At 31.8% G+C, this 57,671-nt stretch carries 49 protein-coding genes and 1 pseudogene (1 of these 50 running past the window's edge); 8 read left to right on the forward strand and 42 right to left on the reverse strand.

All coding sequences use genetic code 11. The features are described 5' to 3' along the window. The first annotated feature begins 97 nt into the window (after positions 1–97). A complete protein-coding gene (locus RR409_RS05210; protein WP_332556670.1) occupies positions 98–613 on the forward strand; it encodes a hypothetical protein in 516 nt (171 codons plus the stop codon). Positions 614–808: 195 nt separating this feature from the next. On the opposite strand, the gene RR409_RS05215 is transcribed toward RR409_RS05210, so the two are convergent. The 3 genes from RR409_RS05215 to RR409_RS05225 form a co-directional block, all read right to left on the reverse strand. After that, positions 809–1,171: a DUF3221 domain-containing protein gene (locus RR409_RS05215; protein WP_332556671.1), complete on the reverse strand. Its 363-nt coding sequence runs from the start codon at positions 1,169–1,171 to the stop codon at positions 809–811. 181 nt (positions 1,172–1,352) lie between these two features. Continuing rightward, on the reverse strand, positions 1,353–1,898 hold the full coding sequence (locus RR409_RS05220) for a GNAT family N-acetyltransferase (protein WP_332556672.1): 546 nt from the start codon (positions 1,896–1,898) through the stop codon (positions 1,353–1,355). A 16-nt stretch (positions 1,899–1,914) separates the two neighbouring features. Continuing rightward, the gene (locus RR409_RS05225; protein ID WP_332556673.1) at positions 1,915–2,208 is read right to left on the reverse strand and encodes a hypothetical protein; all 294 of its coding nucleotides are present in this window, start codon (positions 2,206–2,208) and stop codon (positions 1,915–1,917) included. A gap of 459 nt (positions 2,209–2,667) precedes the next feature. Here RR409_RS05225 and RR409_RS05230 point away from each other — a divergent pair, with 459 nt between their 5' ends. After that, on the forward strand, positions 2,668–4,032 hold the full coding sequence (locus tag RR409_RS05230) for an amino acid permease (protein WP_332556674.1): 1,365 nt from the start codon (positions 2,668–2,670) through the stop codon (positions 4,030–4,032). Positions 4,033–4,142: 110 nt separating this feature from the next. Here the strand turns inward: RR409_RS05230 and RR409_RS05235 are convergent, their stop codons facing one another. Continuing rightward, complete coding sequence (locus tag RR409_RS05235; protein WP_332556675.1) at positions 4,143–5,039, reverse strand: GNAT family N-acetyltransferase; 897 nt, start codon at positions 5,037–5,039, stop codon at positions 4,143–4,145. A 474-nt stretch (positions 5,040–5,513) separates the two neighbouring features. On the opposite strand from RR409_RS05235, the gene RR409_RS05240 reads away from it, so the two are divergent. The 4 genes from RR409_RS05240 (at position 5,514) to RR409_RS05255 (ending at position 8,070) form a co-directional block, all read left to right on the forward strand. Further along, positions 5,514–6,032, forward strand: a complete 519-nt coding sequence (locus RR409_RS05240) for a nitroreductase family protein (RefSeq protein WP_332556676.1) — start codon at positions 5,514–5,516, stop codon at positions 6,030–6,032. Positions 6,033–6,411: 379 nt separating this feature from the next. After that, positions 6,412–6,726 (forward strand): PadR family transcriptional regulator, encoded by a 315-nt coding sequence (locus RR409_RS05245; RefSeq protein ID WP_332556677.1) that lies wholly within the window; start codon positions 6,412–6,414, stop codon positions 6,724–6,726. A gap of 12 nt (positions 6,727–6,738) precedes the next feature. Beyond that, a complete protein-coding gene (locus RR409_RS05250) occupies positions 6,739–7,374 on the forward strand; it encodes a hypothetical protein (RefSeq protein WP_332556678.1) in 636 nt (211 codons plus the stop codon). Between the two features lie 75 nt (positions 7,375–7,449). Continuing rightward, positions 7,450–8,070 (forward strand): DedA family protein, encoded by a 621-nt coding sequence (locus RR409_RS05255; protein ID WP_332556679.1) that lies wholly within the window; start codon positions 7,450–7,452, stop codon positions 8,068–8,070. Between the two features lie 143 nt (positions 8,071–8,213). Here the strand turns inward: RR409_RS05255 and RR409_RS05260 are convergent, their stop codons facing one another. The 9 genes from RR409_RS05260 to RR409_RS05300 all read right to left on the reverse strand — a co-directional run bounded on the left by RR409_RS05260 (position 8,214) and on the right by RR409_RS05300 (position 15,986). Further along, on the reverse strand, positions 8,214–8,831 hold the full coding sequence (locus RR409_RS05260; protein WP_332556680.1) for a DNA-3-methyladenine glycosylase 2 family protein: 618 nt from the start codon (positions 8,829–8,831) through the stop codon (positions 8,214–8,216). Positions 8,832–9,216: 385 nt separating this feature from the next. Continuing rightward, on the reverse strand, positions 9,217–9,897 hold the full coding sequence (locus tag RR409_RS05265) for a VTT domain-containing protein (protein WP_332556681.1): 681 nt from the start codon (positions 9,895–9,897) through the stop codon (positions 9,217–9,219). Positions 9,898–10,310: 413 nt separating this feature from the next. Continuing rightward, on the reverse strand, positions 10,311–10,877 hold the full coding sequence (locus RR409_RS05270) for a TetR/AcrR family transcriptional regulator (protein ID WP_332556682.1): 567 nt from the start codon (positions 10,875–10,877) through the stop codon (positions 10,311–10,313). Positions 10,878–11,041: 164 nt separating this feature from the next. Further along, positions 11,042–12,067 carry an aminotransferase class I/II-fold pyridoxal phosphate-dependent enzyme gene (locus RR409_RS05275; protein ID WP_332556683.1) on the reverse strand — a complete coding sequence of 342 codons (1,026 nt, stop codon included), beginning with the start codon at positions 12,065–12,067 and terminating at the stop codon, positions 11,042–11,044. A 33-nt stretch (positions 12,068–12,100) separates the two neighbouring features. Continuing rightward, positions 12,101–12,325 (reverse strand): PC4/YdbC family ssDNA-binding protein, encoded by a 225-nt coding sequence (locus RR409_RS05280; RefSeq protein WP_332556684.1) that lies wholly within the window; start codon positions 12,323–12,325, stop codon positions 12,101–12,103. Between the two features lie 28 nt (positions 12,326–12,353). Beyond that, positions 12,354–12,980 carry a HutD family protein gene (locus RR409_RS05285; RefSeq protein WP_332556685.1) on the reverse strand — a complete coding sequence of 209 codons (627 nt, stop codon included), beginning with the start codon at positions 12,978–12,980 and terminating at the stop codon, positions 12,354–12,356. A gap of 189 nt (positions 12,981–13,169) precedes the next feature. Next, on the reverse strand, positions 13,170–14,786 hold the full coding sequence (locus RR409_RS05290; RefSeq protein ID WP_332556686.1) for a methyltransferase: 1,617 nt from the start codon (positions 14,784–14,786) through the stop codon (positions 13,170–13,172). Positions 14,787–15,113: 327 nt separating this feature from the next. Beyond that, on the reverse strand, positions 15,114–15,425 hold the full coding sequence (locus RR409_RS05295; protein WP_332556687.1) for a hypothetical protein: 312 nt from the start codon (positions 15,423–15,425) through the stop codon (positions 15,114–15,116). Beyond that, a complete protein-coding gene (locus RR409_RS05300; RefSeq protein ID WP_332556688.1) occupies positions 15,426–15,986 on the reverse strand; it encodes a CGNR zinc finger domain-containing protein in 561 nt (186 codons plus the stop codon). It lies immediately after the preceding gene. A gap of 112 nt (positions 15,987–16,098) precedes the next feature. Here RR409_RS05300 and RR409_RS05305 point away from each other — a divergent pair, with 112 nt between their 5' ends. Further along, entirely contained in the window at positions 16,099–17,016 is a 918-nt protein-coding gene (locus tag RR409_RS05305; protein ID WP_332556689.1) for a 4Fe-4S double cluster binding domain-containing protein, read from the forward strand. A gap of 251 nt (positions 17,017–17,267) precedes the next feature. Here the strand turns inward: RR409_RS05305 and RR409_RS05310 are convergent, their stop codons facing one another. Further along, positions 17,268–18,242 (reverse strand): tocopherol cyclase family protein, encoded by a 975-nt coding sequence (locus RR409_RS05310; RefSeq protein ID WP_332556690.1) that lies wholly within the window; start codon positions 18,240–18,242, stop codon positions 17,268–17,270. A 304-nt stretch (positions 18,243–18,546) separates the two neighbouring features. On the opposite strand from RR409_RS05310, the gene RR409_RS05315 reads away from it, so the two are divergent. Next, on the forward strand, positions 18,547–18,720 hold the full coding sequence (locus tag RR409_RS05315) for a hypothetical protein (RefSeq protein WP_332556691.1): 174 nt from the start codon (positions 18,547–18,549) through the stop codon (positions 18,718–18,720). 204 nt (positions 18,721–18,924) lie between these two features. Here the strand turns inward: RR409_RS05315 and RR409_RS05320 are convergent, their stop codons facing one another. From RR409_RS05320 to RR409_RS05455, 28 genes and pseudogenes are all read right to left on the reverse strand, one after another. Next, positions 18,925–19,392, reverse strand: coding sequence for a flavodoxin domain-containing protein (locus RR409_RS05320; protein WP_332556813.1), 468 nt, complete (start codon positions 19,390–19,392; stop codon positions 18,925–18,927). 314 nt (positions 19,393–19,706) lie between these two features. Further along, complete coding sequence (locus RR409_RS05325; protein WP_332556692.1) at positions 19,707–20,231, reverse strand: VanZ family protein; 525 nt, start codon at positions 20,229–20,231, stop codon at positions 19,707–19,709. Positions 20,232–20,520: 289 nt separating this feature from the next. Then, a pseudogene (locus RR409_RS05330) lies at positions 20,521–20,778 on the reverse strand (D-alanyl-D-alanine carboxypeptidase); the annotation flags it as partial. An 82-nt stretch (positions 20,779–20,860) separates the two neighbouring features. Beyond that, positions 20,861–21,994 (reverse strand): HAMP domain-containing sensor histidine kinase, encoded by a 1,134-nt coding sequence (locus RR409_RS05335; protein ID WP_332556693.1) that lies wholly within the window; start codon positions 21,992–21,994, stop codon positions 20,861–20,863. Continuing rightward, complete coding sequence (gene vanR / locus RR409_RS05340; RefSeq protein WP_332556694.1) at positions 21,984–22,682, reverse strand: VanR-ABDEGLN family response regulator transcription factor; 699 nt, start codon at positions 22,680–22,682, stop codon at positions 21,984–21,986. The genes RR409_RS05335 and vanR overlap by 11 nt, the downstream gene beginning before the upstream one ends. Positions 22,683–23,303: 621 nt before the next feature. Then, entirely contained in the window at positions 23,304–24,698 is a 1,395-nt protein-coding gene (gene rlmD, locus RR409_RS05345) for a 23S rRNA (uracil(1939)-C(5))-methyltransferase RlmD (protein ID WP_332556695.1), read from the reverse strand. Between the two features lie 429 nt (positions 24,699–25,127). Continuing rightward, positions 25,128–25,487, reverse strand: coding sequence for a DUF1540 domain-containing protein (locus tag RR409_RS05350; RefSeq protein WP_332556696.1), 360 nt, complete (start codon positions 25,485–25,487; stop codon positions 25,128–25,130). A 213-nt stretch (positions 25,488–25,700) separates the two neighbouring features. Further along, complete coding sequence (pyk, locus tag RR409_RS05355) at positions 25,701–27,461, reverse strand: pyruvate kinase (protein ID WP_332556697.1); 1,761 nt, start codon at positions 27,459–27,461, stop codon at positions 25,701–25,703. A 134-nt stretch (positions 27,462–27,595) separates the two neighbouring features. Further along, complete coding sequence (gene pfkA / locus RR409_RS05360; RefSeq protein WP_332556698.1) at positions 27,596–28,555, reverse strand: 6-phosphofructokinase; 960 nt, start codon at positions 28,553–28,555, stop codon at positions 27,596–27,598. 377 nt (positions 28,556–28,932) lie between these two features. Next, positions 28,933–32,508 carry a DNA polymerase III subunit alpha gene (locus tag RR409_RS05365; RefSeq protein WP_332556699.1) on the reverse strand — a complete coding sequence of 1,192 codons (3,576 nt, stop codon included), beginning with the start codon at positions 32,506–32,508 and terminating at the stop codon, positions 28,933–28,935. 16 nt (positions 32,509–32,524) lie between these two features. Further along, complete coding sequence (locus RR409_RS05370) at positions 32,525–33,109, reverse strand: class D sortase (RefSeq protein ID WP_332556700.1); 585 nt, start codon at positions 33,107–33,109, stop codon at positions 32,525–32,527. A 115-nt stretch (positions 33,110–33,224) separates the two neighbouring features. Next, complete coding sequence (locus tag RR409_RS05375; RefSeq protein WP_332556701.1) at positions 33,225–36,665, reverse strand: 5'-nucleotidase C-terminal domain-containing protein; 3,441 nt, start codon at positions 36,663–36,665, stop codon at positions 33,225–33,227. A 311-nt stretch (positions 36,666–36,976) separates the two neighbouring features. Next, the gene (locus RR409_RS05380; RefSeq protein ID WP_332556702.1) at positions 36,977–37,267 is read right to left on the reverse strand and encodes a Dabb family protein; all 291 of its coding nucleotides are present in this window, start codon (positions 37,265–37,267) and stop codon (positions 36,977–36,979) included. A gap of 14 nt (positions 37,268–37,281) precedes the next feature. Then, positions 37,282–38,583, reverse strand: coding sequence for a DRTGG domain-containing protein (locus RR409_RS05385; protein WP_332556703.1), 1,302 nt, complete (start codon positions 38,581–38,583; stop codon positions 37,282–37,284). A 4-nt stretch (positions 38,584–38,587) separates the two neighbouring features. Continuing rightward, the gene (whiA, locus tag RR409_RS05390; protein ID WP_332556704.1) at positions 38,588–39,538 is read right to left on the reverse strand and encodes a DNA-binding protein WhiA; all 951 of its coding nucleotides are present in this window, start codon (positions 39,536–39,538) and stop codon (positions 38,588–38,590) included. Positions 39,539–39,543: 5 nt separating this feature from the next. Continuing rightward, entirely contained in the window at positions 39,544–40,881 is a 1,338-nt protein-coding gene (locus tag RR409_RS05395; protein ID WP_332556705.1) for a gluconeogenesis factor YvcK family protein, read from the reverse strand. After that, complete coding sequence (rapZ, locus tag RR409_RS05400; protein ID WP_332556706.1) at positions 40,878–41,762, reverse strand: RNase adapter RapZ; 885 nt, start codon at positions 41,760–41,762, stop codon at positions 40,878–40,880. Before rapZ ends, RR409_RS05395 begins: the two co-directional genes overlap by 4 nt. Positions 41,763–42,267: 505 nt before the next feature. After that, positions 42,268–43,362 (reverse strand): histidinol-phosphate transaminase, encoded by a 1,095-nt coding sequence (gene hisC, locus RR409_RS05405; RefSeq protein ID WP_332556707.1) that lies wholly within the window; start codon positions 43,360–43,362, stop codon positions 42,268–42,270. 211 nt (positions 43,363–43,573) lie between these two features. Beyond that, a complete protein-coding gene (gene murB / locus RR409_RS05410) occupies positions 43,574–44,491 on the reverse strand; it encodes a UDP-N-acetylmuramate dehydrogenase (RefSeq protein ID WP_332556708.1) in 918 nt (305 codons plus the stop codon). 69 nt (positions 44,492–44,560) lie between these two features. After that, positions 44,561–45,280 carry a phosphatase gene (locus RR409_RS05415; RefSeq protein WP_332556709.1) on the reverse strand — a complete coding sequence of 240 codons (720 nt, stop codon included), beginning with the start codon at positions 45,278–45,280 and terminating at the stop codon, positions 44,561–44,563. A gap of 10 nt (positions 45,281–45,290) precedes the next feature. After that, a complete protein-coding gene (gene uvrC / locus RR409_RS05420) occupies positions 45,291–47,156 on the reverse strand; it encodes an excinuclease ABC subunit UvrC (protein WP_332556710.1) in 1,866 nt (621 codons plus the stop codon). A 360-nt stretch (positions 47,157–47,516) separates the two neighbouring features. Next, positions 47,517–48,125, reverse strand: a complete 609-nt coding sequence (locus RR409_RS05425) for a metal-dependent hydrolase (RefSeq protein ID WP_332556711.1) — start codon at positions 48,123–48,125, stop codon at positions 47,517–47,519. A 476-nt stretch (positions 48,126–48,601) separates the two neighbouring features. After that, positions 48,602–50,038, reverse strand: coding sequence for a penicillin-binding transpeptidase domain-containing protein (locus RR409_RS05430; RefSeq protein WP_332556712.1), 1,437 nt, complete (start codon positions 50,036–50,038; stop codon positions 48,602–48,604). Continuing rightward, positions 50,019–51,341 (reverse strand): FtsW/RodA/SpoVE family cell cycle protein, encoded by a 1,323-nt coding sequence (locus RR409_RS05435; RefSeq protein ID WP_332556713.1) that lies wholly within the window; start codon positions 51,339–51,341, stop codon positions 50,019–50,021. Before RR409_RS05435 ends, RR409_RS05430 begins: the two co-directional genes overlap by 20 nt. 111 nt (positions 51,342–51,452) lie before the next feature. Next, complete coding sequence (locus tag RR409_RS05440) at positions 51,453–51,878, reverse strand: FHA domain-containing protein (protein ID WP_332556714.1); 426 nt, start codon at positions 51,876–51,878, stop codon at positions 51,453–51,455. Between the two features lie 63 nt (positions 51,879–51,941). Further along, on the reverse strand, positions 51,942–54,767 hold the full coding sequence (gene uvrA / locus RR409_RS05445; RefSeq protein ID WP_332556715.1) for an excinuclease ABC subunit UvrA: 2,826 nt from the start codon (positions 54,765–54,767) through the stop codon (positions 51,942–51,944). Between the two features lie 76 nt (positions 54,768–54,843). Beyond that, entirely contained in the window at positions 54,844–56,832 is a 1,989-nt protein-coding gene (uvrB, locus tag RR409_RS05450) for an excinuclease ABC subunit UvrB (RefSeq protein WP_332556716.1), read from the reverse strand. 12 nt (positions 56,833–56,844) lie between these two features. Then, positions 56,845–57,671, reverse strand: the 3' portion of a protein-coding gene (locus RR409_RS05455; RefSeq protein ID WP_332556717.1) for a hypothetical protein. The gene runs 487 nt beyond the window's last position; the window shows 827 of its 1,314 coding nt (coding positions 488–1,314); the start codon falls outside the window, past its right edge; its stop codon occupies positions 56,845–56,847.

Consider the following 57,671-nt stretch of genomic DNA (forward strand, 5'->3'; position numbering starts at 1 on the left):
ATAGGATAAGAAGGTAACTTTAAGATTACTGTATCAAACCTAGGCAATCTTAAAACATCTTAAAATTAGAAGGTTAAAATCTGAGGAGGTAACATTAATGAAAAAATCTTTTTTTACAACGAAATCTAAATTCTTTCAGGCCCTTGCATTAAGTTTTTGTTTAATTTTTGTATCATCAAATACCGCTTTTGCTAGTGATGATACAACCAAAGTGCTAACAGCACAAAATGAAATTACAACTACTAATCAGGTATTATTAGAAAAGCAAAATGAAATTGATAAGTATGTTTTTGAAGACCATTCAAAAGAAATAGCTGATAAGGGGATTCAAATTACCCATACTGGTCAAGTGAATAATTATGTAGAAGTAGGTATAACCCCTTATACAAAAGAAAATGCTGATTACCTTTATAATATATTTGGTACTGACAAAGTGAAAATAGTGGAAGGTGTTAAGGCGCAGTTGATGAATGAATCATCAACAACTACTGTTGCCGTTGATGCAAACCAAGCTACTAGCTCCAAACTAAATCCTATTATTTTTTCACTTGCTGGACTTATTGGTGTTGGTGCAATAAGCTTAATTATTTATAGAAAAAAAGTAATTAAATAATAACTTAGTTCCTTTATTTATTAACTTCTCTATAATAATTTTAAAATCATAGTTAATAGTCACAAAAAGCCATTGGTTTAAACCAATGGCTTCTAAATTTATTTGAAAGTATTATTTTCATATCAAAATTTCAAAAATTTGCCTCGTACTTATATAAGCATCGTGTATCATTCAAATAGAATAATTAACATTAATTTATTCAATGACTCTAATATACTTAGCATCTGCTTGAACTGGATAGGATTCCCTAACTGGCCCTTCAAAGATAACTTCAACCTTTAGGCCTTCTTTTAAATCATTTATTGCAAGTGGTTTTTTTATGTCATCTTTATAAATTTTTGTATTCTCACTAATTCCTATACTAGCTTTATCATGTTGTGTATCACTTTCAACTTTTCCTTCAACCAATATTGATCTTATATTGCCACTATCATCTAATGCTATTTTTGTTATTTGCCCTCTTATTCCTATCTTTTCAGCAGTAATATCACTATCACATCCAGTTATAAGCGCTAGGGATACGAAAGTACACATTATCAATAATAATCTTTTTAACATAAGATAACCCTCCTAAAACATTTTGATATTCATATATACGAACTGCAATTAGAATAAGTTATTTGTGTACTGCTAAAAAAGTTCTTCCCTCTTTAAAAATTTACAAATAACAAAAATCATTATATCTACATGATATTTTATAAATTACATTATTTTATTTTTCTTATAGCAACTTTCATTGTTAATTACTATTTTCAAGTCTGTATACAATCATAGAATAAATTCTATGATTAAAGTATCCTTTTTCATTAATTCTATTTGTTTCTAGAAAATTGCATTTTTCTAGAAGATTAATTGATTTAAGATTTTTCTCTTCCGTATATGCTTCTAATACCTTCAAATTCATAGTGATAAAACCGTACTCAATTGCACTTAATAGCGCTTCTCTCATTAAACCTTTCCCTTGATAATCAGGAATAATTCCATATCCTAATTCTCCACTTTGTAATTCTGTATTAATGTTCCAAATACTAATTGACCCTATAACCCTTTGCGATTCCCTATGTTGTATTGCCCAAATAATCCATTTATTATCATTGATACCTTTATTCATTTTATCAATATAAATCTTTGTTTCATCAGCGCTTTCTCCTAATTTTGTGTCAGTGTATTCATTCATTCTTGGGTCTTTTCTCATTTCAAATAAACCATTAATATCACTATAATCCATTCTTCGTAAGAGAAGATTTTTTGTTTCTATTATGGGGAAGGGTGTAAAGTTAATCATTTTTATCACCTACTATCTAAAAAGTTGTATTACATTTTGTGTATTTAAGAAATCCATCTTCCATAATTAGCTTAATGGACCCTGTTTCATTCAAATATTCAACATAAGATCTTAACATTCTCTCCACCATATTATATTTATATATGGTTTTTACCCCAATATTAAAGTATTTAATAACAGACCTCATAATTTGTTCCATTGTCATAGAACCCTCTATGCTCTCATACACCATCGCTGCTCTATCTTTATAAAAATCTATATTATCAGTTATAAGTTTTTCAATATTATCATATATACCTTTATGTGCCACAATGTATTTACTTTATTTATTTGTACTTCAACTTAAAAAGATTGCAAATCTTGTACTTAAAAGAATACTGCTACCTAACATAAAAACTACTTATTTTTTTAAAAAACTAGCGCAAGATTTAACTTTTCTAGGTTTTCAAACTTAACATTATATTTCACTTTGTAATAATTATATTAATGAATTAAGTTCCCCACAACTGTGCTATTTAAGAATAATGAACATAACCACTCAAACTTTTATGAACCTAGTGTAAATAGTTAGGTTTTTTTGTTTAGTTTCCACTGAACTGTAGTTCTAGTATAAATAATAGTCGAAATTTATCGTAAATTAAAACTAGTTTTTATCTTCAGAATATTAAATAATCTATTTAAATGTACATATATTTTAATGTACAATAATTTCATACAGATATTTCTGTTATACTAATCTGTCAAAATTTATAATATGGGAAGTGTTTTTATGGACAGTAATAATCTTTTAAAAGACCCTGGCGAATCCAAATTAAAACGAGAACTTGGTTTAGCAGCTTCCATTGCCATTGTTGTTGGTAACTGCATTGGTTCTGGTATATTCATGTCCCCTGCTTCTTTAGCCAGAATTTCAAATCCTACGACATCAATTATTGCCTGGATTATTACATCAATCGGCTCTATATTAATAGCGCTTAGCTTTGCAAATTTATCATCAAAAATGCCTGTAACAGGCGGCCCAATAGCATATACAAGAGCTGCCTTTGGTGATTTTGCGGCATTTTTAATCGGATGGACTTATTGGATAGGTGCATGGGTTGGTAATGCAGCTATTATAACTGCATTCATGAGCTACTTTACCTATTTTGTTCCTTCTGCAAATAACCCACTTGCTGCATTTTTAATTACATCCTTTGTATTATGGTTCTTTACCATTTTAAATATATTAGGTGTAAAAAATGCAGGTATTATAGGAATTATTTCTACTATTTTAAAAGTAGCAGCATTATTAGTTTTCTTAGTTATAGCTTTAATTAATTTTGATCCTCAATATTTATCTACAGTATCAAGCAGTGAAGTATCTACTATGAGTACTTTGCCCGCAGCTATAGCTGTTGCTTTATGGGCTTTTGTCGGCTTAGAGAGTGCAACTGTTCCTGCTGGAGAAATAAAGAACCCAGAAAAGAATATTAAAAGGAGCACTATCATTGGTACTCTAATTGCTGCAGTTATTTATATTTTAATATCAGTAGTTGCAATGGGAGCCATGGGACAAGGTGAACTAGCAAAATCCGATGCACCTCTTGCTGACATTATCAATGCTTCAATTAATGGAACTTGGGGTGGAACTTTCATCGCAATTGGCGCAATTATTTCCACTCTTGGTGCAACTTCTGGATGGATTCTAACTACTGGTAGAAGTGCTTATGCTGCGGCAGAAAGCAAACTTTTCCCTCCAATTTTTGCACAAGTTAGTAAAAAATTTGCCACTCCAGCGGCTTCACTTATAATTAGTGGAATTTGTGCTAACATTCTTCTTATTCTTAACTATGTTGGTAGTCTAAGATCAGCCTTTGATTTCATGATTTTATTGGGAACTTTGGCATTTTTGCCTGCATATACTTTTGCAGCAGCAGCAGAAATTGTACTTTTAAAGAAATATCCAGGAAATTTCAATTTGTGGAACTTCCTTAAGAATTCCTTTATTTCATTACTAGCTCTTACTTATTCTATCTATGCTATATATGGAACAGGTGCAGAAGTTGTTATGTATGGTTTCATATTGATGTTAGCTGGAATACCATTCTACACCTATATGATGTTAAAGCAAAAATATAGTAAACAAGTAGAATAACTTGTGAAGTAAATGTTATAAAGTAGGTTACACTAAATATTATTCAATCTTATGTTATTAAAGGACTATTGGATATTTTCCAATGGTCCTTTATCTAAATCCTTAATTATTTATAAATTCCTTGTTTCATAATAATTCATTGTAGAAGTCTCCTGAAAGCCACAAGACTTATAGAGATTTAAAGCATTGCTATTTTTTGCTTCCACCTGAAGCATTAGTTCCTTTGAACCTTTTTCTTTTAGCTTCTCTATTGCCCCAACTAAAATCTCTCTTCCATATCCCTTTTTACGATACTCTGGAAGTACTCCTAATCCAAAAATTCCACCTACTCCATCACTTATCTCTAAATGAACTTTTCCTATAATTTTATTATTTACTTCTGCCATATATATATAAGAACCACACTTTTCTTCTTCCTCAGGCATTAAAATATCTGCTTCATTAAACTTCATGTTAAAGTATATAGAGTTTTGCCATGCTATCTCTCTTCCATCTTCATTTGTAGCTTTTCTTAAGACTACATTCTTTGCTATTAATCTTTGATGTTCATCATTTTTTAAAAACATTTCATATTCTGAGTGTGCATGACTGGCCCCTGTAGATTTGATAAATTCAAGTCCTGTAACAGAATCATTATCAGATAATAAAAACATTTTCTTTGATTCCCTTTTGTGCCACTCATCTTTAACTAATGAAAATAATCTTTTAAATACTCCTCTCCTTCTATATCCTGGATGCACCATGCCGTTTACCTCCATAATGCCTCTTCCAAATTCACATATACCTATATACCCAATAAGCATATCTTTATCATAATACAAAAATTCATTAATATTACTTATACTTTTATCTTCTTCTTGCAATCTACTAAGCTTATAATCAATTTCTAACTTTAACGTGGTTTTATCTTCCTCAAGACAAATCTTTTGAAGATTATTAATCTCTGTGTACTCATTTGTACCTAGCTTTTCTTTTAATTTTATACTCGGATTTTTTATCTTTTCCATGATTATTCTTCATCCCCTTTTAATTACTATTTAAATAAACTTATCATTTTGTTACTGCACTCTCTTTAAAATTTTATTTTTGTAACTTTGAAATCATTTTGTCTATATAAATTACATTGTCATATATTTCGAAATTATTCACATATATTTTAAAAAAGAGAGTTTATTTACCTATATTTTACCATAACATAGTTTAAAACTTTCATTTTATGTCGCATTTATTTCTACTAAAAGAGTTTTAAACTCTTAAATAAAATACTAAGAGCATAAATTCTATTTTATTTTTTATATAGAATACTTTATCTAGCATGGACTTAATGAAGAGTATAAAAATGGAAAACCTTGTGATAAAATTAATTCATAGTTACATCTACTTATTGATTTTACTTAACCATAAGATTTATACTTTTATTTCTAGGGAATAATAAAAAAGGTAATAATTTATTTTAAATATATTGTAGGAGGAGAATTAACATGGAGTTTTCAGAACTAATAAGAAAGAGATATTCTGAACGTAAATATGAGGATAAAAAAGTTGAGAAGGAAAAGTTACTTAAAATATTAGAAGCAGGAAGAGTAGCACCAACTGGTGCTAACACTCAGCCACAGCGAATTATCGTAGTGCAAGAAAAAGAGAGCATGGAGAAACTTAATAAATGTGCAAACCTGTACGGAGCACCTCTTGCAATCATAGTGTGTGGAGATCACAACAAAAGCTGGAAGCGACCTTTTGATGGCAAGGATATAATGGAGATAGATGTAACTATAGTAACAGATCATATGATGCTTCAAGCAACAGAGCTAGGTTTGGCATCTGTATGGATATGTTATTTTAATGCAGAAATATTAAGAGAAGAATTTAATCTTCCTGAGGGAGTTGAACCAGTAAATATTTTAGCCATAGGTTATTCAGGTGGTGAAGCTGCATCACCTAACAGACATGATAAGGCTCGCAAGCCATTAGAAGCTACTGTTCACTATGAAGTTTATTGATATTAAAAGATATAAAGTGTCTCAGAAATAATGAGTCACCTTATATGATGTTAGTATAATATTTAAAACATAGAAATCCGCTACCTTTCCTTACATTAGTGTATAAAATAAAAAGTCACTATTTTAAAACAAGGAATAATAGAATATCACAAAATTATCTTATAAATACTAAAAGTACTCTGGATGTTATTAAGCATTTCATAGTACTTTTTTATTATTAAAACTGAATACTAACTCCGCTATTTTATCTCACTTTCACATGCGGATTTTCATAAAAATAATTAAATTTTAGAAACTACCTTGCATTATTAAGTAATATATATTATACTCATTTATGTAATGTACTTAATAATGTTAAGTACTTCAAGGAGGGTTGAATTTGAATAAAGAAATGCTAAAAGGGACCATAGATATTCTTATTCTGTGCGTTCTAAACGAAAAAAATAATTATGGATATGAAATTTCTAGAACTATAAAGTTGAAAACAGAGGGAGCCTTTGAGATTCAAGAAGCAACTTTGTATTTATCTTTAAAGAGATTAGAAAAGCAAGGTGCTATTTCTTCCTACTGGGGTGATGAATCTAATGGGGGTAGACGTAAGTACTACGAAATTACAAACGATGGTAAGGACTTAATGAACCAATCTATCAAAGATTGGAAAGTAACTGTGCAAATAGTTGAAAAGTTTATTTAGGAGGATTTATTAATGAAAAATATATTAAGAAAGATTTTTAATTTATCAGATATTAGATATTCTTGGTTACTACTTATATCTATGGGAGCTTTTGTATTGTCACTTTACAATGAAAAAATTAATCCAGATATAACTCATGTAACTCAGTGGCTAACTTATGGCTTTGCAATACTTTCAGCAGTTATTTGGAGTATTTTAAATTATATTGCTCACATAAAGGTTAGTGCAAATTATAAAAAATTCGATAATATTGAAACTTATGTTGACAATTTAATTATGAGTAAAGATGAGAAGCTTGAACTGAAAGCCTACTTAGAAGATTTTGCAGCAGATCTTTTATCACAAGGAAAAAGTAAAGAAGATGCAGTACAAACTGCAATAAATCAATTTAGGATACAGGAATTCACATCCCTATCGAAAAATAGTAGCCTTCTTAATTTGCCAATACATTATTACTTAATAGGTTACTTACTTCTAGACATACTTATAATTATCATACTTACGTTGATTACAAGTATAATGCTAAGCAGTTCATTCTGGCTTCTAGCTATTGAGTTTATGTTTATTTTATATGGTGTTGGTTTCTTAGGCTTGTTCTTCTTATATAAGATGTTAGATGCTATTATATCAAAAAACTTAAACAATTAAAGTACAAAATTTTCTTAAGTTAAGCCTTTGTAAATTATTGATTTTTCAATACAAATTGAAAGTGAGGAATTTAATATGGAGAGTTGGATTATAAATTTTATGGAGCACTTTGGTTATTTGGGTACCTTTCTTATGATATTACTTGAAAATGTTTTTCCACCCATTCCTTCAGAAGTAATACTTACCTTTGGCGGATTTATGACAATAAACACAAGTATGACAGTTATTGGTGTGATAACATCTGCCACCGTTGGTTCTATTGCAGGGGCTATAGTGCTTTATGGAATAGGCAGACTATTTAATGTGAGCAAACTTGAAAAGATAATACGTCGCTGGGGATATATTCTTAGAATAAAAGTAAGTGATATTCACAAGGCCAATTCCTGGTTCTCACGTTATGGTAATAAAGCTATTTTTTTCTGTAGGATGATTCCACTAATTCGAAGTCTAATTTCTATCCCAGCTGGTATGGCCAATATGAAATTCAATGTTTTTCTTCTTTATACCGCAGCTGGAACTTTGATTTGGAACATTCTCCTTGTTTGTGCAGGTGCTGCCCTTGGAGAATCCTGGGGAAAAGTTTTAACTATTATGGATGTTTACTCACATATCACATATGCAATTTTAGGATTCACCTTTGTTGTTTTTGCAGTACTATGGTTCTTTAAAAGAAATAGCAAATTAAAAACAAGCTAAAAAATTATATCCATTATTAAGCAAGTACAGATTATTTATTTTTGTACCTGTTTTTGTTATAAATATTTATACTTAACAACATTTTAGAAACTTCAGGTCTGGAAGCTTCCATAAGTGGAAGCTCTTTAGCCCTATCTTTCTCCTTATTCAGAGGACAATTTCCAAAGATAAATGGAAGCAACAGAACCATAAGGAGAATATATATTTTTATATTCATCAAACTGCTCTTTTGTAAGTTCAGAAACACCATATAACTTCATCATACTACGTCTGATTGCTATATCTCCAAAGCTCACGATATTAGGTCTTTCCATTGAATTTAATAGAAGCATCTCAGCTGTCCATATTCCAATTCCACGTAATGAGGATAACTTACTAATAACTTCTTCATCTGATAAATTATAAAGCTCATTAAGATTTAACTTACCTGTGTCCACTGTTTCTGAAATGCTTTTGATGTAACCTGCCTTCCGAGTAGTAATCCCACATTTTTGTATTTCTTCTACAGAGAGCTTTGAAATGTTTTGCGGGGTGATTTCTCCAAAACATTCTTGCATCCTATTCCAAATAGTATGAACGGCTTTTGCTGATATTTGTTGACCTATTATTGCATAAATAAGTGCCGGAAATAGGTCTGGAATAATCACACGTTCTACCTTTCCTAGCCTATTTATAGCTTCCCCTAATATTTTATCTACTTGTTTTAAATATGAAGCCTCTGCAGTTCCATACTCAAAAAACTTAGTTTTAACTGTGTGCATTTTGTATCCTCACTTTTAATTTTTTTCATTTACTTCGATTTAGATGTAACTAGATTTTCAATCTATTGCACTTCATGCTAAAGGTTTATCCAAATTTTCTAATTCTATCCTATCTCCACTATTTTCTTATATATCAGAAAGAAAGTTGAAAGGTATACCCTCAACATTTAAACCTGTTGCTTCTCAGAGAAATACTCCAAGAACTCCAGTTAATAATACCATAGCTACAAATATCATTCTATATTACACTTCATGGCTATTATGGATTTAAAAGAAAATAAAATAGAAGAAAGCGACAGTTGTTAATTAGCCGCCTTCTTCTACCTTTAAGTTAACCTTAACTTCTAGTTGTGATTTTTCCTTTCTTAGGTTGAGATCCCTATTACTAACCTTTCACAACACTAAGCAACTTCTCTTCTATTTTAGTGCTATTTTTTATGATATAAATGATTAATAAAGTGATTATTCCCCATCCCCATAAAGGTATCACGATATTGGAGGAGCCCAATGCTGATGCAGCTAGGATTTCCCATGGTCTTGTTAGCAGCATTATTATAAAGTATTTCCCCAATTTCATTTTACTAAGTCCTACTAAGAAACCAACAGCATCATCTGGAAAAAATGGGAGGAATAATAATAACACCAGTAGTATTTCTCCCTTTTTTGATGAGATATGTTCTTCATACTTACTTGACACCTTAGGACTTACAAACCGTTCTGTAAAAGGTCTTCCTAATTTTCTAGCAAGGATAAATACTACAACAGAGCCACTTATTATGGCCACCATGCTAATAAAAAATGATTCCCACATACCAAATATTGTTCCCCCAACTACAGCGCTTATATTGCTAGGTATGGGTGCAACAATAACAGATATAAATTGAATAATAAAAAATATTATATAAGCATTCTTACCATAACTCTCTATGTAATTCTTAAAGGCTTCAGCAGAAGCCATATGCTCTAAGATACCTTGTGATTTCATATACATAAATATTCCAATGAATCCTACAATGGTTACTACTAACATAAGATAACTTTTTAGTTTATTACTATGTTTACACATTAATAACACTCAACTCTCTAATTTTTATTTATATTTTAATGGGTACTTTGAGCCTCAACAGCCTTAAGGCTGCCTTGTAATTCTTCTTACATTCAAACTCACTAAGCCATTTCACCTAAAAATCCACCCAGTTGAATCCCCTTACCACTTGTACTAATCTTTACTGTAATGTCTTCATATAAAAAGAATCCTTTCAGATAAAGTGACTCTGAAGTTTATTTCACATACTCATTATGAAACATAGAACTTAAGATTAGGTAAAGAAACACTTAAGAAAACCTTAATTTTACTTTAAATATTTCCTACTAATATATTTCAAAAAATAAAAAACCCATCATAATTTGATGAGTTCATGTTATTTAAATTCATTGTTTACTTTAGTTTATATAAAAATTATATAGTCTTCATAGCATTTATTTTGATAGTATTTTTTTTAAAATTGCTATAAAAAAGCTTAACTCCTTTTCATTTTTTCTTAGCATCATTATCATATTCTCAAATATATATTCTGCCATTTTTTCTTTTGAAATAACGTGATCCCAAGAATATTGCCTTAACTCACTGTCCATATCAATTAAGACTTTAATCTTTTCACAGATCCTTGCAAAATACTCGTTTTGTCTTTGTTTTCCAAGTTGTTTTTCCTGTGTCTTTAGTATAGAGAGTTGTTCTAACCAATTTTCTCTGAATTTATTAAGATACTCGTATAGGATATTATAAATCTTCTCTAGGTTATCATAAAAATTATTCTGTGATAAGCTTTTCCAATCAACATTTGCAAAAGCACCATCCCAAAAGTCCTCAATAACTGCTACTAACAGGTCTCCCTTTGAAGGAAAGTAATTATACACTGTGCCAATAGCAATGCCACTACCTTTTGCCACAGCACGAATATTGATTTTTGTGATACCTTCATTTTCCGCTATGCTTTTAGCTGCACATAAAATGATCTCTCTATAATTTAAATTAATACTATCCATCCTTTGAATCACCTCTTGAACATCGTTCAACTCAATTATATATTAGCATACTTACATTGTCAAAGTTAGAGTGACTTTCATTAAATTTTTTACTTGAAGTAAAATACACCTCCTTATAAGGACTTATCTTTATATCCTTATAAGGAGGCGCATATTTTCACATCTTATTTTAAATTTATCATATCTTGAATAAACTCTAAGACCTTTTCCTCTTTAGTTGCCCAGGATGTCACAAGGCGAATAGCTGAGTTTTCTTCATCCACTTTTTGCCAAACATAAAATGAATATTTCTCTTGAAGTTTTTCAATTATCTCATTAGGTAAAATTGGAAATATCTGATTTGAAGGTGAATTAGTCAAAAATAAATATCTCTCTCCACTAATTCCATCCTTCAGTAGCTTAGCCATGTCATTTGCATGCTTTGCTAATTCAAAGAACAGATCATCTCTAAAAAGTTCTAAAAACTGTATTCCTAGAAGTCTACCTTTAGCAAGTAGCGCCCCCTTCTGTTTAATATGAAACCTAAAATCTTCTTTAAGAGAATCTCTGCAAATTACAAGAGCTTCACCCATTAAAGCACCATTTTTAGTTCCTCCTATGTAGAAAGCATCCACAAGATTTGCTAAGTCTGAAAGCTCTATATCATTTTCCTCTGAGCACAAAGCTGAGCCAAGCCTTGCTCCATCAACATATAAGAAAAGTCTATTATCTCTACAAAACTTGCTTAACTGTTCAAGTTCCTTCTTAGTATAAATAGATCCAATTTCTGTAGGATTGGAGATGTAAACTAGCTTTGGCTTCACCATATGCTCATCAGTATGTGCAACGAGAGCTGATTTAATATGTTCACAGTTTAGTTTTCCATCATTTACTTCTATAGATACAACTTTGTGCCCTGTAGCCTCAATAGCTCCTGTTTCATGAACAAGGATATGTCCAGTATTTGCTGCAATAGCTGCTTCATGAGGTCTTAAAAAGGCTGAAATAGCAGTTAAATTCGTTTGGGTTCCACCAGGAAAAAGATGAATATCTACATCTTCTCTTTTCATTTTTCCTTTTAATAGTTCAACAGCTTTTTCTGTATACTTGTCCTCTCCGTATCCTTCAAGCTGCTCCATATTTGACTCCATCAAAGCACTTAATATCTTTGGGTGTGCTCCTTCACTATAGTCATTCTTAAAACTATACATTTGTTTTCCTCCTTATTAATCCATTTACAATTATTATAATGATTCCATTCCATTCAAGATATCTTTAAGTTTTTTTAGCTCTTCAATACTTAATGTAACCCCTTTACCCATCTTCTTATGTTCAGAATCCCAATCCCTAATGTCATATTTAGCTTCTTTGTCATTCCAACTTATAAGATTTAACTCCTTGGTCCATCCTTTTGTTGACTCTGAAAGTAATCCTGCAGTTTCTATTATTTCAAATTTTATATCCGCCATTCATCTCTCCTCCTATACTCTTTGTGTTTTAATATAAGATACTGGCTCTTATAATACTTGCACCTTGCTCGTGTTCAGCATTAATTTTTATATATAAATCATTTGATTTTCTATCCATATCAATAAGAAGTAAATCCCCTTCATTTAGATTAAACTTTTCAGTTTTATTAATTACAACAGCAATGTTACCTTTTACACAGTAAAAAACTTCTGTTAGAGAAATAAATTCATCGCTAAAATTGAAGCTTTCTTCATTTATTTCAAACAGCTCTTCCTTTTCAATCTTAATTGCCTCTAGTTTACCTTTGCATCCTCTAGCTAGCATTAGATTAAAATCTTTCACTTTTCCAGTACTTTTTGTTACCCATTCTCCACTGAAGCAATCTTGTTCAAAAGGCTTAAGGAAAGTACTATGTTGATTTTCATGCTCTAGGGCCATTTCACCCTCAACTACCATTATAAGCCTCCAAATACCTGAAAGAGAAGTAAAAGTAGACTTTTCTACCTCCACTCTTGCTGAGCTTAATCTCCACATAAAATTGCGCTCACTATAAGCAGTGTCCTTCGGGTAAATAGCTAACTCCGTGGTTGTTCCCCCTGTCCAAGTAGTTGTCTTCTGCTCTTCTTTTCTAATTATTTCAATTGTATTAATCATTATGATACCCCCCTATGCTTTTCCTACCTTTTGTGTTGAAATATCCCCAAATCAACAGTTTCCAAAAATTTTTCTTTATATATCCTTTTTAGCGTTCAAAATCATCCTTATAAAGATACTGCCTCAGTATCCAAAAGTTACTCTTTCTTGAAAACAATCATATATTGAGGCCAGTACTTATAAGTTATATTATTTTACTTTGATTACGAATACATTAGGAGTTAATCCACCACTTTCAATCTTTATGGTATCAATAACTTCAAGATACTGATTGCCTATTAAATTTTCATTTAGTAAGTTTTTTTCTACTGTATAAAGGAATGCCATTCCCCCTGGCCTTATAAGACTAGGAATTTTATTTACAAATTCACTATATAATTTCGTGCTAAAATCACGAACTCCTGCCTTACTTTCAAAAGGCATATTTGATATCATCTCATCGAAAGGGTCCATGGGTGAATATTCTAATATATCTCTAGATATTAATTGTACTTTTACATTAGCTAACTTAGAATTTGTTGTTGCAGCAGTAATAGCTGAGTTAAATATATCAACTCCTGTTAAGCTTCTATATTCCTTAACTTTAGCCCTTTCTATTAACATGGTACCAGACCCACAAAAAGGATCTATAACTTTAGCATTAGGTTTTAACCATTTTGCTATAGACTTCATTACAATAGCAGCAGTTACAGGGTTTATGGATGCAGGAACATCTTTCTCTCTATAAGAAAATCTATTATCTTTTAAAGTATATAGCTTTATAAACACACTGCATAAATTATTTTTCTCAACTATTCTAATTTCAACTTCATAGGAAGAAGGACTATTCTTTAAGTTTCCACCTGAAACTTCATCTAATTCTCTCGATAAGTTTTTTACAAACTCTGACCTTTCTCTATTATCAGTAGTTTTAAATTCAATCCTATACCAAAATGGAGTATTACCCTCATCTGCGTGACACTGATTCAAAAAGCTAACAATATCTGCTTTTACAATTGCAGCTGCTATTACCTTATAGTTAAGCTCTAAGTTATTGCAGGTGTCTATTGGAAAAAGAAGTTCATAAAATGATCTACAGCTATAAACCTTCTTAATATCCTTCTCCTTAATATGTATACCTTCAGTCACAAGGTTACCCTTGATTGATTTTTCTTCAAGATCACCTAACGTAACTTGAAAACGATCATTCATAGTTGTTAATATCATTGACACAGGATTTTTGAAACCCGTAAATTCATGACGTACACGAGGAGATAATTTAGCTATAGCTCTAGAAAGGGCAAGTTTTTCTTCATTTGTATGCTTCTCATCTTTTGTAGATTCACTGTTATTCTGAGAAACTTTTTCTTCTTCTATTAAACTCTCAAGCATCTTAGTAAGTCTTTCTGAATCCGACACTCCACCACAATTCCCAATTGCAAGTATGTAGGAAGACTTTACAAATAGCTGTTCCTCAGAATTATAAGCACTATATAAGGCCTCTAAATATTCTGAATCACCAATTTCACCAATAATGCCACATACATTTTTTCTCACTTTCGGATCTGGATGCCTAAGGAAATTCTTAAGTTTTTCCTTTGAGCTGCCCACAGCTCTTTTAAATATTCCTCTAGGTTTTTCCTTTTTTATAATATCTCTTATTACAGAAAGTATTGCTCTTGGATTTTCCTCTTTTAATGCCTCTAACCACAATATTGGCATTGTATTGTTATAATCTCGAGAAAGTTTATCTATTATTCTAGCTCTCTGCTTATCATCTGAAGTCTTTAGTTCCTCTATTAAATTTGTATAATTTATCTCATTCATTTGATCACCTCTTCATTTCAATTTAACAGCTTTCATTATACCCTATATTTCTAAATACTTGTAATGTTACCTTCAATTTCTTCATATGCAGCATTATTTTTGCACCTAAAAACCTAAGATTTGAGTACTTTTTTGTAAAACCAATATTTCATTTATATAATAATACATAAAAACTTCTACACTAATTTTGCCCTATATAAATAAAGTTTATATAAATAAAGTTTATATAATTACTTTTTCACTTTCACAAAAATAAAACCCTCTATAAACTGAGGGTTTTGTGAAGAACTTCTTTAATTTATTATTATTTATTTTTCTTCGTGAGCACTAAATAAATCTACGAAGAAAAAAATACACAGCAATAGAAATACCTGCAAAAATCGCTCTTATTATCCTGTTGTTCCTATTAATAAAAGCTTCAATAATTAGAACTACCCCCAGTAAAATCCACAGACTTTCAAAGAGAAACAAACCAGCAAGTGTAAATAGAGAAAATGAAAACATCGGTAATACTAAGATTAGAGATATTAGCATAAGTACCAATACAAATAATATTCTTATTTTAAGTTTATAACCTTTAAAATAGGAAACTGCAATAAAGCAACCCAATAGGCATAAAACTATCCATTCAATCACCATTTACAATTCCTCCTTTGAAGGTTGTATAGCTTTTTGCTTTGCACGAAACTTTCTTACCTTCATCAAGTTCCCACAGGTTTCATCACACCATCGCTTTGTGTGGCTTTTAGTTTCATCATAAAAAAACCATCTACAATCGGGATTTTGGCAAACTTTCACTCTCGACATATCATTATCACTTAAAAGTTCAATAAAAGAAGCTACTATTTCTGACATAATCCAGTTCCAATCCCTGTGTATTGGTTGTAACTTTAATTTATACTTTCCATCACCTTCATAAATTTCTCTTTCATAATGTGCTAATGTTAGATATGTATTGATTTTTATTATTATATCCTTAGGAATAGCTTTATTATTTGTTATGTCATCAAAAGCCTTTGAAAGTAAACGGCGAAGTTTCAATAAATTACTCATTACATCTTTGTCTGGCATCATATCTATTTGAATATTTCTCTTTTTAAAAAATTCCATGAGAAGCTCTACATTAGTTAGTATTTCTTCATTGGTTTTATGTGTAGCATACCAGCTACTGTTTACGAAATCCAAAGATAAATTAAACATTTCGTAACCCCCTATACTTATATTGACAGTTACCACTACCGATGTTATATTTAGTATAACACCGTAACCACCATTAGTCAAAAATGATGGTTACAGAAAAAGGAGGATAATTATGGGGATATTACAACACAAACTTCTATCTGAGTTAGATAATAAGGGGTTTAAAGCAAGAATTGTATCCATTGAACACCTTGAGGACTTGAAAAGTGAACTGGAGAATTTATTTGATTCTGGAGTAGTTGATAAGGAACTATATGAAAAAGAACTTAAATCAATTAACTACAACTACTTAAATGAACTATCTGGAGCAAAATCCATTATAGTTATAGGAATGCCACAACCTATAAGAAAGTTATCTTTTAATTGGTCGGAAAAAGTACATGAAGTACTGATCCCACCGGTTTATACCTCTGAAACAGATAAACAGGTAAGAAGTATAATGGAAGCTTTATTAAATCCAGAAGGCTTTAAATTCTTAAAAGCAACACTACCATTAAAGCTTCTAGCTGTTAAAAGTGGCCTTAGCATGTATGGCAAAAACAACATTTCTTATATACCTGGATTAGGAAGTTTTAACAAACTAATTGCCTTTATAACAGATATGCCTTTCATTGAAGATAGCTGGCAGGATGTAAAAACAATGCCAACATGTGATAACTGTAATGCTTGCTTAAAAAATTGCCCTACCTCAGCTATCGATTCTAAAAGGTTTATAATCCATATTAATAAATGTATTACCTATTTTAATGAATATGGCGGTGAATTTCCTTCCTGGCTTAACAATAACTCTCATAACTCATTAGTTGGATGCATGCGTTGTCAAACTATTTGTCCTGCGAATGCAGGATATATCAAGACTATAGAAATCAACGATGTGTTTTCAGAAGATGAGATATCCTTAATACTTAATAATACTGACATAAATATCCTTCCTGAGAAAACAAAAAATACTCTTGAAAAGTTGGATCTAACTGACTATCACAAAGAAAAAATACTCTCCCGCAATTTAAGTGTATTGATAAATAAATAAATAAATATTATTCACATATAATTAAAAATCTAGAACAGGAAGTAGCTTGTGGCAACTTCCTGTTACATTAATAATCTTTAATGTTTCTTAAATTACATAGTTATTACAATGCACTAACACTGTTGCCTAAAATCCTTTATGCTTTTTCTGTACCCTAAGAGGTCCTAGCATATAGATTTAATACCCTCACATCTAAAGTACTTACTTATTATTATCTTCCATAAAAATCCTCATAATCACTATGATTAAAATTATTTAAATTCAACAATTTCAATACCAGCCATACACCCAATATCTTCATAAACAATTCCATTTTCTTTATCGTATAAATGAATTATAACTTCTCCAGAAGATTCTTCTTTAATTACTTGTTGCATCTTTCCAAGTTTTGGAGCAATTAATTCTCCCGTTTCTTTCAGATTTCCCTCTATTTTAAGCCTCGCTTTGCTATTTTCTAATAATATTGTTACCTTTTCGCTAGTTACACTTTCAACCTCCAATTTACTATTGTTATACGTTGCAAATCTATATTCTTTTCCACCAACTACTAAGTTACATATATATCCTAAGAAGCTTTTCTTCATAAATGGTATATCCGCTATAGAGCAAAAAATACTTGTATTATTATTTCTAAAATTGTTACTTTGAATCCAAATATATTTTTTAGGAAAAGAAGTTCCCCAATCCTTTTCAATATATCCTTTTCCACTATTGAAATCTATTTCTTTATCATTAATCGTAACTATTCCATTCACTTCATGATTCATGCTAATAATACCATGGTAACACTCCAGTTTTGGAATATAAGCAAAACAACCCATGATATTAGGAGTCAAAATAGACTTTTCAATTGGAGTGAATGAACCTAACTTTAATATTCCCTCAATACTTATTTTGTCATCTTGTATTTTAATTACTGCTTTGGATTCTGTGAAAATATTATTCCCTACCTGTACCATAAAGGGGTTATTGCTAAATTTAAAATCTTCCGCAGCATATCTTATATATCCTGTTTTTATAGACTTTTTATTATTTTCATCAAAGCTTACAAATATATATTGTAGAAAACTATGAACATCATTACTAAATAAGCTAACACCAGGGATAAAGCAGATAACTCTTTTCTCATCCTTTGAAACTTGCTTATAATACCATCCTTCAAAATATTCTTTGTTTTTATTATTCCCTTGAAACAACAAAGGGCATCTAATTTTTTTTAGCCACATATTTATCTCATCCTTCATCATGCTATATGAGTTCCATAATATTTTTCCTCTTAAACTAGTCTGCCCAAAATCATAATATCTAACTTTTAAAATTAACTTAATGCCTCTTACCTCTCCTTGAAAATTTTATCTTGTTTTTGATTCCTTGTTTTTTTAAACAGGAAATATTAAGAAGGGGTCAATACGTGATAATTGGTTTAATTATCTTTAAAGCAAACTTATTAATATCTTTAAGAAACTTAGCTAAAACTCAAATAAATTCAATAATAGTAACTGCTAGCAAAGAATAAGATTTGTGGTACGGATGCATATGTTTAATCATGGATATAAGAGATTTTTAGATGGAAAATGTGATGAGGTGTTAGTTGAAACTATAAATGAAAAACTGTTAATTACAGGTAAGGTAGCTAAAGAATATTTAGCAGATTTAGAAGCTTTTAAAAAAGAACATAAATTAATATATGAAAAACTATATTGAAATAAATGAAGTAATCCAGTTGTAGGCAGCCCAACTGGATTACTTTATTTAAATGAAAAGATTCTAGGCAATTAGAAATTTATTATTCAATAATGAAGTTACGAAAATTTTTATTGTTAGACACCAAGGAATGTATCTACTGAATTAAAGTTTCATTAATTTCTTTGTATGTGATTACATAAATACCTATTATGAGTCACAAATTTAAAGTGATTCCACTAACCTTTTGATAAATCTTTCTGCTTCATTGAAATCTTTATCATTTGGATGTCCCTGTGATAATCTGCCTACAATATCAAAAATCTTATTTTTAGTAAATTCCTGCGCTACAAAGCTACCTTTACATGCAAAGCTCCCTTTATTTATTGCTCCCTTTGATGCTAGGAGCTTAGTTAGCTTAGTGTTATAGAACTTCATCCCAACCCCACTGGTTGAAAATACAAAAACATTTTTACCTGCTAAATTCAAATTATCAACCAATTTAAATATCTTTGGTGACATGCTCTCCTTATAAACCCCAGAACCAAATCCAATGAGATCGTAACTTTCTATGTTAACATCATGAACATCTTTTATATTTATTAGCTCAGAATGAGTTTTTTCAGCAAATGTTCTTGCAATTTTTTCAGTGTTATTCTTATAGTTTGAACAATATATAATTAAGGATTTTATAAGTAATTCCTCCTATTTAAATTTCTTTTTATTAAATTGTATCAATAATATTTATTAAATATTCCTTTATCTCATACATATCATAAGTACAATGACTATTTAAAATAATACTTTTCAAAAATCTAGCCTATCCCAACTTATCATTTTATAATTGATAAATGCTACAATATATACTTTTACGCAACAATAATTGTGAAAATCCTTTTATCGGTAGGGTACAAAATAAGAAAATAGCGAGCTAATCTATACTTCCCATTATGTTTAATTTCTACGTTCCTTTTGTATAGGTATATTCTTGAACTGCAATAAAGATATTAGAATCGCATTCTCACCATGAATAAATAATATAATATAAAAGGTAATCCCATAGCAGATAGTATTGTGATTGCAGTATGTGCTTTTTTCTCTTCTCGTAATATAAACAATAAAAACTTATATCCTAAAATGCCAATGAATCCACCCAAACAATTTAGGATTATATCATCAATGTCTGATGCTCCTATGCATAAAAGCCCTTGAATAATTTCAACCAACAAACTCACTATAAATATAAATAACAAATTGATTATTACTCTTTTATTATTTTTAAATAATGACAAATATGCACCAAGAGGAATAAAGATAACTATATTGCCAATCACATTACCAAAAGCGAACCTTTTTATAGTTGCAGAGTTGCTATATATATATTCCTTTATACTATAAAAAGGAATGAGATTGATTGACCTAGGCTCCGAATACGGAATTCTTGATACCAACAATATTTTAATTAACAAAAGTATGTAACAAATGAAAACACCATATAAAAACACTATTTTAATTTTCTCTCGTTTATTCATAATACCTCCATTTTTCATACCATCACTGCTTATTCTCTGATGTTCAGTTTATAAATAATCTTCAGTTCACACTTTAATACAAGTATTCACTATTATGATATCTTAAATTGAGCAGTAGTAGCATCATCTGTGTCACCAGTGCATATTGATATGCACTATGCAGGCTCCGCAGCAAGGCGCAGATTAAACACCTTGTCTTACTAATATTTATATAAAAGTTTATCCGATTCGGTAATTTCATCTTACCGAAATCAGGCAGGCGATGTTGGAATTTTTTCTTATGAAAGCCTTAAGAAATGCTTAAGGAGAACTTATTATTTTCTATACTGTTGTATACAGCTAGTGCATCAGTAATATTATACTGCTTATAATGGTGATTCCCTTTCGCACCAACTGAAATCAGAATATATTCTTGTCTACCCACTTTGGCGAAATTTGCAAGACATAGACCAGCCTCATGGGTATATCGAGTTTTCACTCCTAAAATTTCCCCAACAACTATGTTTAGTTTATTGAGTTATTCATACATGGTGCTGTAAAAAGTTATCTCGCATCCTGTACTGATATTATTTAAACACAGAACAAAGAAATATGTTCAAATTTCATCTTATGAAATTCTTAAGGTTATCTTATGACGGAAGCTCTACTTTAAATGTAGTATTTTCAGGGTTACTTTCCACAGAGATAGTTCCATGGTGAGCCGTGACAATTTCTTGTGCAATTGCCAAACCTAACCCTGCTCCACCAGTGTTTGTGGAACGCGCAGAATCTAAGCGATAAAACTTTTCAAAAATAGTTTCAAGCTTTGCCTCGGGGATTGGATTTCCCTGATTAGTAAAAGTTATAATAATATTTTTGTCCTTCTGTTTAGCAGAAATGTCAATGACGCTGTTTTCATAGCTATAGACTATGGCATTTTTTAGAATGTTATTGAACACACGCGCCAGTTTGTCTGCATCTCCCCATAGAGTGAGGCCGTCAGGTACATTGACGGACACCTGCTTTTCCTGTGGAGTGAGCATTGGATAAAATTCATCTGCTATCTGTTGGAACATGAAAAGTAAATTTATTTTTTCTTTATTCAAAACAATAGCTTGTATATTAAATCTTGTGATCTCAAAAAACTCATTTATAAGCTGCTCTAGCCGATAAGCTTTTTCCAAGGTAATACCGATATATTTTGCCTTCTGTTCAGGAGGCATGTCAGAAGCTTCATCCAGAAGACTTAAGTATCCTATAACAGAGGTCAAAGGTGTCTTTATATCATGAGCCAAGTAAACTACCAAATCATTTTTGCGCTGCTCGGCATCAAGTGTAGCTTTCCTTTGTTTTTCCAAGTTATTTTTTATTTTATTAAGCTTATTTTCCATAAAATCCAATTCCGGTGATAGTGTAATTTCTTCATCGGACTCCTCAGCAAGTCTATCCATGCCGCTACTTACTTCATCGAAATATTTAGTAAACCAAGAAATTGAAACGTTAAGTAAAATAACCAAGAATACTATAATCACAATTAGTGTAATACCTTCCATATTATTGTAAAATATAAACCGGTAAATTAATACAGCAAGGTTTTCACGCAAATGTAACGTATTCATTAAAAACTGTACAATACTATCACCAACACTAAAGTTTTTTTGAATGAAAAAACGTAGGAAGTAAACAGTTGCAACCGTGGCAAAAATAATTAGTAGCAATGGAAAAAATACTTTTCTTTTTATTTTTGTATAATCATTACTTCTTTTATCACTTTTATCTTTCAATTTTATAGCCGACCCCCCATACGGTGTTGATATATTTAGGGCGCTCTGCGCTGTCGTGCATTTTTTCTCTTAGATGTCGGATATGAACCATTACCGTATTATTGCTGTTAGTGAAATACTTATCTCCCCATACCTCATGAAACAATTCTTCCGAACTTACCACCCGTCCGCGATTTGAGCAAAGGACCCAAAGAATGGAAAACTCTGTTGGAGTGAGAGATAGCTTTTTCTCATTCAGCGTACATTCATGGGTATCCATGTCCAGTACCAAGCCGGAAAAGGCAATCAAGTTTTCTTCATGTTTTGGCTCAGCAGAATTATATTTGGTAAATCTTCGGAGCTGTGCCTTTACACGGGCAACAAGTTCCAAAGGGCGAAATGGTTTAGTGATATAGTCGTCCGCACCTAATGTCAGCCCGGTAATCTTATCGATTTCTTCTTCTTTGGCTGTGAGCATGATAACCGGAAAGTTATGTTTTTCCCTAATTCTCTGGCAGAGAGTAAAACCATCAATATCCGGTAGCATGACATCAAGTATGGCAAGCTCTAACTGTTCCGACTCAACACACCTGAGCGCATCTTCACCGTTATAAAATTTGTATATTCTAAAACCTTCATTTTTTAAATAAACTTCAATTAAGTCCGCTATGGACTGTTCATCGTCTACAACTAAAATATTGATACTCATGAGTTCTATCCCTTCTTCCTGCTTAAACACTGATTTTTATAGTAATGCAAAGCAAAAATCTATATCATATTAATATGGGCTTTAATCTATTTCCCATACTAATATAAGGGACTGCCATATGAAATGCAATACTTTCATAGACAGCCCTAGTATATCTTTACGCACTCGCCACATGTCCACTACAACCTGAACATCAATTTTATTTTTCAGAGCCTTATTCCTGTAATCTTCGCTATCCGTAGTGAAAGTATTATATGGCGAAAAGTGCTGAAAATTCAGTATTTCCACGTATTTTTCTTTTACAAAATGGATAAACATAGAAAAGATTGCGCTTATAGTGAAGTTTGGACTCCGGTTCTGAAAAGATAAAAACTAATTTATATTTTCTTGCTGCTCTTTGTGAATTATTAAGAAAAGCATAAGATAATAGTGTAAAGACATAGAGCCTATAACCTATGTGAGTGTATCATGTGGTTATAGGCTCCTTTATTAAATAATTAAATTGTTCCAGCAAAACATAACCCTATAATTCGGTTTCTAAATTGGGTACTTCTGTTACCCAAGATTACAAACACACGTAACTGCCTGATTATATTACTCTGAAACCCTTGATTTTACTAGTTATTTTCGCTCAATCAGACAAACCGTCTCCACGTGATGTCCTTGTGGAAACATATCTACTGGCTGTATCTCCATAGTTTTATATCCTAGGTTATCTAGCACTGCTAAATCTCTAGCTAAAGTAGCTGGATCGCAAGATACGTATACTATTCTTTTGGGTTTAATCTCAGCTAAAGCTTTTAATAAGGATTCTTCGCAGCCCTTTCTTGGTGGGTCAACTACAACTACATCAGCTTTTATCCCTCGCTTTATTAGTGTTGGAATTTCTTCTTCTGATTTTCCAACAATGAATTCAGCATTAGTTACCCCATTTGCCCTAGCATTCTCTTTGGCATTTTCAATAGCTTGTGGAATTATCTCCACTCCATAAACAACTTTTGCTTTTTTTGATAGAAATAGTGAAATTGTTCCTGTGCCACAATAAGCATCAAATACTGTTTCTTCTCCTGTTAAGTTCGCATATTCTAAGGCCTTATTGTATAATACTTCTGTTTGCACAGGATTAACTTGGAAAAATGATAAAGGTGAAATGTTAAACTTAAATTCCCCTATGTAATCACTTATATGATCTTCTCCCCAAAGTGTTATGGAATTCTCCCCAAGGATTACATTGGTTTTGTTACTATTTACATTTTGAATTATAGAAACTATCCCTTGGATATTTTCCCTTATTGCTTTTATAAACTCATCTTTATATGGTAGTTCTTCACTGCGAGTTACTAAAACCACCATGACTTCCTTAGTCTTAAATCCTTTTCTCACCATTACGTGTCTCACTGTGCCACTATGAATACCTTCACTATATGGTGCTACATTAAACTTTTTCATCCATTGCTTTGTATACTCTATTACTTTATCACCTATTTCATCTTGTATATGACACTTTTCCATATTGATAATTTCATGAGATCTTGGTGCATAAAAACCTACTAAGATTTCTTCACCTGAAGCTCCCACTGGTAATTGAACTTTATTTCTATAATTATAGGGATTATCCATTCCTAAAGTGTTATGTATAGTTACATCTTCTAGCTTGCCAATCCTACCTATTACCTCTTTAACTCTTTCAGTTTTAAAGTTTAGCTGTTCATCATAAGAATAATGTTGAATGTTGCACCCTCCACATCTCTTGTAGGTACTACATATAGGTTCCACTCTTTTTTTTGAAGACTCAAGAACTTCTAATAATTTTCCTATGCCGTAGTTTTTATTAACCTTTATTAATTTTACTTTTACAGTTTCTCCCTTTAGTGCACCAGGAACAAAAACAGTATAGCCTTCTAATTTTCCTACTCCCTCTCCTTCATGCCCATAGCTTTCAATACTTAAAATATAATCTTTATTTTTTTCTATATTAACTGCGTTAATTGTCTTCTTACTTATTTCCTTGTTCATCTTTTCACCTTCTAAAATATTAATATATATATGTAATATTGGATAAATCATAGAAACGCACTTCAAGTCATCACTGTTAGCTCTATTAGTTCTAGATAATCTTTTAAAACATACATACTTTAGTATTTTACCAAATATATCACTACTTAACCACTAATTCCTTTCAAGGATGCCTATATTCTTCTTAATCACCATTTTAACTTCTTAAAAAGAAGAGGAAAGTTTAATTAATATGGATTTTAAAAATAAACATAATGTTTTTAACAATATTAATAGATTATAATAAAAATATCACTTTGCTTACCGGTATATTAGAAATGATTATACCCAACTTCAGCCTTCATCTAAAACTATGAAATAACAAAAATGCATACTACAAATGTAGTATGCAATATATCATATTATCCTATAACTTTACGCTTGCTAAAACTATTCTATAAATGTTTCACACTCTGTATTTGAGCTTGTTAATGCGCCAGGTCCTTGGATTTGAACAAAGTTTGCATTACAATCTCTATTGTTGTTATATCTGCATAATACTGCATCACATTTAATCTTTGGACTCATTTGTATTGATGTACTATTGAATAATTGTCTTACTTCTCCTGGAACGTTCATGTTTAACATATGAACTGCATTTCTTAAGCCTTTCTCTGCAAAAGTTCCACAGTTTGTATATTCACTAGTATGTGCACCAGCACCGTTCACATGAATAACGTTAGCAGAACATAATCCAGACATATTGTGTATACAGCTTTGTGCGCTGCAGGTTAATGGTCCATTAGTCATAATTTACACTTCCTTTCATACTTTTAAGGTTAGTGTATGGAATCATTGATTTTTTTATACTAGAATTAAACAAAAAAAGACACCCCCTAGGGTGCCAATAATAAAATCAGTTGCCATATGTTATCTTTTTAATTTTTGTCCACTTGTTCCAATATTATACATAAATATCATGAATAACTCAAGTGTTTTATTCCAATTTTATACAAAAATTAATTAATAGCTTATATTTGCTTTTCCACTATACACAATTCCACGCTTAGGGTCCATTGTTATAAAGCATCCTGACTTAATTATTGAAGATGCTCCTGCCGCATTATAAATAATTGGAATGTCTTTTGCTGCACATTCTATTACTACACTTGAGCTCATTTCATCTTCTTCTACAATGATTCCTGAAATCTTATCAAGAACATCTATGAACTCTCTTCCTAATCTTTTAACTACTATAATTTCCCCATCATCCAGGTTATTTATAGCATCCTTTACATCGGTAACATTTAAAGCTGTTCCATAAGCTGATACATCACTAGTTCCCTTTCCTTGAAGAAGTATATCTCCAATAATGTGAACCTTCATCATGTTGGTACTTCCTACATAATTCACTGGAATGCCAGCAGCTATAACAACTAAGTCACCCTTTTTTACATACCCTGCTGCTAAAGATATTTCGGCTGATTTTTGAATCAACTCATCTGTAGCTTCTGTTCTAGGTGTAAGTATTGGATATACTCCCCAGTTTAAAGCAAGGCTTCTTGCAACCTTTTCATATGGAGTACAAGCTATAATGTTACACTCAGGTCTATATTTAGAAACCTGTCTTGCTGTTTGACCGCTTTGAGTTGCAGTAATTATAGCTGAAGCCTTAAGATCCATAGCAGTATTACAAGTTGCAAGGCTTATAGCGTTTGGAACGTTCGGTATATGAGATTTTCTTTTCTTTTTTAAATTAGCTTCATAGTTAATATATTGCTCTGCAGTAATTGCAATTTGAGCCATTGTACTAACTACTTCAACGGGATATTTACCATTTGCAGTTTCTCCACTAAGCATTATAGCATCAGTACCGTCAAATATAGCATTAGCAACGTCAGATGCTTCAGCTCTTGTTGGCCTTGGATTTCTTATCATTGAGTCTAACATTTGAGTTGCAGTAATTACTGGCTTTCCTGATTCGTTACATTTTTCAATAATTATTTTTTGTACCACTGGCACTTCTTCTGGAGGTATTTCAACCCCTAGGTCTCCCCTTGCCACCATTATTCCATCAGAGTATTTTATGATTTCATCAATGTTATTTACACCCTGTCTATTCTCAATTTTCGAGAAAATTTGAATATCCTTTCCACCATTTCTAGTTAGGATCTTTCTTATATCAAGCACATCTGATGCTTTTCTTATAAAGGATGCAGCAACAATATCTACTTCACTTTCTATACCAAATTTTAAATCTGCAATATCCTTGTCGGTAAGGGATGGAAGGTTTATTGCTACTCCTGGTACATTAACACCTTTATGATTTCCTATTACTCCAGTGTTTTTAACAAGGGTATGTATTTTATTTCCTTCTATACTTTCAACCTCTAAAGCTACTAATCCATCGTTAATTAAAATTATATCCTTTGGCTCTACATCTTCATGAAGATTATTATAAGTTACAGAACACTTAGTTTCATCGCCAATAACTTGTTCGCCACATATTATAGTAAATGTTGTACCTTCTTTAAGTTCAACAGTACCACCCTCAAAGTTCCCAGTTCTTATCTCAGGTCCCTTTGTATCTAAAATAATGGCAATATGTTTATTTAATTCTTTTCTTGTTTCTTTAACCATATCTATTCTTTTTTTATGTTCTTCGTGGCTACCATGAGAAAAGTTTAATCTTGCAGCATTCATCCCATTTTCCATGAGTTTCTTTACAATTTCCTTATCATCGGTAGTGGGTCCAATTGTACATATTATTTTCGTTTTTTTCATATTTTTCCTCCATATGTTTGCTAAATTTATTGATATTATATAAAAACTAACTTCATATCATCATGAAATTCCTGTTAAAATTCTCTTAATTAATAATGGCTAATCTAATTATTTATTATTCCCTAAAAACATTTTTAATTTGATAGGGCTCTTGATATTTCATATAGTTTTTCATTAAATACCTTCTCTAAACTTAATGCCTCTGTTATATCCATATCTATAATTTCGCCATTCTTCATTCCTACTACTCTTGCAGATTTTCCTTCTAGTAGTACTTCTACAGCTTTAGCTCCTAAACGAGATGCAAGAATTCTATCGAAAGCACTTGGAATACCACCTCTTTGAATATAACCAAGCACTGTTGCTCTAGATTCAATCCCTGTAACTTCTTCAATTTTTTTAACTAACTTATGAGCTCCTCCAACACCTTCAGATAGAATTATTATATTATGAAGTTTACCTCTTCCTTTTCCTTCAAATATACTTCTACATATATCTTCAAAACTAAATTCTCTTTCTGGTACTACAACATTTTCTGCTCCACCTGCTATTCCCGCAAATAGTGCAATGTCTCCGCAGTTTCTGCCCATAACTTCAATAACACTAACTCTTTCATGTGAACTTGATGTATCTCTTATTTTGTTGATTGCATCTAAGGCTGTGTTAAGGGCTGTATCAAAGCCTACAGTATAATCAGTATAAGCTAAATCATTATCTATAGTTCCTGGAATTCCAACCGTTGGCACCCCAAGTTCAGAAAGTAACTTAGCTCCTCTAAAGGAACCATCTCCTCCTATAACTACTACCGCATCTATTTTTAACACTTTTATTACATTTAAAGCTCTTTCTCTTCCTTGGGGAGTTTTAAATTCTTCACTACGTGCAGTTCTAAGTATTGTTCCACCTCTATGTATTATATCCGATACAGAGCTTCTATCCATTTCCACAACTTCACCATTAATTAGTCCATTATATCCCCTATGAACTCCTAGAACTCTAAGTCCCTTATCATTTCCCATTCTTACCACCGCTCTTATTGCCGCATTCATTGCTGGTGAGTCCCCACCACTTGTTAAAACCGCTATTGTCTTCATTTTAATGCCCCCTTAAAAATTGGTAATATATATCAATTTTAATCTTTACTTGTAATAATATCAATGGATTTACCTAATATTTAAATAGCTTTTAACATACTTTTTTATGTAATGGTTTGCAGTGGCTACATAGCCATTTATAGAATTTCCTTATGGTTATATATTAATTCAATTACTCCAAATTATTTGTAAAATCCTCTATGTTCACAAAATATAATATTAGAGATTTGACTTATATTTTTAAGAATTACCTTTCAATATTCACAGCAATATAAAAACACTATGAAGTTTTTAACTTCATAGTGTTTTCTGATTTGTAGCTTACTTTGTATAATTTCATAAGCCTTATAAAAGCTTATTTTTATTATTTAACAAACTTACATAACCTTTACATTGTTCTCTCCAAACATTTCTTTTAAAAGAGAAATTGTATCATAATCATTATTTAACCATGCCTGTCTGTCTAATAGATATCTCTTTCTATCATCAGCAGTGCAAAGATAAACTGGAGTGGTTCCTAGATTATTTTTGTATGTTATTTTTATTTCCTTCATTGTAGGATTAATCATAGTTTTATCTTTTACTAAGATAAATATCTTTTCATTACTTACATTTACAAGTGGGGAAATTTCTTCGGATAGTATCTTAGTTTGCTCTTCTTCCCTTACACTAACTCTACCACTTATTACCACCATTTCATCTTCTTCAATGAAATTTTTGTAGGCATCATAAGTCTTAGGGAACACAATAACTTCTATGGAACCAAACAAATCTTCTAGGGTTATGAATGCCATCATGGCATTATTCTTCGTAATCTTTCTCGTTACAGAGGTTATAAGTCCACCAACAATGACTTTAGCTCCATCCTTAACTTTAACGCTATTGTCAGCTAATGCAACGCCTTCTTCTAACATATCACTTTGAAGAAGCTCTGAAATCTTATGGCTAGTTAACATCTTGAGAGATTTTTCATAATCATCTAATGGATGACCTGATAAATATATTCCTGTCATTTCTTTTTCCATGGCTAAAATATATTTTTTATTAAATTCCTCAATGCTTGGATATTGAATTTCAAGATTATTTTGTTCTGTAACTAAATCCTGAAATAAATTAATTTGCCCTACTACATTTCTCTTTCTTTCATTATTTATGCTATCTAAGATTTTTTCAAATACAGCAATAAGTCTTGAACGATAAATTCCTAGGGAATCAAAGGCACCTGCTTTAATTAAGCTTTCAACTGCTCTTTTATTCACATTAGAAGTATCTATTTTATTACAGAAATCATTGAAATTACTAAACTTCCCCTTTTCCTCTCTATCTTTAACAATAGAATGAATTACATTTACACCTACATTTTTTATTGCAGAAAGTCCAAATCTAATGGTACTTCCTTTAACAGTAAATCTAGAGTTACTTTCATTGATATCTGGTGGTAATACTTCTATGCCAAGTTGTTCAGCAAACCTTATATAGTAAGAAACCTTTTCATTACTACCCATGATACTATTTAGCATTGCTGCAATATATTCTGATGGATAATAATACATTAAATAAGCTGTTTGATAGCCTACAACTGCGTAGGCTGCTGCGTGACTCTTATTAAAAGCATAACTTGCGAAGTCCATCATCTGGTCAAATATCTTGTTTGCAGCTTCTTCACTTATTCCGTTTCTCAAACAACCTGGAACTTCTACATTGCCATTTTCATCAACTATTCCATGTATAAAGTTACGTCTTTCTTCTTCCATAACCTTGTGCTTTTTCTTAGACATTGCACGTCTAACTAGGTCTGAACGTCCTAGGGAGTATCCACCTAACTCCCTTACAATTTCCATAACCTGTTCTTGGTAAACCATTACCCCATAAGACACACCTAGTATTGGTTCAAGTTCTGGTGTAACATATTGAACCTTATCAATATTATTCTTACTTTCTATATATCTTGGAATTTCCGCCATTGGACCTGGCCTGTAAAGACTTATTCCTGCTATTATATCCTCTAGATTGTCTGGTTTTAATTCCTTCATGAAAGAAGTCATCCCATCAGATTCTAATTGGAATACTCCAACAGTTTTTCCTTCCCCAATCATTTTATAGACCTTTTCATCATCAAAGTCTATTTTATCAAGGTCTATTTCTATTCCTCTGTTTTCCTTGATATTTATTAAGGTATCTTGCATAACTGTTAATGTTCGCAGACCTAGGAAATCCATTTTTAGAAGCCCAAGTTCTTCTAAGGTTCCCATGGTAAATTGAGTAACAATCATTTCTTCATTTTTCTGAAGAGGAACATATTCCACCAAGGGTTGTGACGCTATAACCACCCCTGCGGCATGAGTTGAGCTGTGACGAGGTAACCCCTCTAAGTCTCTAGCAACATCAATTAATTCTTTTACTCTTTCATCATCATCGTAAGCTACTTTTAATTCTGGATTCATATCTAAAGCTTTATCAATGGTAATTCCTAGTACCGTTGGAATCATCTTTGCTATTCTATCAACTTCTGAATATGGGTAATTCATAGCTCTTCCCACATCCCTTATACATGCTCTTGCTGCCATGGTTCCAAAGGTTATTATTTGTGATACATTGTTTACCCCATATTTATCAACAACATAATCAATTATTTCTTGTCTTCTTTCATAGCAAAAATCTGAATCTATGTCAGGCATACTTACTCTCTCGGGATTTAAAAATCTTTCAAAGATTAAGCTATATTTTATTGGATCTATTTTTGTTATTCCCAAAGTAAATGCTACTAAGGACCCAGCGGCTGAGCCTCTTCCTGGTCCAGTTGGTATTCCATTATCATTTGCAAACTTTATAAAATCCCAAACAATTAAAAAGTAATCTATATATCCCATTTGCTTTATGATGTTAAGTTCAAATTCCAACCTATCACAAAGTTCTTTAACTTCATGATTCACACTACAGAGTTCCTTAATTCTATCTAAATCTAACTTTTTTCCTCTTAGTTCTTGAAAAAAATCATATCTTTCAAAAAGTCCCATGTAGCAGGTTTCTTTAAGATACTCATAAGGATCTGCCCCCTCAGGTAGTGGAAATTTAGGTAGCTTTGATACATGAAACTCATAATCAAAATTACACTTTTCAGCAACCTTCACTGTATTTTCTAGAGCTTCTGGAACATAAGAAAAGATTTTTTCCATCTCTTCAGGTGATTTTAAGTAAAACTCATCAGAAGGATATCTCATTCTTTTTTCATCTTCCATGGTCTTCCCTGTTTGAATACATAATAGTATTTCATGAGAGTGACTATCCTTTTTATTTATGTAATGAATATCATTTGTACAGATAAGAGGTATATCACATTCTTTAGCAAGTTCAATTATAAGTTCATTGACAGTTAACTGCTCCGTCATCCCATGGTATTGTAGTTCTAAATAAAACTCATCTTTGAATATTTCCTTATACATTAGAGCAATTCTTTTAGCCTTTTCCTTATTACCTCTTAAAAGATTGGATTGAACTTCCCCACCAAGACAAGCACTTGTAGCTATAATTCCTTCACTGTGCGCTCTTAAAAATTCATGATCCACCCTAGGTTTATAGTAAAAACCTTCAATTGAAGCGGTAGACACAATCTTCATCAAATTTTCATAGCCAGTATTGTCTTTAACTAATAAAACTAAGTGATGGGTTTCATTATCTAAATCAGGTTCCTTAATATACATGGACTTTGCCGCTACATATATTTCACAACCTATAATAGGCTTAATTCCAGCATCTACACAGGCTCTATAAAAATCCACAGCTCCGTACATAGTCCCATGGTCAGTAATTGCAATACTCTTCATTCCAAGTTCTTTTGTTCTTTCAACAAGCTTAGATATTTTACCTGATCCGTCCAAAAGACTATATTCTGTGTGAACGTGCAGGTGAACAAAATTCCCTTGATTCTCTTTTTCCTCTTTAGTCGTATCCATTTTTTAGTATCACCTCCTATTTTACTAACTCTCCTTTAACAATTAATCTTTTATCGCCATCCCATGTACAGGTTACTAGCGTAATTGTTGGAGTAGGTGTTGGACTTAGCACCTGAATATCTTCGGGATTCACAACTTGTTGTCCAGTTACTTTATATACATAAGTATTGTTATAAGTTGTTACTTTCACTTCATCTCCAAGTTCTAATTTATTTATTTTCAAGAAAAACTCTCCAGTGGTAAAGTTTCTGTGTCCTACTAGTGCACAGTTTCCCACCTGTCCTGGATGCGCAGTTTCTACAAAGTGACCTACTGCATGACTAATTATATCATCACTTGTTCCTTCTGCCACTGCAACTTTTAATCCAATTTTGGGAATTTCTAAAAGTGCAATAGCATCTACCTTCACTTCTGACACTTCCACATCCTCTGGTTCTTTTATTTCCCCATTTTCTATTTTCTTTAGTACATTGTTAAAATCCTTAAATAAACTCTCCTGTGCTATTGCTGTTTCTCTCTTATAATAAATGCCGTAGCTAATAGCTCCTAAGCCAACTAATATTAATACGATACTAATAGCCCTAACTATATTGTTTCTCATGTAGTCCCCACCCCCATGCTTATATAATACCATAATGAAAATCAAAAAAGGAGTGTGAAAAACCACACTCCTTTAGAAATCAATAACTATTTTTACTAAGAAATTTCATTATAAACTAAGCAGCATTTTCCTCTTTCTTTCTTGAAGCAACAAACATTGCAACTCCTAATATAGAGACTAAGAAACCTAAAGTCATAACTTGAGTTGTTCCTACAGATGCACCAGCTTGAGGAATAGTTCCTGGAGCCACTGTATCTACAGTTGTGTCCTCTCCCTTAACAAGTAAATCTTGTCTCTCAAAAGAAACTGATTTGACCTTTTTAAGTTCAGTAACCATAGCATCTCTCATAACAATGTTCGTGTCAACTAAGTTTTTAGCTCCTGTGAAGTTGTATCCATCTCCATTTGTAGCCATGAAGTCGTTAGTAACTACTGTGTAGTACTTATCAGCTTCAATCTTAGTTCCATCCATTAATCTGATAGAGGATATTTTTTCACCTACTGGTTTAGTTTCATCATAGAACACTTTGATTCCATAGTATTGAATCCAACCTACACCATTATCAGGGTTTATACCATGCTCTAAATTTTTCTTAAGATCAGCACCAGTAAGCTCCATTGTAACTAATGTGTTATCAAATGGGAATACTGTGTACATATCACCCATAGTTAGATCACCTTTTTCAAGTGGTGCTCTAATTCCACCACCATTAGTTAATCCAATTTGTACTCCTGTAATATCCATCATCAATTTAGCGTTAAATTGTCCAAGTGTTGTAACTCCAAGAGTTTTATCATGATCTAAATCTTTTTCTAGTACTGTAACAACTTCATCAAGTATAGGGCTTAACTGTTTGCTATATTTATCATAGATAGCTTTAACAGCTGGATCTTCTGGTAACTCTTTAACATTTGCAGTTAAATCTTCTAATGAAGATTTAGCATATACTTTACCTTCATAGAAAGTTAAAGATATTTGTGCTATAGCTCTACCATTGTAATATCCTTGTACAACTGGTATTCCGTTAACTGTACCATTTACACTTTGATGTGAGTGTGCAGTGATTATTGCATCAACACCTTTTACAGCCTTAGCAAAATCAGCACCTTCCCCTGTAATTACTTTTGTAGTCTTATCTTGGAAAGTTCCTAAGTGAGATAAAACTACTACTGCATCAACTTTTTCAGTATTTCTTAAATAAGCTGCCCATTCATTAGCTGCAGCTACTGGGTCTCTGAATTCAATGTTTTTAACGTTAGCAGCTAATGTTTTAAATGCAGTTTCTGGTGTCGCAATACCAATTAAACCGATTTTCTTTCCTGCCTCAGTAATAACCTTATATGGCTTAGCAAATTCTACTGGTTTTCCAGTAGTTTTGTCGTAAACATTTGAAGCTAAGAAGTCGAAGCCGCCATCTTTAGCCCATTTCTCTATTTTATTTATTCCCCAGTCAAACTCATGGTTTCCAAGAGCAGATGCTTCAACCTTTATTTCTTTAAGCATTTCAGTAATAACACTTCCATAAGTTAAGTTGGACATAGCACTACCTTGGTAGTTGTCCCCTGCTGATAAAACAGCATAGCCATTATTTTCATTTTCTAAAGCTAGATATTTCTTTATTGCAGCAGCAAATTTTGCCATTCCTGGATTTTTACTACTTGATTTACTATCCACTGTTCCATGGAAATCGTTAAAACTTATTAAGTTAACATTTTTTCCTAATGCTTTAATAAGATCGAATTCAGTTAAGCTTCTAACATTTGGAGTTCTTCCATCTGCAGATGTTGGAATAGTTATTTTTCCTTCATTTACAAGCTTAGCAGCCATAGCTTTCTTATCAGTATCTATGCTAGTTCCTGTTATCTTCCAGTTGTTGTCAAGTTCTGGCTTAATAACTCCACCCTTAACATCTTGAATATATAATCCTACTAAATCCCTTACTGCTGCAACTGGATCTGAAGTTGAATCATATACAATTTGAACACCTTCGCCCTTATATAATCCAGTATCCTTATTTAATAACTGAGTATCAGCTCTATAGTTATTTACAGTTAAGTAAATCTCGTCTGTATCCCTAACTGCAGTTCCATCATTATAAGTTAATTTTTCAATTCTTTGACCTGGCTCTTTAGATATGTTAACTTCATATTTAACTCCACCAAACATATCATAGTTGTACATTCTTATTTTTTCATTAAAGGAAACTGTTAAATCACCTGTTTTAAAAGTGTTATAATAACCTGCTGACCATTCCATATATTTCTTTAATTGAGCTCCGTTAATTTTTAAAGTTTTTAATGTATTATCATATTTATAAACTTTAACTGTGTCTGATTTTTTTATTTCTCCTGGTACAATATTTGCATTTCCTTCAAATATTCCTGCACCTGATACATGATGTACTCCTGAAGGTATTTTTCCACTTTTCTCAGCATAATACACTTGGGTGTTTAATATTAAATCTATAACTGCTGAATCTTCTAATTGAGCTTGAGTTATTCCATTAAATTCTTGTTTGGGAGCAAGCTCTCCACCTTCTAATTTACCAATAACTTGTGCACCATCTACTAATGCTCTATCATGGTAAGGTTTAAATTTAGTAACTAAATCTGTGTCTTCTGCAAGTGGCTTCATATCATTCAATTTTGAAGTTGCACTTGTAACTTCATATTTACCACCATTGTTAGTAACTTTTAAATCGATTACAGAAGCAAGTTCACCATTTTTTGACGGCTCTGTAATTAACACTCCATTATGAATATTTCCCTCTATTTTAGAGTGAGCATGTCCAGCTATTATCACTGATAGTTCTGGGCACTTTGCTGCTACTTCCTTAGCACTATCTCCCATTCCATATTCAGCATCTTCACCCATATGAAGTGAAGCTATGAATACATCAGCCTTATTTTCAGCTTTTAATCCATCTATTACTTTTCTTGTCTCTTCAGCTGGGTTAGTTACATCATATGCCTCAAGTTTTGGCCCATCCCATTTAGTTATATGAGGTGTTACCATACCTATGATTGCAATTCTTACTCCATCTCTTTCAACTATTTTGTAAGGTTCTCCAAGTGGCTTTCCAGTAGTTTTATCAAATACATTTCCACATAATGCTGTAGTATTTGTTAATCCATCTAAAACTTTTTTTAGAGCTGGAACTCCATAATTGAACTCATGGTTTCCTAATGTGTACGTATCATATCCTATTTCATTCATTCCTAAAATCATTGGATGAATTTCATCCTCTAGGAATAACATTGATGAATTGTCTTGAATTGTATCACCATTGTCAACGATGATAAGATTTGGATTGCTTTTCTTTAGTTCTTTTGCTAAAGTTGCAACCTTTGTTTGCCCGCCTGCACTAACAGTATTCGATGCATATTCATATGCCATAAATCTGCCATGCAAATCTGATGTAGCAAGAATCTGAATAGTTTTCTCACCGGTTGCTGCAAATGCGGTTCTTAAACTTACTGGAGATATTAACTGAATAATCATAGCAAATACTACAATAAGCGCAGCATATCTCTTAGGCTTTAAGAATTTAAACATATATTTCCCCCCAATATTATTTTTTTACAAAATTTCAAATCTTCGAAATCTTGTAGACAATACAAATTATACCACTATCTTCCTGAAACTTAAACTTTAAAACACTGCATAGTAGCAAGGTTTTCACTAGATTTTTCCGTCATATTTCGCTGACTTTTTTGTTATTTAAATAACATAGTTAATATAATTCATGGTTTTTTTTTTAGGTTTAAAATAAATAAAAACCTTTAGAAAATTACTTCTCTAAAGGTTTATTTTGTAACATAATGAGGTTTTATTTGTTTTCTTGTCGTAATTTTTATTGTAGTTTTTTAAGAATTATAATCCACTACTTTTGATGCCTCTAGCATAGGTCTCAAATGTGCTAATACTTCGTTTACATGATAAGGATGAACTTGATATGCATCCATATCCGCAAGGGAATCAAATCTTGTAATTAGAACTACGTCAAAGGAACGTTCTGTATGTAGTTCATCTACCCCAACCTCTATTTCTTTAAGCTCAGGGATATTTCCCTCCATTGCCTTTAGTATGTTTTCTACCTTTTTAATATTTTCACTAGTAGATTCTTTTAACTTAAATAATACAATATGAGTAAACATCTTATTCCTCCCTTTTATCTCTTTAGTACTTTTGCAGAAAGTAGTGCCTTTGCAATAAGTTCCTTATTTATATTATACATTGATACTTCTACCTTTGAATAATATCTTCCTCTATCTATTACCTCAGAGTAAATATCAATTACCCTGCCCATTTGCACTGGTTTCATAAAAGTTGAAGTAAAGCTATCAATTGCTACATTAGTATTACTATTTTGTCTAAGTATAATAGTTCCCATAGTTGATAATAGCATATTGAGAGCACTCCAAGATGCTGTTCCTATGGAATCTAACATTTCTGGAATGATTTCTCCCCAAAAATGCATAGTATCCTTATTAGATTCAAACTCAAAGTTTTTAAGTATCAAGTCTTCCATGGTTTCTCCTACATGAGGCTGTCTGAATACTAATTGCATAGCCTTCATAACATCTTCCCTAGAAACTATCCCTACTAGTTTCTTTTTTATCACAACTGGACAAAGCTTTATCCCTTCCCAAGCCATAATATGAGCAGCATAGGCTACTGTAGTTGTAGGCATTACAACAATAGGTTCCTTCACCATTATTTTTGTAATAAGTTCATCCTCTTTATTATCTCTAATATCCTTTATGGTTACTATTCCCACTACTTTTTGTTCTTCATCTATTACTGGATATCTTTCATGCTTTGTACTATATACTAATTCTTTTAATTTTTTTACAGTATCAGAGGTGGTCAAATACTCTGGATTACTTTCCATTATATCTTCTACTAATATAATATCTTTCTTAACGTTATTTTCAAAAATCGCCTTATTTATTAAGCTGGCTACGGTAAAGGTATCATATGTGCATGAAATTACTGGTAGTTCAATTTCATTTGCTAGTTTTTCTATATCTTCACTACAACCAAAGCCTCCTGTAATTAATACAGAGCATCCATTTTCAAGAGCAAGTCTTTGAGCTTCCTCCCTATTTCCTACAATTAAAAGTGCGCCTGGATAAATGTACTTTGTGATGGTTTCAACCTCCATAGCACCTATAACAAACTTTTCTAGAGTTTTGTGTACTCCGTTCTTTCCCCCTAAAAGAGTTCCATCTACTATGTTAACAACCTCTTCAAAAGTAAGTTTATCTATATTTCTTTTCTCTAGTTTCTCTACTCTTACAGTTCCAACTCTTGGAATTGTGTTTACAATGCCTATAGATTCAGATTCTTTAATGGCTCTATAAGCTGTTCCCTCACTAACTCCTAAGTCATTACTTACTCCTCTAACAGATATTTTTGTTCCAATGTCTAGTGAAAGTATATATTTTATAATATCCTCGTGCTTTGACATACTCCTACCTACCTTCTTTTCGTAGCTCCTCTGCAATTTTCTCTATTCTTCTTAATCTGTGATTTATTCCTGATTTTCCCACTGGTGGTTCAAGCATTGCTCCTAATTCCTTTAATGATTCATCAGGAAACTCTAATCGTAGTTCTGCCACTTCTCTTAAATTCTTATGAAGTCTATCTAATCCAATCTCATTTTGAATTAATTTAATACTCTCCACCTGACGAACTGCTGCATTTACTGTCTTACTTAAATTAGCAGTTTCACAATTTACTAATCTATTTACATTGTTTCTCATTTCCTTCATGATTCTTATATTTTCTAGTTCAAGAAGAGAACTATGTGCACCAATAATATTTAATAAATCAACAATTTGTTCTCCTTCTTTTATATATATAACGAAGGTGTTTTTCCTACTAATTACCTTAGAGGAAAGTCCATAGGTGTTTATTAGTCCACTAAGCTCATATGCATAATCAGAATTATGAGTTACAAATTCAAGATGGTAGGTTTTTTCAGGATTACTTATACTTCCTCCACCTAAAAATGCTCCTCTTATATATGCTCGTTTACTTTCTTCTTCATCCACTATATATGATGGTATTCCATAATTAATTGTAAACAAATCTTCTTTTTCTAGTATTCCCACTTCTTCTAAATGTCCTCTTACATTTGCTTCTTCAGGTATAATAACCATATATACATTATTCTTTTTTAAGGAATTGCTTCTCTTAACTAAAATTCTTGCGTGAATATTAAAATATTCTTTTAGTATTTTAAAAATTAATCTAGCAATGGCAGGATTCTCTGTTATCACCTTAAAGGTAATGGATTTATTAGAGCCAAGACCTAAAGTACCACTGGCCTTCATAATTGCGGATAACTCTGCTATTGCCTCTTTTTTTGATAAATTAGTGTATCTACAAACTTCATTCTTAACCTTTAGTGAAAATGACATTTCTTTTACTCCCTATTCTTTTTAGCTTCCTTTAACTTTTGTGATAAATAGAAGAACTCTAAAATTCTTTTTTCATCATAAAATAACTTCTTCCTCATCACAGTTTCAATTAATATTTCTGCTAGTTTATTTTCATCGTGTCTTACGTATCCATTTTTTATTTTAACAATATTGCTTTTTATATATTCAATATTTAAATCGTCAGTTTTATCATCCTCAAGAACTACAGCACTTGCTCCTTCTTCTAAATATCTTTCCGTTAATTCTTCACTAATAGACTGTGAATTTACTATAGCATAATCTATTATGGGTGCTCCACAATGGTTATGTATAGCCCTAATATGATCTTGAACTGAATATCCATCACTTTCACCTTGTTGTGTCATGATATTGGATACATAAATTTTTATAGCATCAGTTTTATTCAACGTCTCACTAATATCTCTCACTAACAAATTAGGTATTATACTAGTGTAAAGACTCCCAGGTCCCAAAATCACTGCATCCGCTTCTAAGATTGCATCAATAGCTTCTTTTATAGGCTTTGCATCCTTAGGTTCTATAAAAACCTCTTCAATTGGTGAATTTCTCTTAACTGATTCCTTGGGTATCACTGATTCCCCTCTTACTAAAGAACCGTTTTGAAGCTTTGCAAATAATTGAAGATTCTCTAGGGTTACAGGTAAAACTCTACCTGTAACCGCCAGCACTGAGCAAGTTTTTTTTATAGCTTCTAAGAAGTTATCTGATATTCCATCCATAGCAGCTAGAAACAAATTACCAAAGCTTTGATTTTCTAGTCTGCCATCCTTAAACCTATATCGAAATAATTCTTCCATAATAGGTTCTGTATCTGCAAGGGCTATTATACAGTTTCGGATATCTCCTGGTGGAAGTATTCCAAGATCTTGTCTTAATATTCCTGAGCCACCACCATCATCTGCAACTGTAACAATAGCTGTAATATTACTTGTAAACTTTTTAAGACCGCTTAGCATATTAGAAAGTCCTGTACCTCCACCAATTACTACAACCTTTGGTCCTCTAACCAAAATTTTTTTGTCGTAGATTAACTCTCCTAAGCTCCTCTTATTTAATGATAAATTAAGCACATCAAGATTAATAAGAGAAAACATTCTTTCTGTATAGTTGCTTAAGCCATAGTATACAGCGAAACATCCAATAAAAATAATTACAATCCAAAATAAAATATATTCCATGCCGAAATAAAATTTATTTATCATTTCCATTACAGCATAAACTATAAGGATAATTCCAAAAACTGCTTTGGCCAGCCAACGCTTAATTCCAATTCCTGGTCTGAGCCAGTATTTAAGCTTCATATCTTCCCTGCTCCCCGATTTACATCTTCATTAATGTCTCTATGGTCAATAGTTACATTATGGCCATTATGCCCAAGTAATTCATAAACCTTATTAGCAATGGCTACTGAACGATGTCTTCCTCCAGTACAACCTATAGAAATAATTAATTGTCTTTTTCCTTCAATTTTATAACTAGGTATTAGGAATAGTAACATATCGATTAGCTTATCTAAAAAATCCTTAGTTTCTGTTTTTGTAAGCACGTAATCCTTTACTGGTTTTTCCATCCCCGAAAAAGGCTTAAGTTCTGGTATATAGTAAGGATTAGGTAAGAATCTAACGTCGAAAACCAAATCCGAGTCCAAAGGTATACCATATTTAAACCCAAAGGAAACTACATTTATAAGAAGTTGAGTTTCAATTTGACCTTGTTCTCCAAAGTAGTTTACAATCTCTTCATTTAACTCCTTATTTGAAAGTTTCGTGGTATTTATTATTTTATTAGCCTTTTCTCTAATAGCCTTTAGTTTTTTTCTTTCTATGCTAATTCCATTTATAACTCTTCCCTCTGGTGCTAACGGGTGCTTTCTTCTAGTTTCCTTATATCTCTTCACAAGCACTTCATCTGTAGCTTCTAAAAACAATACCTCATATACATATCCTTCTTCATTTAGACGAGTTAAACTTCCAAACAAGTCATCAAAGAATCTTCTTCCTCTTATATCAACTACAATTGCTATTTTATCTATCTTACCTTCAGTTTGAAAACATGCTTCTGCAAACTTAGGTATTAATGTAGGAGGTAGATTATCTACACAAAAATATCCCAAATCCTCTAAACTTCTTATAGCTTGAGTCTTTCCGGCTCCAGACATTCCTGTAACTATTACAAATCTCATGGTATACACCCCTTTACAAACTTATATTTTCACTATTTATATTGAGGATTAAAGAGTTTTTCTTAAAATAACTCAAATGAATTCTTTATATTTTAAATAATAGGAAAGTTACTTTTTATAAGTACGGGAAAAAAATCCATTAACTTTCTTAAATATAAATATATTATAAAATATCTTTTATATACTAAACATTATAACATATAATATGCTTATCTTATAGAAGGGATATTTTCATCTTAAACACTAAATGTTATAACTAATAACCTCTAGAAAACAAGGAAAGTGGCATGAAAACTATATATTGTTATATTTTTATATTCTTCTACTTTCCTAGATATAATCTTAAACTGCGTTATAACAATGTTCACTAATGACTTATTCAGGAAAAAAAGTTGTAGTTTATATAGAATAAAAATACACACCATAATAGTGTGTATTTTGTAAAGATTCAAACATTTCATTATATAAAATAACTACTTTAAGGACCATAACTAGAAAAGTATAGTTAGATAGTAGCTAAAATCTCTTTTAATGCTTTGATAAACTTATGATTTTGTATTTCTGTACCTATAGTTACTCTCATCCATCCAGGCATACCAAGTAGATGTCCTGGTCTTATTATAATACCTGCTCTAAGCAATCTATCAAAAACTACTTTATCATCAACTAAGGTGTTTAACATAATGAAGTTAGCATTGGTTTTAGCATATGGTAAACCCATTTTATCAAGTTCATCATATAAGTACTCTCTTCCAGCTACATTAGTGTCATAAACTAACTTTAAAAATTCTTCATCTTCTAAAGCTGCTAAGGCTGCCTTCTGTGCAAATAAATTCACATCAAAAGGTCCTATGATTCTATTGAAATATTCTCCTAATTCTTTATGAACAATTCCATATCCACATCTTAAGGATGCTAATCCATAAGCCTTTGAAAACGTTCTCAAAACAACCATGTTTGGATACTTTGGAAGAAGTTCTAAGGAATCTGGAAAGTCTTTATCAGTAACATATTCAATATAAGCTTCATCCATTATTATAACAACATTTGGTGGAATTTTACCTAATACCTTATCTAGTTCTTGTTTAGTAAAAATAGTTCCTGTTGGATTATTAGGATTACAAAACCATATGATTTTTGTTTTAGGAGTAATTGCATCCACCATTGCTTCTAAATCTAACCCATTATTCTTCATTGGAATTGATATTACTTTTCCACCCATTAATTTTACTGAAGCTTCATATCTTGGAAAAGAAATTTCAGCCACGATACTTTCATCTCCAGCATTAATAAAGGTATTGCAAATAACTCTTATAAGAGAATCTGAACCTGTGCCGCAAAATACTTGATTTGGCTCTACCCCTAATTTCTTGCCTATAGCTTCTTTAAGCTCATAATTAGATGCATCTGGATACATATGAGCCTCACTGATAATATTATTAAGTGCCTCCTTTACCTTTGGTGAAGATCCTAATGGATTTTCATTGGATGCAAGCTTAATAACCTCCTCAAGACCTAGTTCTCTCTTAACCTCATCAATAGGCTTACCAGCCTTATATACCCCAAGGTCAAGAATTTCTGCTCTAATAGCATATCCCATTTCATTTGCCCCCCTATTTAATTTATCTATAATTACAGTGTGAAAAGTTTAAAGATTATGAATTTTCTTTAGAAAGTTTATCTAAGTTAATCATAATATATTTGTAATTAACTTAGATAATTATGCTTTATACTTATAATCCCACTTTAAACTAAACAATGTAATTTCTAAATTACAAAACCCCGAAATAAATTTCCCCTTGGTTTTATAATTAGCTATCTTCCCCAATGATTCTAACTTCAGTGTGTAAATCTACCCCAAAGGCTTCATGAACCTTAGATTGTACCAATGCAATTAGTTCTAAAATGTCCTTTGCACTAGCTCCGCCTTTATTTATTATAAATCCAGAATGTTTTTCAGATACTTCGGCATCTCCCACATGAACTCCTTTAAGTCCAGCATCCTGGATTAACTTCCCAGCAAAATAACCTTCTGGTCTTTTGAAGGTACTTCCTGCTGAAGCATATTCTAGTGGTTGCCTTTCACATCTTCTTTCGGTAAGTTGATCAATTCTAGCTTTAATTTTTTCTTGCTCCCCAATAGCAAGTTCTAATGTTGCTTGAAGTACTGTATATCCATATTTTAAAATAGCACTAGTTCTATATGAAAGTTCTAATTCTTCCTTAGAAAGATTTCTTATTTCTCCATGGTTATCTATTACTAGTGCACTATGAATTGCTCTTGACATTTCCCCATCATAGGCGCCAGCATTCATTGTTGTAGCTCCTCCAATGCTTCCTGGTATTCCACAAGCAAATTCAAAGCCTGTGAGACTTGCATTTAATGCAGCTGTAGAAACATCACTGAGCTTAGCACCGCTCTCAGCCATAACTTTGTTACCTTCTACTACAACTTTATTTAACTTCGAAAACTTTATAACAACACCTCTTATGCCTCCATCTTTAACTAAAAGATTGGAACCATTTCCTAATATAAAGTAATTAATATTATCCTTATTACAAAGTGAAATAACATTCCTTACCATCTCATAATTTGTTGGATATACCATAACATCTACTGGTCCACCAACTTTAAAAGAAGTATGATTTTTCATTGGCTCATCTAATGCAACATTTTCCAATCCTACAATTTCTTTCAACTTGTTAATAAAACTAATTTCTAAACTCATCATATACCTCTTCTTTTTAATTATTATATATTTAGTATAAATTACTTTCTATTCCCTTATCAAGAATTATTATATATTTTTCCCTTTTTCTCTTAAATGATTAATAAACTTATGTTCATCACTGTTCATTATTAACTCTTCTGGTATGTTTAAATCTTTAATGAGAGCAAGTGCATCATCAAATTCTCCAATTTGAAAACAAGTATGTGCATCACTTCCAAAAATTACTTTCACACCATAGTCTCTACACAATCTTGCAATTTCGTAGCAAGTATCCTCGCAACCTCTTCTTGCACCTTTAAAAGAGCTATTGTTTATTTCAATAATAATATCTTTTTCTTTAGCTTTTTTTACAAAGGCCACATGATCCATGGGAAAGCTTGGATTCCCCGAATGACCAATTATCATTACATTTGGATTATCCATAACCTTTAAATAAGCATTAGTATGTTCCTCTGAAGTTCCTGGTTCTATACAAACATCATGAAGGCTTGCAATTATATAATCTAAACTATTTTGGATTCTTTCTGGGATATCGATACTTCCATCAAAGTCAATGATGTTTGCCTCACAGCCTCTTAATATTTTTATTCCAAATAATTCCCTTGGAATTACTTTTATGTTTCCAAAATAAAAAATATGTGGTCCTCCTGGCATTTTAGGTCCATGATCTGAAACTCCTAGAACTTTAATTCCTTTATTAGCTGCTTCTTTAGCATTCTCTAATAGAGTTGTATAAGCATGACCACTGGCTATAGTATGAGTATGAACATCTATAACATTATTCATCCTTTACCTCCTAGTTGTTTTTCTTAAAATAATCTATGATGCTTTCTGATGCCTTGCTATCCATAGAAGGAGTAGCTAGAAGTTCATCATAAGTAGCATTTCTTATATTTTCAATGCTTCCAAACTTCTTAAGTAATTCCCTTCTTCTCTTTTCACCAACTTTTGGTATTTCCTCAAGGATAGAGTAAAGTGTTCTCTTATCCCTTAAAGTTCTATGATAAGTAATAGCAAAACGATGAACTTCATCCTGAATTCTAGTTATAAGATGCATACACTGAGAACCAGGCCTTATAGGCACTTCAATATTATCATATATTAAACCTCTAGTTTTGTGCTTGTCATCTTTAACCATTCCACAAACTGGAATATTGATATTTAAATCCCTAAGAACTTCAAGGGCTACATTTACTTGTCCTCTTCCACCATCCATCATGATTAAGTCCGGGAAAAAAGAAAACTTTCCAGCACTTAGTTGTATTTGATTTTCCTTTATCTTTTCAATCTCTTCAAGTCCATGTCTAAATCTTCTATAGAGAATCTCCCTCATAGAGTCGTAATCGTTAGCACCTTGTACAGTTTTAATTTTAAATCTTCTATAATCGCTATTTTTACTTACTCCATCTTGAAATACTACCATGGTACCTACGGAGTCCATCCCCATTATATTGGAAATATCATAAGCCTCAATTCTGCTTGGAATTTCATCCAAGTTAAGCACTTCTACAAGTTCATTTAGTGCTACATTTTTGAGTTCTTTATCTACTTTGTGCTTTATTTTAAACATTTCTAAAGCATGGTTAGCATTTTTTTCCACCATATCTAACACTCTACGCTTTTCTCCCTTTTGAGGAGTCTTAATTAGAACTTTATAATCTTTTTTCATAGTAAGCCACTGTTCAAGAACTTCAACATCCTCACAGTGAGTTACATAGATATGTTTAGGTATAAAAGCCGTGCCACCGTAAAAGCTCTTAATAAAATTGGAAATCACAAGTGCAGGTTCTTCACTACCAGTATCATCTAAAATGAAGTCCTCTCTTCCTACCATCTTTCCATCTCTTAGGAAGAAGATTTGTATACAGCTATCCTTCTCATCTTGAGATATAGCAATAAAATCTTCATTTTCAAAGTTTCCACTAATAATCTTTTGCTTTTCGTTAATCTTCTCAATTGCAAGTAACTTATCTCTAAGGGAAGCTGCCCTTTCAAACTCTAGATTCTCTGATGCTTCTTCCATTTCCTTTTTTAACTTATCTGTGATAATTTTATCTTTTCCAGTTAAAAGTTCTACAATTTCCTCAACTATTTTCCCATACTCTTCTCTTGAAATTAACCCATCACAAGGAGCTTTGCACAGATTTATATGGTAGTTTAAGCAAGGTCTACTTCTTGGACCCTCCTCCTTGATAACTCTCCTACAAGTTCTGAGGGGAAACACTTTTTTGATTAGGTCATACACTATGTACACTGCATTTGCATCTGTATAAGGTCCAAAATATTTCGCTCCATCATTAGCATGATTCCTTGTAACAATGACTCTTGGAAATTCCTCATTTACTATAACCTTTATAAAAGGAAAATACTTATCATCCTTTAACAATATGTTATATCTAGGACTATATTTTTTTATAAGATTACATTCTAATATTAGAGCTTCTATTTCAGAATCCGTAACTATGTATTCAAACTCAGCAATGTTCTTTACCATAGCCTTTACTTTTTCACTATGATTTTTGGAACTTTGAAAATATTGTCTCACTCTATTTTTAAGATTCTTAGCTTTTCCTACATATATAATTTCACCTAAAGAATTCCTCATAAGATACACACCTGGATTTTCAGGTAAATTCTTTAAATGATATTCAAAATCAAACATAATTCTCACCTCATCCTTAAAACAAGTTGATTTAATCTAACTCATGTCTATAAATATACTTAACTTTGTCGGAAAGCTTCTCTTTGCGAGGGAATTCCAGATTATTTGAATTACCTACACAGGTTCTAACGTTTACAGGTTAAATATTGAACAAGTTCATTTTATCCAATTCCTTTTGGGTGGAGATTTCACTAACACAAAAGGCCCTTTTTTATAACAAAGTATCCTTTGTTTCAAATTATCCTTTGTTGCAAAATTTTACTTTCAGCTCAGTACTCCCACCTTGAACTTGTTTAAGCACTTAGACTTATTTAAGCTCTAAAAAAGCTGTGAGACTTATACATCCAAAATGTAGTTAAATTACAGTTGAAAAATCTTGGGTAAAGTATAAACAGCATAAGCTATGGATAGTACAATTAGAGCTCCTTCTATAAAGTTACCTATAAATCCACCAGTGGTGAATGCTAATGGGAACCTGATTTTTTTATTACTAAAGGGGTAAAGCAATGGAACTCCTCGTTTAGTGCACATATCACAAATTAAATGAAGTAAAAATCCTCCTAAAAAATAAAGCTCAACATATATTAATTCGTAAAGAGCTGCAAGAAAACTAAGGACTATGGTAAAAATAATTAATCCTAGTAAACTATGGGTAAAACCCATTCTATGTGTAGACAACCCAATTAAAATTAAGGATATTCCTATAACTTTGATTACAGCTGCGCCCTCATAAATACTATCAATATATAACATTAATATGCCCAACGAGCAAAATAAAGTTACCTTAGTTGCTTGATTTCTAAAAGGCAACAAATATTTATTTACAAAACTTTTAGGATGGTCAATATCTGGCAGTATTGAACCAATTATGGCGAAAATCAAATTAATTAGTCCGAATTTCCCGGGTAATATGCTACATAAAAAAACAAAAACTGATGTTCCAACTGCTACATGAGTTCTACCTTTCATTTTAACTCCTTTTTTATTGAATATCTGATACATCTTCATATATTGTAATATGAAAATTTTAATATTTAATTTAATTTTACTTAACTTATTATAACATATTACTTTATATATTAAATGCCTTTTTCATAGGTTCTAAGTTTCATGCCAAAGTATCCATTATTAAATAATATCCAGTTCACTTTGGTAAATGGCTTTGGAAGAAGATTTTACTTGAATAAAGACACTTTGCTGTATTAAAATTTAATTTTTGCTCAACACTCTCTCGTCTGAAAAGTATGGGAGAATCATCTTTCCAAAATGCCGTTGAAAAGAAAAAGTTCTCATAGGATTCAAATAAAATTGGGTCTATATTTTAATAAAATAACTATGAAATATTCCACTGATACTTTCACATAGAATTAAAACCCTTGGTTTGCCAAGGGTTTTATTAAGTAAAAGTATATTAATTATATTGTTTTTAGTTATGGAAATTTAATCTATTTACCAAAATAAATTTTCATTAAATCTCCTGCTAAATCTGTAGCATTGTAGGAATCATTTCCACCTTCTTCTACAATAATTGCAAAAGCAACTTGAGGGTTTTCATAAGGCGCAAAGCCTATGTACCAAGAATGAGGGATTTTCTTTCCCGTGTCTTGATCTGCAGTACCAGTTTTGCCACTAACTTGTACTCCGTAAACTTCACTATCTTTACCTGTACCCTTTGTCACCACTGATCTCATATATTTTCTTAACAAGGTAGCATTCTCTGTGGAAGTTATAGTACCTATTTCTTTTGGTTCATAAGTTTTTACAACCTCTCCATTAATATCAACCACTTGCTTTATTATATTAGGTTCCATCATAACACCATTGTTAGCAATGGTGCTTGCAACTAGTGCCATTTCTATGGGGCTTGCTAAAACTCCACTTTGCCCTATTCCACTTTGTGCAATATTTCCAACTTCCTCTTTTTTATAGGTAGGAAACTTACTATTGTCTATAGTCAAAGTTCTAGATGGTATATCCTTATTAAAGAGGAATTTTTCAGCTGTAGCTCTTAAGGAATCATTTCCTAAATCCATTGCCAAGGAACCAAATACAACATTACTTGATCTGTAAAAAGCTTCTTCTAGGCCAATGTTCCCCATGGCCTTTCCCTTGTAGTTTTCTAAATACTGTGTTTTATTAAACTGTATTTTTCCCTCATCTTTAAAGGTTTTATTAGCAATACCATCAATATTTTCTAAGGCACTAATTGCTGTTACAGCCTTAAAAGTTGATCCTGGAGGATAAAGCCCTGATACTGCTCTATTTAAAAATGGTGTATTAACATCCTTTGATAGCTTTTCCCAATCCTCTTTTAACGTATTAGGATTAAAACCTGGTTTAGATACCATTGCTAATACCTCCCCTGTTTTAGGATCCAATGCTACCACAGAGCCTCTTTTATTTCCTAATAGCTCATAAGCCTTTTTTTGAAGTGTAGAATTTAAAGTAGTGACTAAATTATCCCCACCCTTAGATTCGTCTTTTGAAAAATTCAAAAATCCGAAAATATCCTTTATTCCATTCACTGCTTTTCCACTGAGTTCCTTATCAAATTTCTTCTCAATTCCACTCATTCCATAGACTTCATCATAATATCCAATAACATGAGCAAAGGGCACTCCCCCAACATAATCTCTTGCTTGAGTGAATTCTCCAGTTTTTTCTCCCTTTACTATTAAATTATTATCTCTATCAAATATACTGCCTCTTAATACCTTACTACTTTCTGCTGCATTTCTTTTATTAAAAACACTTTCTATAGCTGCCTCACTTCTAAATAACACTGTATAATTTATATAGGTTATTAAGGCTACAAATAGTAATAAAAATACCAGCATTACCTTTTTTACATTATTTGAAAGATTATTCATAACTGTTTCCATCCTCCGAAATCTTTTGTACTATTCCTAAGGAGATATAGGTTATAAGTATTGAACTTCCTCCATAACTCACCAAGGGAAGAGTAATTCCCGTAAGTGGAATTGCTCCTGTAACTCCACCTATGATTACTAATACTTGTGAAACAATCATTGTACTATATCCTACTGCCAGTAACCTTGAAAAGTTATCTTTGGCATAAATAGCTGCTCTTATACATCTATAAAAAAGTAAAAAGTATAAAATAATTATTGCTAGCCCTGTTAATAATCCCAATTCCTCACATATCCCTGAGAAAATAAAATCGCTTTCAATAACTGGTATGAACTTCGGATATCCATTACCTAATCCAGTACCAAAAAAACCACCATTAGCAATGGCAATTAGTGATTGTACTACTTGGTGTCCAGCATCATATCCATACTTCCAGGGGTCTTGCCAAATCATTACCCTTGTTCTCACATGGCCAAACAGAAAATAACCTGCCACGGCTCCAAAAATGAATAAAACTAGAGCAATGATAACATATTTCCCCTTTGAAGTAGCAATATATAGCATAGCAAGAGAGATTGAAAAGAAAATAAGCGCAGAGCCTAAATCTGTTTGAAGCAGCATAAATGCTAATGAAACCATTACTACCATGGCTGGTTCAATCAAACTAACAATGTCATCTAATTTACTATTTTCCTTAATTACTTTACTGCCAATCTTTTTCGAAAACTTTGATGGCTTTCCATAATCTTTTAAAGCTGATGCTAGATAGGCAACTAAGGACACCTTTCCAAACTCAGAGGGTTGAAAGGAAAATCCTGCTATGGTTACCCAGTTCTTAGCTCCATATATTTCCTTTCCTAAAAAAGTACCCAATGACATAAAAATTAGAGTAACAACGAGATAAAAATATTTATATTTATCAAAGCTTTTTAAGTCAGGAAGTATAACTACTACCAATATAAAAGCTGCAACTCCCAAAGTGAAAAATATTATTTGTTTTGTAGCTAAAAAGGTTCTTATACTTGAACCATCAGTAATATATGTGCCTCCTGCTACTGGCAAATCTAGTCTATATAACATGGCAAGTCCAATAACTGCCAATATGTTAGAGAATATTAAAATGTACTTATCACCATCTGGAAAAAATCTTCTAATTATAAAATGAGAGTAGGCTAAAAGTCCACAGATTATCACTCCCATGATTGCTGCACCTCTATCAAAAGCAGGCGACAAAAAAGCAACATTTAAGAACACAATACATACCAGCAGATAAGTAAGCCAAAGTACTCTCTTTTCTTCTCTTAAAGTATCCATAAATTCATCCTTTCGCATTGCAACAACAAACTTATTTTTAAGGTGCCTTAACACTAAAGTACTTTAATAACAATGCAATTTAAGCGTTAAAACATTAAAGTACTTTAAATCTTAAAGCACTTTAAACACTGAAGTTCCAACTTTAATCTTATCCCCTTTGTTTAATGTAATTTTACTTTTTACTCTTTCATCATTAACAAAAGTTCCATTAGTGCTATTTAAATCTTCTAGAATATAGTCTGTATTTCTAAAGTATATTTTTAAATGGTGTGAAGATACATACCTATCTTCTAAAACTACCATATTATCTTCGTTTCTACCCATGGTTAAAATCTCATTCACTGGTATGACACCACCACTTCTAAGCTCATGGTTATCACCCTTATCCACTACTTCTAATCCAAAGTCCACTGTTTTTTTTCTTTTCTTCTTTCCCTCAGACTTAGTATCGTTATACATTATCTTTAATGCATAAATTATTATGAAGTAAATAATTGCTATTATTACTAAATTAAATATGAATTTTAAACTATTCATAATACAAACTCCTTTGAATTCAATATAACATTGACTAGTACCTTAAAGTACTAGTCATTGTTATTATAACACTTTTTTTAAATAGTGTCCCGTGTAAGACATTTCACATTTGCAAATATCTAAAGGTGTTCCAGTACATAAAATAGTTCCACCTTTATCTCCACCCTCAGGTCCTAAATCTATAATGTAATCTGAACATTTTATTACATCAAGATTGTGCTCAATAACTATTACTGTATTTCCACCTTCCACAAGTCGTTGAAGTATTGATATTAACTTATTAACATCATCTATATGAAGTCCTGTAGTTGGTTCATCTAAGATATATAAAGTTTTTCCTGTACTTCTTTTTGACAACTCAAAAGCTAATTTTATTCTTTGTGCTTCTCCACCAGATAAAGTAGTAGATGGTTGACCTAATCTGATATATCCAAGTCCTACATCCATCAAGGTCTGCAATTTACCGCTTATTCTTGGTAGATTTTCAAAAAACTTAACTGCCTCTTCCACTGTCATTTCTAATATTTCATCTATATTTTTACCTTTATATTTTACCTCAAGAGTTTCTCTATTGTATCTCTTTCCCTTACAAATTTCACAAGGTACATAGACATCAGATAAGAATTGCATTTCTATCTTGATTATTCCATCACCTTTGCAGGCTTCACATCTTCCACCTTTTACGTTGAAACTAAATCTTCCTGGCTTATAGCCTCTCATTTTAGCCTCTGAGGTAGTGGAGAAAATATCTCTAATTAGATCAAATACTCCAGTATAGGTAGCTGGATTACTTCTTGGAGTTCTACCAATAGGACTTTGATCAATATTAATAATTTTATCTATATTTTCACTTCCTAGAATATCTATATGTTTTCCTGGAAGTTTCTTTGAACCATTAATTTTTTTGTTTAAGCCCTTATAAAGTATTTCATTTACTAAGGTGCTTTTTCCTGAACCCGAAACTCCTGTAACTGAAGTAAATAGTCCAAGTGGAAAAGAAGTTGTTACATTTTTTAAATTATTTTCTTTTGCCCCCTCTACGGTAATTACTCTAGTCATATCAGCTTTTCTATAATCCTCTGGAATTTCAACTTTTTTCTTTCCGCTTAAGTATTGACCAGTTATAGATTTTTCACAATTCATAACTTCGTCAATGGTTCCAGCAACTATAATTTCTCCACCATGCTCACCAGCTTTAGGTCCAATATCCACTATAAAATCTGCAGCCTTCATGGTATCTTCATCATGTTCTACCACAACTAAAGTATTTCCTATATCCCTTAAATGTTTTAAGGTACCAATTAATTTATCATTGTCCCTTTGATGAAGTCCAATACTTGGTTCATCTAAAATATATAAAACTCCCATTAAACTAGAACCTATTTGGGTGGCAAGTCGTATTCTTTGTGCCTCTCCACCAGATAAAGTTCCTGCGGCACGAGTTAAATTCAAATAATCTAGACCTACATCTTTTAAGAAATTCAATCTACTCTTTATTTCTTTTAAGATTTGTGCTGCTATAATTGTATTTTTTTCAGATAGTTTTAAACTATCAACAAAATCATATTCATCCGAAATAGATAATCCACAAAGCTGAGAAATATTTTTTCCACCTACTGTTACAGAAAGTGCTTCTTTAGAAAGCCTGTCACCGTTACATTTAGGGCATGGATTATCACTCATATATTCTTCTACTTCTCTTTTTATGTAATCTGATGAAGTTTCAAAATATCTCCTTTTTAAATTATTTATTACACCTTCAAAAGCATGATTATATATCCCAGTTTTAAATTCCTTTGTGTACTCTACTTTAATTCTCTCACCATTAGTTCCATATAATATTATTTCTATTGCTTTAGGATCTAATTCTTCATAAGGTGTATCTAAACTAAAGTTATAATGTTTTGAAAGAGCAGTTAATACTGAGAAAGTCCAAGAGTCATCTTTTAAGCTGGACTCCCCAAAGGTTACAATGGCCCCATCACTAATACTCTTACTCTTATCAGGAACAATTAAATCCTCATCAATTTCCATAAGAGTACCCAGTCCATCACATTTATCGCACTTTCCAAAAGGAGAGTTAAAGGAAAACATTCTCGGTGCAAGTTCACCAATACTTATTCCGCACTCAACGCAAGCAAATTGCTCACTAAACAATATATCTTCACCGTCAATAACATTCGCAATAACTAGGCCTTCCCCGAGTTTTAAAGCAGCTTCAAGAGAATCCGCAAGCCTTGCTTCAATTCCTTTTTTAACAGCAATTCTATCTATTACTATTTCAATTGTATGTTTTTTAGTTTTTTCTAATTTTACTTCATCTTCTATTAGATCTACTAAATTCCCATCAATTCTAGCTCTTACATATCCATTCTTTTTAATGTTCTCAAGAATCTTTACATGTTCACCCTTTTTCCCTCTAATAACTGGGGCTAACACTTGAAGTTTAGTTCTTTCAGGTAATTCTAAAATTCTATCTACCATTTGATCCACTGTCTGTTGCGTGATTTCCTTGCCACATTTCGGACAATGAGGAACTCCAATTCTAGCATATAAAAGTCTTAGGTAGTCATATATTTCTGTTACCGTACCTACAGTAGAACGTGGGTTTCTACTAGTAGTCTTTTGATCTATAGATATAGCTGGTGATAAGCCTTCTATATATTCAACTTCTGGCTTATTCATTTGTCCTAAGAATTGTCTTGCATAGGCCGAAAGAGATTCTACATATCTTCTTTGACCTTCCGCATAAAGGGTATCAAAGGCTAAAGATGATTTACCAGATCCTGAAAGTCCAGTAAAAACAACTAATTTATCACGTGGTATCTCTAAATCTACATTTTTTAGATTATGTACCTTTGCTCCTTTTATAAATATCTTATCTCTCATAGTTTACTCCTTTTTATTTTCATTGATTTAAAAACAAGCGAAACTTATTTATGCTCTTGTTCAGCAGTAAAATCTTCTATAACTTATATCGTTTTTTAATACGAAGAATTTCATCTCTAAACTGCCCAGCTCTTTCAAACTGTAAATCTTTTGCAGCTTGTTTCATTTCCTTTTCTAATTTTTCTATATGTTTTCCTAAATCTATCTTATCAGCTTCTAATGCTTCTTCCATGCTGCCATATTCTACAGCCACACTATCTTCTGCCACTGTAGATACTTCAATTATTTCTCTAATATCTTTCATTATAGTTGTAGGCGTAATTTCATTTACTTCATTATACTCCATCTGTATCTTTCTTCTTCTGTTAGTTTCTGATATAGCCATATCCATAGATCTAGTTATATTATCTGCGTACATTATAACCTTACTTTCTGAATTTCTTGCAGCTCTACCAATTGTTTGAATAAGGGAAGTTTCACTTCTTAAAAACCCTTCCTTATCCGCATCTAAAATAGCAACCAATGCTACTTCTGGTATATCAAGACCTTCTCTTAAAAGGTTTATTCCAACTAACACATCAAATTCACCTTTTCTTAAATCTCTAATAATCTTCATTCTCTCCATGGTATCTATATCTGAATGTAAATATGTAGTTCTAATTCCCATTTCCTTAAAATACTTAGTTAAATCCTCTGACATCTTTTTTGTAAGAGTAGTTACAAGAATTCTAAAGCCCTTTTCAATGGTATTTTTAATTTCTGCATATAAGTCATCGATTTGCCCTTTAATTGGACGAATGCTGATTTCTGGATCCAAAAGTCCAGTTGGTCTTATAATTTGTTCTGCCACATTTTCAGTATGTTCACCTTCATATTTACTAGGTGTAGCGCTGACAAATAAAACTTGATTTAATTTACCTTCAAATTCATCAAACTGAAGTGGTCTATTGTCATAAGCTGATGGAAGTCTAAATCCATAATCTACTAAGGAATTTTTCCTTGATCTATCTCCCCCATACATGGCTCTTATCTGAGGAAGTGTTACGTGACTTTCATCTATAAAAAGCAGAAAATCCTTTGGAAAATAGTCAATTAAGGTTTGCGGTGGCGTTCCTGCAGGTCTACCATCTAAAATTCTAGAATAGTTTTCTATACCAGAACAATAACCAACTTCTCTCATCATTTCTATATCAAAATTTGTTCTTTGTCTTAACCTCTGAGCTTCTAATAGTTTATCTTGATTTTTTAGCTCTTCTAACCTTTTTTCAAGTTCAGTTTCAATTTGCGTAATAGCAACTTCCAACCTGTCCTTTGAGGTAGCAAAGTGAGAGGCCGGAAATATAGATACGTGTTTTCTTCCACTGATGATTTCCCCTGTAAGTACATCAAAATCTCTTATTCTATCTATTTCATCGCCAAAAAACTCAACTCTTATTCCCTTATTAGTAGAAGATGCGGGGAAAATGTCTAACACATCGCCTCTAACTCTAAAGGTTCCTCTAACAAAGTTAATATCATTTCTTTCATACTGTATATCTATAAGTTGTCTTATAACTTCATTTCTGTCTTTCTCCATACCCTCCCTTAAGGATACAGTAAGTTTTTTATATTCTTCTGGATTTCCTAATCCATAAATGCAAGATACAGATGCTACTACTATTACGTCTCTTCTTTCAATAAGTGCAGAAGTGGCGGAGTGACGTAGCTTTTCTATTTCATCATTTATTGATGCATCCTTTTCTATGAATGTATCTGTTTGGGCAACATATGCTTCTGGTTGATAATAATCGTAGTAAGAAACAAAATATTCTACTGCATTTTCAGGAAAAAACTCTTTAAACTCAGAGCATAGCTGAGCTGCTAAAGTTTTATTATGTGCTAATACTAGGGTTGGTCTCTGTACTCTTTCTATAATATTAGCCATAGTAAAGGTTTTTCCTGAGCCTGTGACTCCAAGAAGAGTTTGAAATTTTTTGTCTTCTATTATGCCATTTACTATACTATCTATTGCCTGTGGTTGATCACCTGTTGGTTTAAACTTTGAGTGAATTTTAAACTGTTCCATTTATTCACCTCGTTATTCTTTATCGTTATTTTCATCATCTTTATCTTTTTTTCTAAGTTTATTTAAAATATCTCCAAAGTTCCCTTCCTCAGTCTTCATAATTCTAGATTTAGAAGGAATATTTCTTGGTACAATAACAATACCTATTCGCTGCGCTGCTTCTTTACCTTTATGACTGATTTCCTTTATTTCTCCGTTTATCTTTCTTACTTTCATCCAAAGATAGTTCGGAAGAGTTTCTAGGAAGTTAAACATCATTTCATCCGTGGTTATTTTTATGTCGTTAATTTCTAAAATTAAATCCCCTGATTGTAATCCCATGACACTAGCAATAGACTTCGGTGCTACTTCAAGAATTCTTACACCCTCATCATTACTAGTATAAATAGGTTCATTGCTTTTTTCCATATACTTTTCATAGGTAATCATTAATTCATGTGCTACTGGTGTCAAAACTAATATTATAAGTTGTACAATTGAGTTAAATCTACCTAATAATGCTATCAAAGAGACAAAAATTCCAAAAGCAATAATTAATCCTCCTGAAAAAAGAGTTTTTTCTCTCTTAGTTTTCGTGAAGGTTACAGCGGAATAACCAACTCCTGCAAATAATGGCATTGCCCCAATTATCATAGTTTCAAATAATGCTTTATTTATATCATGATTAACTATTGGCCACCAAGTTGGTGTGTTTACTGCTTCACCAGAGACAAAATTACCGCTGGTAGCTTGCATCATTAATAATACAGCTATTGGTAAAATCCACTGTCTTTTAAAGGCAAAACCACCTACAATTTTTTTATCTCGCCCTCCAAAAACAGGAATGGCGCCTCTACTTC

The organism is Clostridium sp., assembly GCF_036642255.1.
Taxonomy (GTDB): Bacteria; Bacillota; Clostridia; order Clostridiales; family Clostridiaceae; genus Clostridium_J.

Coding starts and splice junctions, on each gene's coding strand:
- RR409_RS05210 (WP_332556670.1), top strand. CDS start 98: ATGAAAAAATCTTTTTTTACAACGAAATCTAAATTCTTTCAGGCCCTT.
- RR409_RS05215 (WP_332556671.1), bottom strand. CDS start 1,171: ATGTTAAAAAGATTATTATTGATAATGTGTACTTTCGTATCCCTAGCG.
- RR409_RS05220 (WP_332556672.1), bottom strand. CDS start 1,898: ATGATTAACTTTACACCCTTCCCCATAATAGAAACAAAAAATCTTCTC.
- RR409_RS05230 (WP_332556674.1), top strand. CDS start 2,668: ATGGACAGTAATAATCTTTTAAAAGACCCTGGCGAATCCAAATTAAAA.
- RR409_RS05235 (WP_332556675.1), bottom strand. CDS start 5,039: ATGGAAAAGATAAAAAATCCGAGTATAAAATTAAAAGAAAAGCTAGGT.
- RR409_RS05240 (WP_332556676.1), top strand. CDS start 5,514: ATGGAGTTTTCAGAACTAATAAGAAAGAGATATTCTGAACGTAAATAT.
- RR409_RS05250 (WP_332556678.1), top strand. CDS start 6,739: ATGAAAAATATATTAAGAAAGATTTTTAATTTATCAGATATTAGATAT.
- RR409_RS05255 (WP_332556679.1), top strand. CDS start 7,450: ATGGAGAGTTGGATTATAAATTTTATGGAGCACTTTGGTTATTTGGGT.
- RR409_RS05260 (WP_332556680.1), bottom strand. CDS start 8,831: ATGCACACAGTTAAAACTAAGTTTTTTGAGTATGGAACTGCAGAGGCT.
- RR409_RS05265 (WP_332556681.1), bottom strand. CDS start 9,897: ATGTGTAAACATAGTAATAAACTAAAAAGTTATCTTATGTTAGTAGTA.
- RR409_RS05270 (WP_332556682.1), bottom strand. CDS start 10,877: ATGGATAGTATTAATTTAAATTATAGAGAGATCATTTTATGTGCAGCT.
- RR409_RS05275 (WP_332556683.1), bottom strand. CDS start 12,067: ATGTATAGTTTTAAGAATGACTATAGTGAAGGAGCACACCCAAAGATA.
- RR409_RS05280 (WP_332556684.1), bottom strand. CDS start 12,325: ATGGCGGATATAAAATTTGAAATAATAGAAACTGCAGGATTACTTTCA.
- RR409_RS05285 (WP_332556685.1), bottom strand. CDS start 12,980: ATGATTAATACAATTGAAATAATTAGAAAAGAAGAGCAGAAGACAACT.
- RR409_RS05290 (WP_332556686.1), bottom strand. CDS start 14,786: ATGAATGAGATAAATTATACAAATTTAATAGAGGAACTAAAGACTTCA.
- RR409_RS05295 (WP_332556687.1), bottom strand. CDS start 15,425: ATGGTGATTGAATGGATAGTTTTATGCCTATTGGGTTGCTTTATTGCA.
- RR409_RS05300 (WP_332556688.1), bottom strand. CDS start 15,986: ATGTTTAATTTATCTTTGGATTTCGTAAACAGTAGCTGGTATGCTACA.
- RR409_RS05305 (WP_332556689.1), top strand. CDS start 16,099: ATGGGGATATTACAACACAAACTTCTATCTGAGTTAGATAATAAGGGG.
- RR409_RS05310 (WP_332556690.1), bottom strand. CDS start 18,242: ATGTGGCTAAAAAAAATTAGATGCCCTTTGTTGTTTCAAGGGAATAAT.
- RR409_RS05315 (WP_332556691.1), top strand. CDS start 18,547: ATGCATATGTTTAATCATGGATATAAGAGATTTTTAGATGGAAAATGT.
- RR409_RS05325 (WP_332556692.1), bottom strand. CDS start 20,231: ATGAATAAACGAGAGAAAATTAAAATAGTGTTTTTATATGGTGTTTTC.
- vanR (WP_332556694.1), bottom strand. CDS start 22,682: ATGAGTATCAATATTTTAGTTGTAGACGATGAACAGTCCATAGCGGAC.
- rlmD (WP_332556695.1), bottom strand. CDS start 24,698: ATGAACAAGGAAATAAGTAAGAAGACAATTAACGCAGTTAATATAGAA.
- RR409_RS05350 (WP_332556696.1), bottom strand. CDS start 25,487: ATGACTAATGGACCATTAACCTGCAGCGCACAAAGCTGTATACACAAT.
- pyk (WP_332556697.1), bottom strand. CDS start 27,461: ATGAAAAAAACGAAAATAATATGTACAATTGGACCCACTACCGATGAT.
- pfkA (WP_332556698.1), bottom strand. CDS start 28,555: ATGAAGACAATAGCGGTTTTAACAAGTGGTGGGGACTCACCAGCAATG.
- RR409_RS05365 (WP_332556699.1), bottom strand. CDS start 32,508: ATGGATACGACTAAAGAGGAAAAAGAGAATCAAGGGAATTTTGTTCAC.
- RR409_RS05370 (WP_332556700.1), bottom strand. CDS start 33,109: ATGAGAAACAATATAGTTAGGGCTATTAGTATCGTATTAATATTAGTT.
- RR409_RS05375 (WP_332556701.1), bottom strand. CDS start 36,665: ATGTTTAAATTCTTAAAGCCTAAGAGATATGCTGCGCTTATTGTAGTA.
- RR409_RS05380 (WP_332556702.1), bottom strand. CDS start 37,267: ATGTTTACTCATATTGTATTATTTAAGTTAAAAGAATCTACTAGTGAA.
- RR409_RS05385 (WP_332556703.1), bottom strand. CDS start 38,583: ATGTCAAAGCACGAGGATATTATAAAATATATACTTTCACTAGACATT.
- whiA (WP_332556704.1), bottom strand. CDS start 39,538: ATGTCATTTTCACTAAAGGTTAAGAATGAAGTTTGTAGATACACTAAT.
- RR409_RS05395 (WP_332556705.1), bottom strand. CDS start 40,881: ATGAAGCTTAAATACTGGCTCAGACCAGGAATTGGAATTAAGCGTTGG.
- rapZ (WP_332556706.1), bottom strand. CDS start 41,762: ATGAGATTTGTAATAGTTACAGGAATGTCTGGAGCCGGAAAGACTCAA.
- hisC (WP_332556707.1), bottom strand. CDS start 43,362: ATGGGATATGCTATTAGAGCAGAAATTCTTGACCTTGGGGTATATAAG.
- murB (WP_332556708.1), bottom strand. CDS start 44,491: ATGAGTTTAGAAATTAGTTTTATTAACAAGTTGAAAGAAATTGTAGGA.
- RR409_RS05415 (WP_332556709.1), bottom strand. CDS start 45,280: ATGAATAATGTTATAGATGTTCATACTCATACTATAGCCAGTGGTCAT.
- uvrC (WP_332556710.1), bottom strand. CDS start 47,156: ATGTTTGATTTTGAATATCATTTAAAGAATTTACCTGAAAATCCAGGT.
- RR409_RS05425 (WP_332556711.1), bottom strand. CDS start 48,125: ATGAAAGGTAGAACTCATGTAGCAGTTGGAACATCAGTTTTTGTTTTT.
- RR409_RS05430 (WP_332556712.1), bottom strand. CDS start 50,038: ATGGAAACAGTTATGAATAATCTTTCAAATAATGTAAAAAAGGTAATG.
- RR409_RS05435 (WP_332556713.1), bottom strand. CDS start 51,341: ATGGATACTTTAAGAGAAGAAAAGAGAGTACTTTGGCTTACTTATCTG.
- RR409_RS05440 (WP_332556714.1), bottom strand. CDS start 51,878: ATGAATAGTTTAAAATTCATATTTAATTTAGTAATAATAGCAATTATT.
- uvrA (WP_332556715.1), bottom strand. CDS start 54,767: ATGAGAGATAAGATATTTATAAAAGGAGCAAAGGTACATAATCTAAAA.
- uvrB (WP_332556716.1), bottom strand. CDS start 56,832: ATGGAACAGTTTAAAATTCACTCAAAGTTTAAACCAACAGGTGATCAA.